The 55515-nt window shown below is 67.6% G+C and carries 55 protein-coding genes and 3 tRNA genes (1 of these 58 only partly in view); 39 read left to right on the plus strand and 19 right to left on the minus strand.

The window, feature by feature from the left end; genetic code table 11:
- Positions 1-221: 221 nt before the first annotated feature.
- Positions 222-1136, minus strand: coding sequence for a hypothetical protein (locus TSO352_RS03405; protein ID WP_109105959.1), 915 nt, complete (start codon positions 1134-1136; stop codon positions 222-224).
- 476 nt (positions 1137-1612) lie between these two features.
- On the minus strand, positions 1613-3181 hold the full coding sequence (locus tag TSO352_RS03410; RefSeq protein WP_109105960.1) for a lysine--tRNA ligase: 1569 nt from the start codon (positions 3179-3181) through the stop codon (positions 1613-1615).
- A 327-nt stretch (positions 3182-3508) separates the two neighbouring features.
- Between TSO352_RS03410 and TSO352_RS03415 the strand changes: the two genes are divergently transcribed.
- Positions 3509-3832, plus strand: coding sequence for a multidrug efflux SMR transporter (locus TSO352_RS03415; RefSeq protein WP_109105961.1), 324 nt, complete (start codon positions 3509-3511; stop codon positions 3830-3832).
- Between the two features lie 3 nt (positions 3833-3835).
- Here the strand turns inward: TSO352_RS03415 and TSO352_RS03420 are convergent, their stop codons facing one another.
- On the minus strand, positions 3836-6430 hold the full coding sequence (locus TSO352_RS03420) for an EAL domain-containing protein (protein WP_247871879.1): 2595 nt from the start codon (positions 6428-6430) through the stop codon (positions 3836-3838).
- A gap of 421 nt (positions 6431-6851) precedes the next feature.
- Between TSO352_RS03420 and TSO352_RS33110 the strand changes: the two genes are divergently transcribed.
- Entirely contained in the window at positions 6852-7349 is a 498-nt protein-coding gene (locus TSO352_RS33110) for a GAF domain-containing protein (protein ID WP_158284513.1), read from the plus strand.
- Between the two features lie 16 nt (positions 7350-7365).
- Here TSO352_RS33110 and mscL read toward each other — a convergent pair whose 3' ends face one another.
- Both mscL and secA read right to left on the minus strand, forming a co-directional pair.
- Complete coding sequence (gene mscL / locus TSO352_RS03430) at positions 7366-7818, minus strand: large conductance mechanosensitive channel protein MscL (protein WP_109105964.1); 453 nt, start codon at positions 7816-7818, stop codon at positions 7366-7368.
- A gap of 142 nt (positions 7819-7960) precedes the next feature.
- Positions 7961-10696: a preprotein translocase subunit SecA gene (secA, locus tag TSO352_RS03435; protein WP_109105965.1), complete on the minus strand. Its 2736-nt coding sequence runs from the start codon at positions 10694-10696 to the stop codon at positions 7961-7963.
- Positions 10697-11090: 394 nt separating this feature from the next.
- Between secA and TSO352_RS03440 the strand changes: the two genes are divergently transcribed.
- From TSO352_RS03440 to TSO352_RS03460, 5 genes are all read left to right on the plus strand, one after another.
- Positions 11091-12056 (plus strand): peptidylprolyl isomerase, encoded by a 966-nt coding sequence (locus tag TSO352_RS03440; RefSeq protein WP_109105966.1) that lies wholly within the window; start codon positions 11091-11093, stop codon positions 12054-12056.
- A 218-nt stretch (positions 12057-12274) separates the two neighbouring features.
- A complete protein-coding gene (gene argJ / locus TSO352_RS03445; protein WP_109105967.1) occupies positions 12275-13513 on the plus strand; it encodes a bifunctional glutamate N-acetyltransferase/amino-acid acetyltransferase ArgJ in 1239 nt (412 codons plus the stop codon).
- A gap of 6 nt (positions 13514-13519) precedes the next feature.
- Positions 13520-13963, plus strand: coding sequence for a (deoxy)nucleoside triphosphate pyrophosphohydrolase (locus TSO352_RS03450; RefSeq protein WP_109105968.1), 444 nt, complete (start codon positions 13520-13522; stop codon positions 13961-13963).
- A gap of 421 nt (positions 13964-14384) precedes the next feature.
- A complete protein-coding gene (recQ, locus tag TSO352_RS03455; protein ID WP_109106649.1) occupies positions 14385-16310 on the plus strand; it encodes a DNA helicase RecQ in 1926 nt (641 codons plus the stop codon).
- A gap of 92 nt (positions 16311-16402) precedes the next feature.
- Positions 16403-16477 (plus strand) — tRNA-Thr (locus TSO352_RS03460).
- A gap of 157 nt (positions 16478-16634) precedes the next feature.
- On the opposite strand, the gene map is transcribed toward TSO352_RS03460, so the two are convergent.
- Positions 16635-17444 (minus strand): type I methionyl aminopeptidase, encoded by an 810-nt coding sequence (map, locus tag TSO352_RS03465; RefSeq protein ID WP_109105969.1) that lies wholly within the window; start codon positions 17442-17444, stop codon positions 16635-16637.
- A 42-nt stretch (positions 17445-17486) separates the two neighbouring features.
- Positions 17487-18221: a DNA/RNA nuclease SfsA gene (sfsA, locus tag TSO352_RS03470; protein ID WP_109105970.1), complete on the minus strand. Its 735-nt coding sequence runs from the start codon at positions 18219-18221 to the stop codon at positions 17487-17489.
- Between the two features lie 67 nt (positions 18222-18288).
- Between sfsA and TSO352_RS03475 the strand changes: the two genes are divergently transcribed.
- Together TSO352_RS03475 and TSO352_RS03480 are read left to right on the plus strand one after the other, a co-directional pair.
- Positions 18289-19074 carry a molybdopterin-binding protein gene (locus TSO352_RS03475; RefSeq protein ID WP_109106650.1) on the plus strand — a complete coding sequence of 262 codons (786 nt, stop codon included), beginning with the start codon at positions 18289-18291 and terminating at the stop codon, positions 19072-19074.
- A gap of 111 nt (positions 19075-19185) precedes the next feature.
- Positions 19186-19431 carry a hypothetical protein gene (locus TSO352_RS03480; protein ID WP_109105971.1) on the plus strand — a complete coding sequence of 82 codons (246 nt, stop codon included), beginning with the start codon at positions 19186-19188 and terminating at the stop codon, positions 19429-19431.
- A 58-nt stretch (positions 19432-19489) separates the two neighbouring features.
- On the opposite strand, the gene TSO352_RS03485 is transcribed toward TSO352_RS03480, so the two are convergent.
- Positions 19490-19669 (minus strand): hypothetical protein, encoded by a 180-nt coding sequence (locus TSO352_RS03485; protein WP_109105972.1) that lies wholly within the window; start codon positions 19667-19669, stop codon positions 19490-19492.
- 231 nt (positions 19670-19900) lie between these two features.
- Here TSO352_RS03485 and TSO352_RS03490 point away from each other — a divergent pair.
- From TSO352_RS03490 to TSO352_RS03535, 13 genes are all read left to right on the plus strand, one after another.
- Positions 19901-19984 (plus strand) — tRNA-Leu (locus tag TSO352_RS03490).
- 256 nt (positions 19985-20240) lie between these two features.
- Entirely contained in the window at positions 20241-21650 is a 1410-nt protein-coding gene (locus TSO352_RS03495; RefSeq protein WP_109105973.1) for a hypothetical protein, read from the plus strand.
- A gap of 792 nt (positions 21651-22442) precedes the next feature.
- On the plus strand, positions 22443-22586 hold the full coding sequence (locus tag TSO352_RS33115) for a hypothetical protein (protein ID WP_158284514.1): 144 nt from the start codon (positions 22443-22445) through the stop codon (positions 22584-22586).
- A complete protein-coding gene (locus TSO352_RS03500; RefSeq protein WP_109105974.1) occupies positions 22583-22777 on the plus strand; it encodes a hypothetical protein in 195 nt (64 codons plus the stop codon). The genes TSO352_RS33115 and TSO352_RS03500 overlap by 4 nt, the downstream gene beginning before the upstream one ends.
- Positions 22774-22989: a hypothetical protein gene (locus TSO352_RS03505; protein WP_109105975.1), complete on the plus strand. Its 216-nt coding sequence runs from the start codon at positions 22774-22776 to the stop codon at positions 22987-22989. The genes TSO352_RS03500 and TSO352_RS03505 overlap by 4 nt, the downstream gene beginning before the upstream one ends.
- A gap of 1 nt (position 22990) precedes the next feature.
- Positions 22991-23878, plus strand: a complete 888-nt coding sequence (locus tag TSO352_RS03510; RefSeq protein ID WP_158284515.1) for a DUF1376 domain-containing protein — start codon at positions 22991-22993, stop codon at positions 23876-23878.
- The gene (locus TSO352_RS03515; RefSeq protein ID WP_109105977.1) at positions 23875-25722 is read left to right on the plus strand and encodes an AAA family ATPase; all 1848 of its coding nucleotides are present in this window, start codon (positions 23875-23877) and stop codon (positions 25720-25722) included. Before TSO352_RS03510 ends, TSO352_RS03515 begins: the two co-directional genes overlap by 4 nt.
- Positions 25719-25964, plus strand: coding sequence for a hypothetical protein (locus tag TSO352_RS03520; protein ID WP_109105978.1), 246 nt, complete (start codon positions 25719-25721; stop codon positions 25962-25964). The genes TSO352_RS03515 and TSO352_RS03520 overlap by 4 nt, the downstream gene beginning before the upstream one ends.
- A 2-nt stretch (positions 25965-25966) precedes the next feature.
- Complete coding sequence (locus tag TSO352_RS03525; RefSeq protein WP_109105979.1) at positions 25967-26437, plus strand: DUF5681 domain-containing protein; 471 nt, start codon at positions 25967-25969, stop codon at positions 26435-26437.
- Positions 26434-26709, plus strand: coding sequence for a hypothetical protein (locus TSO352_RS03530; RefSeq protein ID WP_109105980.1), 276 nt, complete (start codon positions 26434-26436; stop codon positions 26707-26709). Before TSO352_RS03525 ends, TSO352_RS03530 begins: the two co-directional genes overlap by 4 nt.
- A gap of 10 nt (positions 26710-26719) precedes the next feature.
- Positions 26720-26959: a hypothetical protein gene (locus TSO352_RS32870; protein ID WP_146210702.1), complete on the plus strand. Its 240-nt coding sequence runs from the start codon at positions 26720-26722 to the stop codon at positions 26957-26959.
- Positions 26952-27134 (plus strand): hypothetical protein, encoded by a 183-nt coding sequence (locus TSO352_RS32875; protein WP_146210703.1) that lies wholly within the window; start codon positions 26952-26954, stop codon positions 27132-27134. The genes TSO352_RS32870 and TSO352_RS32875 overlap by 8 nt, the downstream gene beginning before the upstream one ends.
- A 12-nt stretch (positions 27135-27146) precedes the next feature.
- Entirely contained in the window at positions 27147-28934 is a 1788-nt protein-coding gene (locus TSO352_RS03535) for a hypothetical protein (protein ID WP_109105981.1), read from the plus strand.
- Between the two features lie 319 nt (positions 28935-29253).
- Here the strand turns inward: TSO352_RS03535 and TSO352_RS03540 are convergent, their stop codons facing one another.
- From TSO352_RS03540 to TSO352_RS33120, 3 genes are all read right to left on the minus strand, one after another.
- A complete protein-coding gene (locus TSO352_RS03540) occupies positions 29254-30618 on the minus strand; it encodes an RNA-guided endonuclease TnpB family protein (RefSeq protein WP_109105982.1) in 1365 nt (454 codons plus the stop codon).
- A gap of 222 nt (positions 30619-30840) precedes the next feature.
- Positions 30841-31233 carry a hypothetical protein gene (locus TSO352_RS03545; RefSeq protein WP_109105983.1) on the minus strand — a complete coding sequence of 131 codons (393 nt, stop codon included), beginning with the start codon at positions 31231-31233 and terminating at the stop codon, positions 30841-30843.
- 188 nt (positions 31234-31421) lie between these two features.
- Positions 31422-31559, minus strand: coding sequence for a hypothetical protein (locus tag TSO352_RS33120; RefSeq protein WP_158284516.1), 138 nt, complete (start codon positions 31557-31559; stop codon positions 31422-31424).
- Between the two features lie 408 nt (positions 31560-31967).
- Between TSO352_RS33120 and TSO352_RS03555 the strand changes: the two genes are divergently transcribed.
- From TSO352_RS03555 to TSO352_RS03565, 3 genes are all read left to right on the plus strand, one after another.
- Positions 31968-32345 carry a hypothetical protein gene (locus TSO352_RS03555; protein ID WP_109105985.1) on the plus strand — a complete coding sequence of 126 codons (378 nt, stop codon included), beginning with the start codon at positions 31968-31970 and terminating at the stop codon, positions 32343-32345.
- Positions 32346-32526: 181 nt separating this feature from the next.
- The gene (locus TSO352_RS03560) at positions 32527-33372 is read left to right on the plus strand and encodes a transporter substrate-binding domain-containing protein (protein ID WP_109105986.1); all 846 of its coding nucleotides are present in this window, start codon (positions 32527-32529) and stop codon (positions 33370-33372) included.
- Between the two features lie 103 nt (positions 33373-33475).
- Positions 33476-34771: a hypothetical protein gene (locus tag TSO352_RS03565; RefSeq protein WP_109105987.1), complete on the plus strand. Its 1296-nt coding sequence runs from the start codon at positions 33476-33478 to the stop codon at positions 34769-34771.
- Here the strand turns inward: TSO352_RS03565 and TSO352_RS03570 are convergent.
- A complete protein-coding gene (locus TSO352_RS03570) occupies positions 34726-36015 on the minus strand; it encodes a hypothetical protein (protein ID WP_109105988.1) in 1290 nt (429 codons plus the stop codon). The genes TSO352_RS03565 and TSO352_RS03570 overlap by 46 nt on opposite strands.
- Before the next feature lie 95 nt (positions 36016-36110).
- On the opposite strand from TSO352_RS03570, the gene TSO352_RS03575 reads away from it, so the two are divergent.
- The 3 genes from TSO352_RS03575 (at position 36111) to TSO352_RS03585 (ending at position 37705) form a co-directional block, all read left to right on the plus strand.
- Positions 36111-36668: a hypothetical protein gene (locus TSO352_RS03575; protein WP_109105989.1), complete on the plus strand. Its 558-nt coding sequence runs from the start codon at positions 36111-36113 to the stop codon at positions 36666-36668.
- Positions 36669-36878: 210 nt separating this feature from the next.
- Complete coding sequence (locus tag TSO352_RS03580; protein WP_109105990.1) at positions 36879-37217, plus strand: hypothetical protein; 339 nt, start codon at positions 36879-36881, stop codon at positions 37215-37217.
- Positions 37214-37705: a helix-turn-helix domain-containing protein gene (locus TSO352_RS03585; RefSeq protein ID WP_109105991.1), complete on the plus strand. Its 492-nt coding sequence runs from the start codon at positions 37214-37216 to the stop codon at positions 37703-37705. Before TSO352_RS03580 ends, TSO352_RS03585 begins: the two co-directional genes overlap by 4 nt.
- Before the next feature lie 183 nt (positions 37706-37888).
- Here the strand turns inward: TSO352_RS03585 and TSO352_RS03590 are convergent, their stop codons facing one another.
- From TSO352_RS03590 to TSO352_RS03605, 4 genes are all read right to left on the minus strand, one after another.
- Positions 37889-39121 carry a site-specific integrase gene (locus TSO352_RS03590; RefSeq protein ID WP_109105992.1) on the minus strand — a complete coding sequence of 411 codons (1233 nt, stop codon included), beginning with the start codon at positions 39119-39121 and terminating at the stop codon, positions 37889-37891.
- Positions 39122-39363: 242 nt separating this feature from the next.
- Positions 39364-39732 carry a carboxymuconolactone decarboxylase family protein gene (locus TSO352_RS03595; RefSeq protein WP_109105993.1) on the minus strand — a complete coding sequence of 123 codons (369 nt, stop codon included), beginning with the start codon at positions 39730-39732 and terminating at the stop codon, positions 39364-39366.
- Between the two features lie 28 nt (positions 39733-39760).
- A complete protein-coding gene (locus TSO352_RS03600; RefSeq protein WP_109105994.1) occupies positions 39761-39964 on the minus strand; it encodes a DUF2892 domain-containing protein in 204 nt (67 codons plus the stop codon).
- Positions 39961-40344: a metalloregulator ArsR/SmtB family transcription factor gene (locus TSO352_RS03605; RefSeq protein WP_109105995.1), complete on the minus strand. Its 384-nt coding sequence runs from the start codon at positions 40342-40344 to the stop codon at positions 39961-39963. Before TSO352_RS03605 ends, TSO352_RS03600 begins: the two co-directional genes overlap by 4 nt.
- Before the next feature lie 95 nt (positions 40345-40439).
- On the opposite strand from TSO352_RS03605, the gene TSO352_RS03610 reads away from it, so the two are divergent.
- The 4 genes from TSO352_RS03610 to TSO352_RS03625 all read left to right on the plus strand — a co-directional run bounded on the left by TSO352_RS03610 (position 40440) and on the right by TSO352_RS03625 (position 46632).
- A complete protein-coding gene (locus TSO352_RS03610) occupies positions 40440-41537 on the plus strand; it encodes an efflux RND transporter periplasmic adaptor subunit (protein ID WP_109105996.1) in 1098 nt (365 codons plus the stop codon).
- Positions 41534-44725: an efflux RND transporter permease subunit gene (locus TSO352_RS03615; protein WP_109105997.1), complete on the plus strand. Its 3192-nt coding sequence runs from the start codon at positions 41534-41536 to the stop codon at positions 44723-44725. Before TSO352_RS03610 ends, TSO352_RS03615 begins: the two co-directional genes overlap by 4 nt.
- Positions 44726-44768: 43 nt before the next feature.
- Positions 44769-45167, plus strand: a complete 399-nt coding sequence (locus tag TSO352_RS03620; RefSeq protein WP_109105998.1) for a rhodanese-like domain-containing protein — start codon at positions 44769-44771, stop codon at positions 45165-45167.
- Positions 45168-45450: 283 nt separating this feature from the next.
- Entirely contained in the window at positions 45451-46632 is a 1182-nt protein-coding gene (locus TSO352_RS03625; RefSeq protein ID WP_109105999.1) for a hypothetical protein, read from the plus strand.
- Between the two features lie 92 nt (positions 46633-46724).
- Here the strand turns inward: TSO352_RS03625 and TSO352_RS03630 are convergent.
- Positions 46725-46809, minus strand: a tRNA-Leu gene (locus TSO352_RS03630).
- 173 nt (positions 46810-46982) lie between these two features.
- Here TSO352_RS03630 and TSO352_RS03635 point away from each other — a divergent pair.
- Both TSO352_RS03635 and TSO352_RS03640 read left to right on the plus strand, forming a co-directional pair.
- Positions 46983-47546 (plus strand): disulfide bond formation protein B, encoded by a 564-nt coding sequence (locus TSO352_RS03635; protein WP_247871880.1) that lies wholly within the window; start codon positions 46983-46985, stop codon positions 47544-47546.
- Positions 47543-48115 carry a demethoxyubiquinone hydroxylase family protein gene (locus tag TSO352_RS03640; RefSeq protein ID WP_109106000.1) on the plus strand — a complete coding sequence of 191 codons (573 nt, stop codon included), beginning with the start codon at positions 47543-47545 and terminating at the stop codon, positions 48113-48115. Before TSO352_RS03635 ends, TSO352_RS03640 begins: the two co-directional genes overlap by 4 nt.
- A gap of 52 nt (positions 48116-48167) precedes the next feature.
- Here TSO352_RS03640 and TSO352_RS03645 read toward each other — a convergent pair whose 3' ends face one another.
- Positions 48168-48731, minus strand: coding sequence for an HNH endonuclease (locus tag TSO352_RS03645; RefSeq protein ID WP_109106001.1), 564 nt, complete (start codon positions 48729-48731; stop codon positions 48168-48170).
- Between the two features lie 372 nt (positions 48732-49103).
- Between TSO352_RS03645 and TSO352_RS03650 the strand changes: the two genes are divergently transcribed.
- Both TSO352_RS03650 and gluQRS read left to right on the plus strand, forming a co-directional pair.
- A complete protein-coding gene (locus TSO352_RS03650) occupies positions 49104-49304 on the plus strand; it encodes a hypothetical protein (RefSeq protein WP_109106002.1) in 201 nt (66 codons plus the stop codon).
- A gap of 65 nt (positions 49305-49369) precedes the next feature.
- Positions 49370-50215 (plus strand): tRNA glutamyl-Q(34) synthetase GluQRS, encoded by an 846-nt coding sequence (gluQRS, locus tag TSO352_RS03655; RefSeq protein ID WP_109106003.1) that lies wholly within the window; start codon positions 49370-49372, stop codon positions 50213-50215.
- A 34-nt stretch (positions 50216-50249) separates the two neighbouring features.
- Here gluQRS and TSO352_RS03660 read toward each other — a convergent pair whose 3' ends face one another.
- Positions 50250-51101, minus strand: coding sequence for a DUF4743 domain-containing protein (locus tag TSO352_RS03660; RefSeq protein ID WP_109106652.1), 852 nt, complete (start codon positions 51099-51101; stop codon positions 50250-50252).
- Between the two features lie 174 nt (positions 51102-51275).
- On the opposite strand from TSO352_RS03660, the gene TSO352_RS03665 reads away from it, so the two are divergent.
- The 3 genes from TSO352_RS03665 to TSO352_RS03675 all read left to right on the plus strand — a co-directional run.
- Positions 51276-51713, plus strand: a complete 438-nt coding sequence (locus tag TSO352_RS03665; RefSeq protein WP_247871953.1) for a response regulator — start codon at positions 51276-51278, stop codon at positions 51711-51713.
- Positions 51714-52617: 904 nt separating this feature from the next.
- Positions 52618-54564: a PrkA family serine protein kinase gene (locus tag TSO352_RS03670; protein ID WP_109106005.1), complete on the plus strand. Its 1947-nt coding sequence runs from the start codon at positions 52618-52620 to the stop codon at positions 54562-54564.
- Positions 54565-54717: 153 nt separating this feature from the next.
- Positions 54718-55515, plus strand: partial view of a YeaH/YhbH family protein gene (locus tag TSO352_RS03675; RefSeq protein ID WP_109106006.1) — the 5' portion only. Its footprint extends 495 nt past the window's final position; 798 of the gene's 1293 nt are visible here — the first part of the coding sequence; its start codon is at positions 54718-54720; its stop codon lies beyond the right edge, outside the window.

Raw genomic sequence — 55515 nt, forward strand, 5'->3', positions numbered from 1 at the left:
GGCGCGACTCCGCCCTCCGTCTCCACGGGGAGAGCGGTTGGGGGATGGGACGGGGAGCGCCGGGCTGTCACCGGACCACGAGCCTCCGGGTTGGGCCGCCGGACCGCCGGGGCGGCGGAGGCGGAGCGGACATCATGAACCTCATCGAAGCGCCTCCCTGGTTAACGGCGGCCTAATTCGACGGCGCGGTTCCCGTGACATCCGGCGCGGCCGGGTGCGGGTCAGCGTCGTTTGGCACCGGGCGTGGCCCCCAGCATGCTGCGTTGTGCCAGCATCGGCCGCGGCATCTGCCGCCCGCCCAGCACATGGACCGGGGCGGCCTGCTCCATCCGGTGCTTGTCGAACTGGTCGAAGATGCGCATCAGCGCGTCGGCCGTGCCCTCGCCGTAATGGACGTCGATGTGGGCGCGGTCGAACTCGGTGCGCAGGCCGGCGCGCAGGCGGCCGAACAGGGCGTCGAACAGCGCTTCGAAATGCTGGTCGGCGAAGACGAAGCGCTGGTCGCGCAGCCGGTCGGTCATCCGCCGCATGAAGGTCTGGCGCTGCTGGTGGAACTGGCGGAAGCGCAGCATCACCCGGACGAAGGTGGTGTCGGCCAGCACCGCCAGCGTGTCCTCGTCGGCGAGCCGCCGCCAGACCTCGGCGTCCTGGTCGGTGCCCAGCCGGTTGTAGATCGACAGGGCGCTGGCGTTCAGCGCCTCCCATTCCTTTTCATAGAACAGGCCGGTCAGGCTGGCTTGCAGGCTGGGGACGATCACCTGGGGAAAGGTCGCCCCGGTGACCGGGTCCATGCGCTCCGGCACCTTGGTCCGCAGGGCCGACACCAGCAGCCGCGTCGCGAAGTCGCGCCGCCGCCCATCGGCGTGGAACAGCCGGCGCGGCTCCTCTGCCGGCCGGCCTTCGCAGCCGTGGCAGGCCGCCGCGCCGCAGGATTTGGTGCAGGACTGGCAGATGGCGGCGAACAGCGGCAGCACCGATGGCCAGTGCGCCATCATCAGCCCCATGGCGCGGGTGAACTCGTCGCGCGACAAGGCGCCCTTGGCGGTGAATTGCGGCTCCAGCGCCTCCTGGAACGTGCTGACCAGCGCCTGCGCGGTCCGGTGATGGCGTTCGAACGGCGGCGGATCGGTCGACATCCCGCGCACTCCCTTCCGATGCGTCCCGGTTGGCCGGCCGGGTGGCCGGAGCCGTTATTGGAAGAATTTATCGCGTATTTTATGCAATGCGGCTGTGATGGCCGTCACAGGCGGGCGGGTGGCCGGCGGCCTGCGGGCAAAAAAAAGACCGCAGCCCGGAAGGGCGCGGCCTTTAGTCTAGGGAGGAAACGCACTGCAAAATGCAGTAACGGGGCGGAGTGTACGGCCACGGTCGTGTTAGCGGTATCACGCTTTTCGAATTGGTGCGGTGCGGCGTCCGCATAGCGCAGTATGGAATACCGCTTGGATTGCCCAGCGGATGGGCGAAGAGGCAGCTTTTTGCCCATTTTCCGATCAAACACCCAAATGAGCGTCCGACCAATCATCGAAAGCGAAATTGATGGCATTTGCGGTGTTTTCGCAAACGAAAAGGGACGCCCGCAGGCGTCCCCATCCGCAACCGTGGGGGTGGAGCGTCAGGCGGCCAGCTTCTCGCGGATCAGCGCCTTGGTTTCCTCGATCCCGTAGAGCTGGATGAAGGAGCCCATGCGCGGGCCGGTGGTCTGGCCCAGCAGCACCTCGTACAGCGCCTGGAACCACGCCCGCAGCTCGGTGAAGCCGTGTTCCTTGCCGACGGCGAACACCTCGTTCTGGATAACGTCGGCGGGGGCGTCGGCCGGCAGGGTGTCGAGCTTGGTCCGCAGAGCCTCCAGCGCCGCCCGCTCGGCGTCGGTCGGCGCGCGGAACCGCTTGGTCGGCTTCACCTGGTCCTGGTAGTAGCGCACGGCGTAGCCGACCAGGCTGTCGAGGAACGGGCTGTTCTCCGGCGTGGCGTCGGGCGCGTAGCGGTGGATGAAGCCCCACATGGCGTCCTTGGTCTCGGCGTTCGCCGCCCCCGCCAGATTGAGCAGCAGGTTGAACGACACGTCGGAGCGCACCGCCGGCGGCTTGCCGTTGTGGATGTGCCAGGCCGGGTTTTCCAGTTTCTTGGCCGGCTCCTCGCCATGGACCTTGTCGACGAAGGTCAGGTATTCGTCGACGGCGCGCGGGATGACGTCGAAATACAGCCGCTTGGCCGACTTCGGCTTCTGGAACATGTAGAGCGCCAGGCTTTCCTGCGGCGCGTAGGCCAGCCACTCCTCCATCGTCAGGCCGTTGCCCTTCGACTTGGAGATCTTCTGGCCCTTGTCGTCGAGGAAGAGTTCGTAGTTGAACCCCTCCGGCGGGGTGCCGCCGAGGATTTTGCAGATCTTGCCGGCGAGGTCGGCCGACGGGATCAGGTCCTTGCCGTACATCTCGTAATCGACGCCCAGCCCGAACCAGCGCATGCCCCAGTCGGGCTTCCACTGCAGCTTCACATGGCCGCCGGTGATCGGCAGCTCGACCTTCTTGCCGTCCTCGTCCTCGAAGACGATGGTGCCGGCGTCGGCGTTGCGCTCCAGCATCGGCACCTGCAGGACACGGCCGCTGGAGGGCGACACCGGCAGGAACGGGCTGTAGGTCGCCTGACGCTCCGCGCCGAGGGTCGGCAGCATCACCGCCATCACCTCGTCGTAGTGGCGCAGGATGCCGAGCAGCGCCTCGTCGAAGCGGCCGGACTTGTACCAGTCGGTGGAGGACTGGAACTCGTACTCGAAGCCGAAGCTGTCGAGGAAGGCGCGCAGCCGGGCGTTGTTGTGGGCGCCGAAGCTGTCATGGGTGCCGAACGGGTCGGGCACCTGGGTCAGCGGCTTGCCGAGCGCGGCCGCCACCATCTCCTTGTTGGGGATGTTGTCGGGGACCTTGCGCAGGCCGTCCATGTCGTCCGAGAAGCAGAACAGCCGGGTCGGAATGTCGCTCATGGTCTGGAAGGCGTGGCGCACCATGCTGGTGCGCGCCACCTCGCCGAAGGTGCCGAGATGGGGCAGGCCCGACGGGCCGTACCCGGTCTCGAACAGGACATAGCCTTTGGCGGGCGGCGCTTTCGCGAAGCGCGCGACCAGTTTGCGCGCCTCCTCGAACGGCCATGCCTTCGCCTGCAACGCCAGTTCCCGTTCGCCGGTCATCGTCGGACCCTTTCGACACCAGATAGAATTCTATTGGAATGAGGGCAAAGACCCTAGGGCCCGCCGGGCGTCGCGTCAACCGTGGGTCTTTGTCGTGGCCAGGGCGATCGCATTCGGCGCCGAAGCCCTCTCCTGCCTCTTGCGCAAACGCGGTTTGCGCCGACGGCGTCAGGCGGATCGGCGATCCGCCGAGAGCCCCGGGAGAGGGAACCAAGCGAAGCCCCTGTGGCCGTCGATCCTGTTGTGGTGCTTGCGGCGTCCTGCCGCCCGGTTCATCCTGCGCCGCCCGTGGGATCGGCTCGCGGGAGCTGTCGGGGCCCTATATCGATGAGCTGGCTGTACCTGATCGTCGCGATCCTGTTCGAGATCGTCGGCACCTCGGCGATGAAGCTGTCGGACGGGATGACGCGGCTCGGGCCGGCGGCGGTCGTCGTGCTGTGCTACGGCGTTGCCTTCGTCCTGCTGGCCCAGGCGCTGCGCACCATCGAGGTCGGCATCGCCTACGCCATCTGGTCGGCCGCCGGCACCGCGGCCATCGCCGCCATCGGCGTGGTGATCTTCGGCGAATCGCTCAGCGTGATGAAGGTGGCCGGCATCGCCCTGATCGTCGCCGGGGTGGTCAGCCTGCACGTCGCCAACGGCGCGGCGTGAGGGCTACACCCGCGCCTTGAACGGGCTGACCTGCCGCGCCGCCTGTTCCACCGCCGCGGCCGGGCCGGGGCGGCCGAGGAAATAGCCCTGGGCGACGTCGCAGCGCAGGTGGCGCAGCGCCTCCAGCGTCTCGGCGTCCTCCACGCCCTCGGCGACGGCGGTCAGGTTCAGGCTGTGCGCCATCTGGATGACGGCGGCGGTGATCTTGGCGCTGTCGTGGTTGCGGGTGAGATCGGCGACGAAGCTGCGGTCGATCTTCAGCTTGTCCACCGCCAGACGGCCGATGTAGGACAGGTTCGAATAGCCGGTGCCGAAATCGTCGATCGACACCTGCACGCCCATCGCCTTGATCCGGCGCAGATTGTCCAGCACCACGTCAGTGTTCTGGATCAGCATCGATTCGGTCAGCTCCAGCTCCAGCAGCAGCGGGTCCAGCCCGCTGTCGGTCAGCGCCTGCGTCACCGTGCGGGCGAGGTCGTTGCGCTGGAGCTGCAGGGCCGACAGGTTCACGGCGACCGACAGCGACAGGCCGGCCGACCGCCACCGCGCCGCCTGCCGGCAGGCCTCCCCCAGCACCCAGGCGCCGATCGGCACGATCAGGCCGCTGTCCTCGGCGATCGGGATGAAGGCGCCGGGCGGGATCAGCCCCTGTTCGGGGTGGTTCCAGCGCAGCAGCGCTTCCGCCCCGGTCACGGCGCCGCTCTCCAGGCTGACCTGCGGCTGGTACACCACCAGGAACTCGCCGCGCTCCAGCGCCCGGCGCAGGCCGCTGCGGGTCGACAGGTGGGCCACCGCCTCGGCGTTCATCGCCTCGGCGTAGAAGCGGTGGGTGTCGCGGCCGGCCGCCTTGGCGTGGTGCAGGGCGGTGTCGGCGTTCTTCAGCAGGGTGGCGAAGTCGGTGCCGTCGGTGGGGGCCAGCGCCACGCCGGAGGACAGGGTCACCGTCAGCTCCTGCCCGCCGATCGGGAAGGGCGCCGCCATCGCCTCGTGCAGCAGGGCCACCGTCTCCACCACCGCGTCGACGTCGGCCAGGCCCGACAGCAGCAGGATGAACTCGTCGCCGCCGCCGCGGCTGACGGTGTCGGTGTCGCGCACCACCGCCTTCAGCCGCTCCGCCACCGCGCGCAGCAGCGCGTCGCCGACGGCGTGGCCCAGCGAATCGTTCACCGTCTTGAAGCGGTCCAGCCCGCAGGCGATCAGCGCCACCAGCCGGCCGTTGCGCTCCGACCGGGCCAGCGCCTGTTCGGTGCGGTCCTGCACCAGCAGCCGGTTGGGCAGCAGGGTCAGCGTGTCGTGGCGGGACAGGAACTCCATCCGCTCCTGCGCCGCCTTGCGCTCGGTGATGTCGCGCACCACCACCAGAATCCGGCGGTCGTTGCCGCCCAGCGTGGCGCGCCGCATGCTGACCTCGGCCCAGAACAGGGTGCCGTCGTCCACCCGGCGGGCCTGCCACTCGAAGAGCTGCGGTTCGCCCGACGCCGCCTTGCGGATCCAGGCGGCGGCGTCGTCCCGGGTGTAGGGCGGAACGTTGGCGCTGATCATGGCGACGTCGATCTCGGCCGGCGGGGTGTCGCCGATGCCGTACATCTCGGCCATCCGGCGGTTGACCTCGATGATGGCGCCGCTGTCCAGGTCGTGGATGAAGATGGCGTCGTTGACGTTGTCGAAGATGGTGCGGACCCGCTCCTCGCTGGCGGTCAGCGCGTCGACGGCGGCGCGCAGGCTGCGGGTCTTGGCGTCGACCTGCCGGCGCAGCAGGACGACCCAGACCAGGATGCCGCCGCCCACAACCAGCAGCCCGGCCAGCAGCTTTTCCAGCAGCGCCAGCAGGTCGGGATTGACCATGCCGGGGATGCGGCGGCCGAGCCAGCGCTCCTCGATCGTCTTGCGTTCGGCCGGCGTGATCCGGGCGAAGCCGTCGGCGATCAGCCGGTAAAGGGCGTCGTTCCCCTTGGGCACCGCCCAGTGCAGCTCGCCGGTGTAGAGCGGGTCGGTGTAGCGGAACCGCCCCTGAACCCCGCGCCGGGTCATGTAGTAATGGGCGGACGGCTCGTCCATGCAGAAGACCAGCGTCTCGCGCTGGGCGGCGGCGTCGGTCATCGCCTCGAAACCGGGAAAGCGCTGGAAGGCGGTGATGCCGCGGTCGGTCAGCCATTCGACGCAGGCGTCGCCGTCCTTGACCCCGACGGTGAAGGCGCGCAGCGATTCGACGCCGACGATGCCGCTGAGGTCGGCGTTGAACCAGATCGGCACGTCGATCCGCGCGTAGGGTTCGGAGAAGTCATAGACCCGGTCGCGCGCGCCGTTGCGGAAGATCGTCTCGATGACGTCGGCGGCGCCGGTCTCCACCGCCCTGCGGGCAAGCCCCCAGTCGGTTGCCATCAGCTGGACCGGGATGCCGGTCTTCTCCGACCACAGCGCCCACAGGTCCTTCACCATGCCGACATGGACGCCGTTGTCGTCGCGGAAGCTGTAGGGCGGGTAGTTGTCGTCCATCGCCACGCGGACATCCGGCGGCGTGGCGCCGGGTCGCGTGGCCGCCGCGACGTCGTCGGCCAGGACCAGCAGCAGGACCGCGGCCAGCAGGGCAGACCACATCCCGGCCCACATCCCGCACCGCCGGCCGCCCGTCGGCCTGCCGACGGCCCGGGGCCCGCGGCGGCGGCGCGGCGGCGGGTGTGTCGTCAAGGCCCGGCGCGGACGGTTGGCGGACATGGGCGGGGCCTCTGCCGGGAGCGTGGGGTCTTTGCGCGGTCGGCTTTGCGCGGTCGGGGCGGTTGTCGCCGATCCTCCGAACAGCCTACCTCGTTCGTCACGCCGCGGCAACGAGCGGTTCTTGTCGGGACGCGAAGAATACCCGTGGAAGTGGAGCCGACGCGCGATAGACGAGGTCGCGCGTTCGCAGTCCTCGCGTTCGGGTGGGGAGGAACCGTCGAGACGGTCGACAGTTGATGGCAACTCCGCTACTCAACAGTGCAGCGGCGTTCAGCGCGATCATCCCGACAAGAGGAGCGTGCCGATGGACAGGACACAAGCGGCGGTGTTCGGCCTGCGCGTCGGGCACGCCACGGTCGAGGATGTCTGGAAAGCCGCCTGCGAGGACATCGTCGAGCGGATCGGCGTGTCCCGCGCCAGCGTCTGGGCCTTCGCCGACGAACGGGAACGGCTGGTCTGCCTGCACCTGTTCGACGCCGGCACGCGGCAGCACAGCCGCGGGATCGTGCTGGACCGCGCCGACTATCCCGATTATTTCCGCGCCCTCACCAACAACGCCCGCGTCGTCGCGCCGGACGCGCGCAACCACCCGGCCACGCGCTGTTTTGCCGCGACCTATTTCCAGGACGGCGACGTGCGCAGCCTGCTGGATTTCATCGTCCTGCACGAAACCGTGCCGGTCGGCGTGCTGTGCTGCGAACAGTCCGGGGCGATGCGGGAGTGGACGCCGGCCGATTCCGCCTGCCTGCAGTCGGTGGCCATGCTGGTCGGCACCGTGTTCCTGCCCCGGCCCGGCGGCTGACGGCGGGGACGGGCGGTCAGGACGGCCGGTCGGGCGGCGTGCCCGCGGCGGTGTGACCTGCGGTTTGGGCGCGCAGGGCGTCGCGGATCTCCTCCAGCAACTGCTCCTGCCGGGGCGGGGTCTTGGGCGTTTCCCTGTGCAGGATGTGCAGGCGGTTGACCTGCCGCACGATCAGGAACAGCGCGCCCGACACGATCAGGAAATTGATGCAGGCGTTGATGAAGCGGCCGTAGTTGATGGTCGCCGCCCCGGCCTTCTCGGCGTCCTGGAGCGAGGCGTAATGGCCGCCCGACAGGCTGAAGAAATAGTTCGAGAAATCGATGCCGCCCATGACCCAGCCGATCGGCGGCATCAGGATGTCCTTGACCAGGGAGTTCACGATCCCGGTAAAGGCGGCACCGATGATGATGCCGACCGCGAGTTCCACGACATTGCCGCGGCTGATGAACTTCTTGAACTCGTCGAGCATGGTGTTCCGTTTCCCTCTGTCCTGGGGGAGGAAACGGCGAACGGCGGGGGAGGTTTCACAGCGGGGTCGCGGGGCGTCGTGGTGGGGCGGGTGGAGGCCCCGGCCTCCACCCTCGACGCACCCTCGACGTGTCGTGTCCGCCTTACGCGATCCGCCCGTGGCAGTGCTTGAACTTCTTGCCCGACCCGCAGGGGCAGGGGGCGTTGCGCGGGGTGTTTTCCATCACGTCGGCGGGCAGCGGCTGGTCTTCCGGCGTGCCGGCCACCGCCGACGAGGCGCGGACCATGCCGTCGGGCAGGGCCTCGCCGGCCATCGCCCCTCCGGCCATCGCCAGCGCCGGGTCCATGCGGCCTTCGTGCATTTCCTGCATCTGGCGGGCGAACAGCTCCTCCGCCGTCGGGGCCATGCGGACCTCGACATGCATCAGGATGGTGGTGACCTGCTCGCGCAGCGCCATCAGCATCGTGTCGAACAGCTCGAACGCCTCGCGCTTGTACTCGTTCAGCGGATCCTTCTGGGCGTAGGCGCGCAAGCTGATGCCCTGGCGCAGATGGTCGAGCTGGAGCAGGTGGTCCTTCCATTCCTGGTCCAGGACCTGGAGCAGGATGCTCTTTTCGACGTGCCGCATCGTCTCGGCGCCGTAGGCCTCTTCCTTCTCCGCGTATTTGCGGTCGGCGGCCTCGCGCACGCGCTCCTCGATCTCCGGCTCGGCGATGCCCTCTTCCTTGGCCCAGTCGTGGACCGGCAGGTCCATGCCCAGGATGCGGCTGACCTGCTCGTGCAGGCCGTCGATGTCCCACTGCTCGGAGTAGCTGTTGGCCGGGATGGCGCCGGCCACCATGTTGGCGACGAGTTGCTGGCGCATCTCGCGGATTTCCTCCGCGATGTCCTCGCTCTCCATCACCTCGCGGCGCTGTTCATAGACGACCTTGCGCTGGTCGTTCATGACGTTGTCGAACTTCAGCAGGTTCTTGCGGATTTCGAAGTGGTGGGCTTCGACCTTCTGCTGGGCCTTTTCCAGCGCCTTGTTGATCCAGGGATGGATGATCGCCTCGCCCTCCTTCAGGCCGAGGCGCTGGAGCATGCTGTCCATCCGCTCCGACCCGAAGATGCGCATCAGGTCGTCTTCCAGCGACAGGAAGAACTTCGAGGTGCCGGGGTCGCCCTGGCGGCCCGACCGGCCGCGCAGCTGGTTGTCGATGCGGCGGCTCTCGTGCCGCTCGGTGCCGATGACGTAGAGGCCGCCGGCCTCCTTGACCTTTTCGCGTGCCTCGGCGATCTCGGCCTCGATCTGCTTGATGCGGGCGTCACGCTCCGGGCCCTCCGGAACGTCGGCCAGCTCGACCTCGATCCGCATCTGCAGATTGCCGCCGAGCTGGATGTCGGTGCCGCGGCCGGCCATGTTGGTGGCGACCGTCACCGCGCCGGCGCGGCCGGCCTGGGCCACGATGTAGGCTTCCTGCTCGTGGTGGCGGGCGTTCAGCACGTTGTGCGGGATGCCGCGCTTGTTGAGCAGCTCCGACAGCAGTTCCGACTTCTCGATCGAGGTGGTGCCGACCAGGACCGGCTGGCCGCGCTTGCGCGCGTCCTCGATCAGGTCGGTCATCGCGTGGTACTTCTCGGTCGCGGTGCGGTAGACCTCGTCGTCGTGGTCGATGCGCTTGACCGGGACGTTGGTCGGCATGTCGACGACCTCAAGCCCGTAGATCTCGCCGAACTCCGCCGCCTCGGTCAGCGCCGTGCCGGTCATGCCGGCCAGCTTCGGGTAGATGCGGAAGTAGTTCTGGAAGGTGATGGAGGCCAGCGTCTGGTTCTCGCGCTGGATCGTCACCTTCTCCTTGGCTTCCAGCGCCTGGTGCAGCCCTTCGGAGAAGCGGCGCCCGTCCATCATGCGGCCGGTGAACTCGTCGATGATGATGACCTTGTCATCCTTGACGATGTAGTCCTTGTCGCGCTGGAACAGCATGTGGGCGCGCAACGCCTGCTGGGCGTGGTGGACCAGCGCCACGTTCTGGATGTCGTACAGCCCGCCGGTCTTCAGCAGCCCGGCCTCGGCCAGCAGCTGCTCCATGTGCTCCTGCCCGAGTTCGGAGAAGCTGACGGAGCGGTGCTTCTCGTCCTTCTCGTAGTCTTCCGGCTTCAGCATCGGGATCAGCCGGTCGACCTGGACATACATCTCCGACGAATCGGTGGACGGGCCGGAAATGATCAGCGGCGTGCGCGCCTCGTCGATCAGGATCGAGTCGACCTCGTCGACGATGGCGAAGTTGAAGGGCCGCTGGACCAGCTCCTCCAGCCGGAACTTCATGTTGTCGCGCAGATAGTCGAAGCCGAACTCGTTGTTCGTGCCGTAGGTGATGTCGGCGGCGTAGGCGGCGCGGCGCTCGTCGTCGTCCAGGCCATGGACGATGCAGCCGGTGGTCAGGCCGAGGAAACCGTAGACCCGCGCCATCCAGCCGCTGTCGCGCGAGGCGAGGTAGTCGTTCACGGTGACGACGTGGACGCCCTTGCCTTCCAGCGCGTTCAGGTAGACGGCCAGGGTGGCGACCAGCGTCTTGCCTTCACCGGTGCGCATCTCGGCGATCTTGCCGTGGTGCAGCACCATGCCGCCCATCAGCTGCACGTCGAAATGGCGCTGGCCCAGCACGCGCTTGGCCGCCTCGCGCACGGTGGCGAAGGCGTCGGGCAGGATGTCGTCCAGCGACTCGCCCTTGGCAAGCCGCTCGCGCAGCCAGTCGGTGCGGCCCTTCAGCGCCTCGTCCGACAAGGCGGCGACCGACGGTTCCAGGGCGTTGATCTCCTGGACGGTCTTGTGCAGCGCCTTGACCGCGCGCGTGTTGGCGGTGCCGAAAATCTTGCGGGCGAGAGCGCCGAACATGAAAACCTCGGGAGTAAAGCGGAATACGGGCCAGTCTATCGACGGGTCTGACATAGGACTATGGCAAGGCCCTGTCAACGAGACCGGTCCCATTGGCCCCATCCCGGCCGCCGCCGGACGGCGCCGGGGACGGGCCGGCATGGACCGACCATGAAATCGCGTTCAGGAAAGGGGCAAGCGGGTGGCGGCGCCGGCGGGGGGCTGGTATTGCCGGACGGGTGGGCACAGTTCTTGTGACGGAACGATGGGACCCTTGCCCCGCGCGGGCGACCCATGCTTAATCCCCTGCGGAATCGGGCGCGGAGCGGCGGATGGCTCCGATGCCGCAGGCCATGCGAGACAGACAACACCCTACCTTGTTGCGAAGCATCCGCCGGAAGGAAAAAGACACGCCATGGTTCAACGAGTGTTCCGCACCGCGCTTCTGTCGGTTGCCGCCTGCGGCATCGCGCTGGCCGCGCAGGCCCAGACCCCGCCGACCCCCGCGGCCCCCGCGCCGGCTCCGGCCGCTTCCGCCCCGGCCGCTGCGGCCGACCCGGTGGTCGCGCGCGTCAACGGCGAGGAGCTGCACCGGTCGGACGTCACCCGCATGGTGTCCCAGCTGCCGCCGCAGGTGCAGCAGATGCCGCTGGAGATGATCTACCCGGCGGTGATCGACCAGCTGGTCAGCGGCAAGCTGGTGGCGTCGGCGGGCTACAAGGCCGGTCTCGCCGATTCCAGCGAGGTGAAGGACGAGATCAAGCGCGCCGAGGAGCGTGCCGTCCAGCGCGCCTACGTCCAGAAGGAGGTCAAGGCCCGCATCACCCCCGAGGCGCTGCAGAAGGCCTATCAGGAGTACCTGAAGGAGAACCCGGCGCAGGAGGAGGTCAAGGCCGCCCACATCCTGGTCGAGAAGGAAGACGAGGCCAAGGCCATCATCGCCCAGCTGAAGAAGGGCGCCGACTTCGCCAAGCTGGCGAAGGAGAAGTCCAAGGACGCGGCCGCGGCCCAGCAGGGCGGCGACCTCGGCTACTTCACCAAGGACGCGATGGTCGAGCCCTTCGCCAACGCCGCCTTCGCCATGAAGCCGGGCGAGGTCAGCAAGGACCCGGTGAAGACGCAGTTCGGCTATCACATCATCAAGGTCGAGGACAAGCGCACCCAGCCGCAGCCGACCCTGGACGAGGTGAAGCCGCAGCTGGAGCAGACGCTGTCCAAGGACATCGTCACCGCCCTGGTCGAAGAGCTGCGCAACAGCGCGAAGGTCGAGACCTTCCAGCTCGACGGCTCGCCGATGCCGAAGGAAGAGCCCGCCGCGGCTCCGGCGGCTCCGGCTCCGGCCGCTCCGACTCCGGCTCCGGCGGAACCGGCGAAGAAGTAAGGTCGCCAGCCAGGCCCCTCCTGCCCCCTCCCCAACCCTCCCCCTCTTCGAGGGAGAGGGTGCCTTATGGGAAAGCGGCGGCAGTTCCCTCTCCCGCGATCGGACCGGCCTTCGGCCGGCCGAGGGCGGGGGAGGGCTAGGGAGGGGCATCGCTCTGACGTTTCGAATACTTTCTCCACCCCCACAACCACCAGTCCCCCACCACGGGAAACCCCTCCATGGCCACGACCCTCTCGCCCTTGGCTCCCGCCAGCTTCCCGACGTTGCCGCCGATCGCCGGCGTGCGCATCGCCACGGCGAACAGCGGCATCCGATACAAGGGCCGCGATGATCTGCTGCTGGCCGTGCTGGATCCCGGCACCGCGGTGGCGGGCGTGCTGACCCGGTCGCTGACCTGCTCGGCCCCGGTGATCTGGTGCCGCGACAGCCTGCCCAAGGGCCAGGCCCGCGCGGTGGTGGTGAACGCCGGCAACGCCAACGCCTTCACCGGCAAGGCGGGCGACGCCACGGTGCAGGCCACCGTCCAGGCCGCCGCCGATCTGGCGGGCTGCGCCCCGGACGAGGTCTACATCGCCTCCACCGGCGTCATCGGCATCCCGCTGGCCGCCGACGCCATCGGCAAGTGCCTGGCGCCGATGGCCCCGACCCTCAAAGCCGATTCGGCCGCGTGGGAGAAGGCGGCGCGCGCCATCATGACCACCGACACCTTCCCCAAGGGTGCAGTGCGCACCGCCACCATCGGCGGCACCACGGTGACCATCGCCGGCTTCGCCAAGGGCTCGGGCATGATCGCGCCGGACATGGCGACGATGCTGGGCTTCGTCTTCACCGACGCCGCCATCGCCGCCACCGCGCTGCAGGACATGCTGTCGGAGTTCACCGAGCGCACCTTCAACGCCATCACCGTCGACGGCGACACCTCGACCAGCGACACGCTGCTGCTGTTCGCCACGGCCAAGGCCGGCAACGCCCCGGTGTCGAGCGCCGATGCCGCCGAGCTGGCGGAGTTCCGCGCCGCGCTGGAGGATCTGCTGCTCGACCTGGCGCTGCAGGTGGTGCGCGACGGCGAGGGGGCGACCAAGTTCGTCGCCGTCACCGTGCGCGGCGCCGACAGCGACGCCGCCGCCAAGCGGATCGGCATGACCGTGGCGAACTCGCCGCTGGTCAAGACCGCCGTCGCCGGCGAGGACGCCAACTGGGGCCGCATCGTCGCCGCCATCGGCCGCGCCGGCGAGCGCGCCGACCGCGACCTGATCAAGATCACCGTCGGCGGCACCCTGATCTGCGCCGAAGGGATGGAGGTCCCGGGTTACGACGAGACGCCGGTCGCCGCCCACATGAAGGGCAAAGAGATCGACATCGACATCGACCTGGGGCTGGGCAAGGGCACCGCCAAGGTGTGGACCTGCGACCTGACCCACGGTTACATCGACATCAACGGCAGCTACCGGAGCTGACCGGCCGTGAGCGCCTGTTTCGATCCCAACTCCACCCCGGCGCCCGGCTCCCTGCCGGTGCTGCTGGTCGTCGCCGTCGCGCTGGTCGATGCCGACGGGCGCGTGCTGCTGGCGCAGCGCCCGCCCGGCAAGTCGTTGGCCGGCCTGTGGGAATTCCCCGGCGGCAAGGTCCACGCCGACGAGACGCCGGAAGCCGCCCTGGTGCGCGAGCTGAAGGAGGAGTTGGGCATCGACACGGCGGCAAGCTGCCTCGCCCCCTTCACCTTCGCCTCGCACAGCTACGAGAGCTTCCATCTGCTGATGCCGCTCTATGTCTGCCGGGTGTGGGAGGGCGACGTGATGCCGCAGGAAGGGCAAAAGCTCGCCTGGGTCTATCCGAACCGGATGGGCGACTACCCGATGCCGCCCGCCGACGTGCCGCTGGTGGCGATGCTGCGCGACCTGCTGTAGGGGCCGAAACCGCGCGTTGAAAATCGGTGCGCGCGGCTGTATGTTTTTCGGAGGTGGCCGGCGGGTGCTGCTACACCCGCTGGTACGCTCCCGGTGTCTAGCGACGGATCAGGCGGATCTCGATCCGCCTATCTTTGTTTCTGGGGGCCACTGGAGCACCAGGAAGAAGGGCATCTTCTTCATGCCGCCTTCCTCCTTCCGAAACGGCGGATGGCCAATCCATCCGCCGTTTTCAGTTTGCACGTGGGCGATGAGCGGATGCCACTGTTACACACCAATGTGTGGTGGTGCCGGCGATGGTCCGACCTTTGTTCCCGGCCGTGACCCTTTGCGGCTTTGCCCATCGGGCGATCTGTGCCACATGATGGGGCGTTGAAACGAGAAGCCGCATTCCGGCACCACAGTTGTGAATCGCACCAGCGTGGATTCGTTGTTTTCCTACAGCAACCAAAGCTCGGCCGACGCGTCCGACGACGCCTTCGGTGAACGGCCGGCCACGGCGCTCGACGCGCTGCGGACGGTCTTCGGCTACGACTCCTTCCGCGGCCAGCAGGCCGACATCATCGACCATGTCGTGCGCGGCGGCGACGCGCTGGTGCTGATGCCGACCGGCGGCGGCAAGTCGCTGTGCTACCAGATCCCGGCGCTGGTCCGCGATGGCGTCACCGTGGTCGTCTCGCCGCTGATCGCGCTGATGCGCGACCAGGTGATGGCGTTGCAGGAGCTGGGCGTCCGCGCCGCCTTCCTCAACTCCTCCCTCGGCCCGGCCGAGGCGCGGGAGGTCGAGCGGGCGATGGTGCAGGGCGAGATCGACCTCGTCTATGTCGCGCCCGAACGGCTGGTGACGCCGCGCTTCCTCGATCTGCTCGACCGCACCAAGCTGGCGCTGTTCGCGCTGGACGAGGCGCATTGCGTGTCGCAGTGGGGGCATGATTTCCGGCCGGAGTATCTCCAGCTTTCGATCCTGCACGAACGCCACCCGATGGTCCCGCGCATCGCGCTGACCGCGACGGCCGACGTGCAGACCCGCGCCGAGATCAAGGAGAAGCTGGGCCTGACCGAGGCCCGCGTCTTCCTGTCGAGCTTCGACCGGCCCAACATCACCTACCGCGTCGTGCCGAAGAAGAGCGAGCGCCAGCAGATGCTGGCCTTCCTGCGCGAGCACCACCCGGAAGACGCCGGCATCATCTATTGCATGTCGCGCAACAAGGTGGAGGAGGTCGCCGCCTGGCTGAACCAACAGGGCCGCGAGGCGCTGCCCTACCACGCCGGGCTGCCGGCCGAGGTGCGCGAGGCCAACCAGGACCGCTTCATCAAGAGCGAGGGACTGGTGATGGTGGCGACCGTCGCCTTCGGCATGGGCATCGACAAGCCGAACGTCCGCTTCGTCTGCCACCTCGACCCGCCCAAGAGCCTGGAAGCCTATTACCAGGAGACCGGCCGCGCCGGCCGCGACGGCTTGGCCGCGAACGCCTGGATGGCCTACGGCATGGCCGACGTGGTGATGCTGCGCCAGATGCTGGAGCAGTCGGAGGCCGGCGACAGCCACCGCCGGGTCGAGCGCGGCAAGCTGGAGGCGCTGCTCGGCTTCTGCGAGACGTCGGACTGCCGCCGCCAGGTGCTGCTGAACTATTTCAACGAGACGCTGCCCGAGCCCTGCGGCAACTGCGACACCTGCCTGGAGCCGATCGAGACCTGGGACGGCACCATCGCCGCGCAGAAGGCGCTGTCGGCGGTCTACCGCACCGGCCAGCGCTATGGCGCCGGGCACCTGATCGACGTGCTGACCGGCAACGCGACCGAGAAGGTGATCCAGCAGCAGCACGACCGGCTGAAGACCTTCGGCGTCGGCACCGACCTGACCAAGGTCGAGTGGCAGTCGGTCTACCGCCAGCTGGTGGCGACCGGCCTGCTGACCGTCGACCTCGAAGGCTATGGCGGTTTCCGCCTGACCGACGCCGGCGTCGCCGTGATCAAGGGCCAGCGGGTGGTCAAGCTGCGCAAGGACCCGGTGCTGGAACGCCGCCGCGGCGTCCACGACGCGCTCCGCCGCCAGTCGGCCCGCGGCGGCGCCGCGGCGGGGGAGGGTGTGTCGCGTGCCGGCGCCCGCGGCGCCCTGTCGGCGGCCGACGACGCGCTGTGGCACGCGCTGAAGGACTGCCGCACCGGACTGGCGAAGGCTCAGGGCGTGCCGCCCTACGTGATCTTCCACGACAGCACGCTGCTGGAAATGGTGGCCCAGCGCCCCCGCGACCACGCCGCCTTCGCCCACCTGCCGGGGGTAGGCGGCCGCAAGCTGGAACGCTACGCCGACGCCTTCCTGGAGGTGATCCGCCAGCACGGATAAGCGTGGCGGAGGCTCTGCCGGCCGGTCGATTTTTCTGAAATTGACCGCTTGCATCCGGCGAAACACCTCGCTATGTTCCGCGCCACAACGACGCCGCAGTAGCTCAGGGGTAGAGCAACTGATTCGTAATCAGTAGGTCCGGGGTTCAAATCCCTGTTGCGGCACCAGTTTCTACAAGGGCTCGGCAAGCAATTGCCGGGCCCTTGTTCGTTTCGGGGCATGGTTTTGCAGAACCGGATGGCCGGCCGGTTGCTGAACTCCGGACACAATTCGGGCGCCGCATCCCAGGACACGGCGCCCCCCTTCGCTCCACTGCTTCCGATATCAGTCGACTGTGTAAGGCGGCCTCGTGAACCCCGCCGGCGACAGGGTGAAGATCTCCGCCCCGTCCGCGGTCACGCCGATGGAGTGCTCGAACTGGGCGGACAGCGACTTGTCCTTGGTCACGGCGGTCCAGCCGTCGCCCAGGATCTTCACGTCGGGGCGGCCGGTGTTGATCATCGGCTCGATGGTGAAGATCATGCCCTCCTTCAGCACCAGCCCGTCGCCCGGCTTGCCGTAATGCAGGACCGACGGCGGCTCGTGGAAGACGCGGCCGACGCCGTGGCCGCAGAAATCGCGGACGATCGAGAAGCGGTGGGATTCGGCGAAGCTCTGGATGGCGTGGCCGATGTCGCCCAGCGTGGCCCCCGGCTTCACCGCCGCGATGCCGATCATCAGCGCGTCATAGGTGACGTCGACCAGCTTGCGCGCCTTCACGCCGACGTCGCCGCACAGATACATGCGGCTGCTGTCGCCGTACCAGCCGTCGACGATCGGCGTCACGTCGATGTTCAGGATGTCGCCGTCGACCAACCGCTTGTCGCCGGGGATGCCGTGGCAGACGACGTGGTTGACCGAGATGCAGTTGGCCCGCGGAAAGCCGCGGTAGCCCAGCGGGGCGGGGACGCCGCCATGGTCGCGGATGAACTGTTCCAGCAGGCGGTCAAGCTCGCCCGTGCTGACGCCCGGCTGCACATAGGGGGCGATGAAGTCCAGCGTCAGCGCGGCCAGACGGCCGGCCTTGCGCATGCCTTCGAATCCCTCCGGGCCATGCAGACGGACGCGGTTGGATTCGACGTGATCCTGTTCCAAGATGGGTGCCCCTATGCCAAAAACTCAAAACAAGCCGCGACGCTACAGCCGGATCGGCAGCGGCCGGTCCAATTCAATCGATTCGGGCGTGATCGCGCAAGACCAACACAACGCCTCGACCCCGGAATCCAGCGCGCGGCGCAGCCCGGCGTCATAGGCCGGATCGAGATCGGCCGCCGTGCGGAAATGGGTGCAGTCGGTGCGCTGGACAAGATAGAGCATCACCGCACGGCAGCCTTGCGCCACCATCGCGGTCATCTCCTCCAGATGCTTGGCGCCCCGCGCGGTGACGCAATCGGGGAATTCCGCGGCGTCGCCATGCGGGCCGTCGGGGCGGCGCAGATGGACGTTCTTGACCTCGACATAGGCGGGAGGGCGGCCGGCCTTTCCCGGATCGTCCTCCAGCAGCACGTCGATCCGGCTGTTGCGGCCGTACTTCACCTCGCGCCGCAGCCGGTCGTAGCCGGCCAGCTCCGGGATGGTGCCGGCGGCGATGGCGGCGGCGACCAGGGCGTTGGGATGGCCGGTGTTGACGCCGACCAGCCCCTCGCCCCAGGGTGCCGCCGCCTCCACCAGTTCCAGCGTGTGGGCCAGCTTGCGCTTCGGGTTGTCGGAGCGTGACAGCCAGACGGCGGAGCCCGGCGCGTCCAGCCCGATCATGCTGCCGGAATTCGGGATATGCACCGTCACCTCCACCCCGTCCAGCAGGACGTCGGCGAGGAACCGCTTGTAGCGGCGGATCAGGCGGCCTTGAAGAAGGGGGGTGGGAAAGCGCATCTTGGCCGCGACGCTACCCTTGGCCTTCCCGCTCGACAAGAGCGTTCCGACGGAGATCCGCACCGCCATGACGTCCGAAGCCGCCACCAATCCGACCGGGACCAACCCGACCGCCGCCGTGCTGGTGATCGGCAACGAGATCCTGTCGGGCCGCACCAAGGACGCCAACCTGGGCCACATCGCCGAAAAGCTGACGGACATCGGCGTGCGGCTGCGCGAGGCGCGCGTGGTGCCCGACCTGGAGGAGGAGGTCGTCGCCGCGGTCAACGCGCTGCGCGCCCGCTACACCTACGTCTTCACCACCGGTGGCATCGGCCCGACCCACGACGACATCACCGCGGCCTGCATCGCCAAGGCCTTCGGCGTCGCGCTGGAGCGCAACCCGGAGGCGGTCGCCCGGCTGGAGCGTCACTACGCCGCCGGCCAGTTGAACGAGGCGCGGCTGCGCATGGCCAACATCCCGGCCGGCGGCATCCTGATCGACAACCCGATCAGCCAGGCGCCGGGATTCCAGATCGGCAACGTCTTCGTGATGGCCGGGGTGCCCAACATCATGCGGGCGATGCTGGACGGCGTCCTGCCGCGTCTGGCCGGCGGCCCGCCGCTGCACGCCCGCACCGTCGCCTGCGAGCTGGCCGAGGGGGCGATCGCCGCCGAGTTGTCCGCCTTGCAGGACCGTCATCCCGACCTGGAGATCGGCAGCTACCCTTACTTCCGCAGCGGCAGCTTCGGCGTCAGCCTGGTCCTGCGCGGCACCGGTGAGGACGAGGTCATCGCCGCGACCGATGAGCTGGCGGGAATCATCCGCCGCCTGGGCGGGATGCCGACCGTCACCGTCGGTACCAAAGGATAAACCATCCAGGTAAGCCCAAGGGATCAGTTGTCCTGTTCCCTTGCGGCTCTACATTAGACTTTTGGCATCTGGGCAGATCCTCTGGGCCGGTCCCGTTGAAAGCGTACCGTTATGAAACCCTTTGAAAAAGCGGCGTTGCTGTTCCTGCTGCGGCATTTGCTGGCCGGCATCGCCGGGGCGGTGGTGTTGGCCTCCGGCCTGTTGTGGTTCGACGTCGCCCGTCTGGCGACGCTGATCGGCAACAGCGACTACGGCCTGACCGCCACGGTGATGCTGTACGCCGGCCTGATGCTGACCTTCGGCAGCGTGTCGATGGGCATCGGCATCATGACGATGAACGAGGACACGCGCCCCTGACGGCCGGCCAGTGCCGGAGTTGGCCCCAGTGCCGGAGTCGGGCAAAATCAGGTTTGAGTCAAAAGCGGGTGCCGAACGGCCCGAAACTGTCGTAAATCCACACCAGGGCGACGACCAGCGCCAGCCACAGCACCGCGTTGCGCAGCGCGACGCCACGATTGCGGCGAAGCGCGGCGGGGACCACCATAACCGCCACCATCAGCAGCGCCACCACCCCAAGCCAATCGACCGAGTTCAAAATGGCCCCTCCAATCCCAGGGTTGCGTTCCCATCGATATGGGAATGCCACCGGGATTGCTAAGGGGCCTTGACCCGCAGCCCGCCGATTGTCTAAGTCATGACCACGGAACGGTGCGTTGCATATAGGAGTATGCAATCCTTGCGGGCACTCCGCCGCCGGTTCTGATGGCAGGGGCTCAGCTGTCACGATACGGTCGCCAAGACCGGGTTATGATGGCGCGGCCGGGACGCGGGCGTGGCGAAACTGGTAGACGCAAGGGACTTAAAATCCCTCACCTCAGGTATGCGGGTTCGAGTCCCGCCGCCCGCACCATATTGAAAATACTGGAGAAATCCCCGTGCAGCCAACGGGCGGGGTTCCGAGGCGAAACGCTCAGCAATCACATAGCAATCACGAGGATTGGTTTCGGCGGCGTTGGTGCGTCCGTGAGGACACTGCTGCGCGATTGGCAGTCTCCGATGCCGCTCACTATTTCAGATAAGAGCGGATAGGACGGCCATCCGACAAGCCCGGTACCGCACCGGGTTTCCGCTCCTATCGACCATGCGGCACGCCATGCGGAGGCGTCGTGCGAACCCCATTCACCACCTTTCCCGACGAGCCCACCTTCGAGGAGATCGCGGCCGAATGGCCGTTGGGAGGCAAGGCCACAGACGCCGACACCATCCTGGAACGGCTCATCCAATTCATGTGGCGCGGCGACTTCGAAGAGAGGCGGCCAACCCTGTTTCTGGCGGGAGCGCCCGACGGCTGCGATATGAACGCCAATGGCATCGTCACACGGCGCCGGCCGGAGATCGCTTGCGACCGACCCATAGACCTGGACGAGCAGGATGAAGCCGAGCTTGTGGCGAGCAGGGTTTGCCACCTCTACACCAGGGCGGTCACGTTGGCCTGCCTGAAGGCGTGCGGCTTCAGAATAGAGGGCATGACCGGCAGCCCGGACGCAATGTTCATGGCGCTCGCCAAACTCCCTTTGCGCGATTACGACACCGACCGCGGGTGCTTCAGCGTCACCCCGCGCCGTCTGCGGATTCGTTTGGCCGATCTGGCGGAATGGTTCGACACGTCCGGGCTGGACTGGCCGCGCCCGGCATGGCTGCCGCCGCAGAAGCTGTTCCCCGATCCTACGTTCGTTGACAGTGCGGATCCCCAGCCCGATTTCTCCGCCAGGAAGGCTAACACCATAACCGAGATAGCCCGCGACCTGGACAGCCAGCGCCGGGCGGCATTCCTTGCCGACGCCACCAACGCCATTCGGGCTGGCCGGCTTGCGGTGATGGCTCGCGCTTGCCGCAACGACCCGCGCGGCCGGGGCGCGTTAATGCCGGTGCCTCCCGAAACCGTGGAGATGATGGCGCGGGATCTGAAAGGCGATGACAAAAAGGATTTCATCCTTGGTTTTCTGACAACCAGGGAGGCGCTGGAGGCGTGGTATCAGCCGCGGGCGCAGGCGCAGGCGCCGACGCTGGACGAGCTATGGCCCGCACCGGACGCGCCGAAGGAGACCGCCCCCGAGAACGCGCCAGCCGCCGTACCAGATGCGGCGTCAGGGGAAGCCCGGCCCGCCGGTCTGGCCGCCCTGGAGGTGCTGGCGACGGACGCGGCGCTGGAGGAGGTGTCTGCGTCCGAAGGAGCCCCTGCGCCAGATGCCGGATCGGCGGCACCGCAGCGCGACGGCGACGAGCAATTTGCACCGCCAAAGCCGCGACGCCGCGGCCGGGCTCGCTCGCGGTCGCCGGTATCTGCCGCCGCCTTCTCTCTGTTCAGCAAGCACCCTCGCCCGGACGATATGCTGCGCGGAGATGCGAAGAAATATTTCGGCATGATTGCGCGCATGCTGGAGGCGGCAGGGCATGCGCAGGTCACGGACGCCTATGTCGGCAGGCTCTATTCTCGCTTCCTGGATCATGAAGCAATAGGCCCCCACATCGCGGACACTTCCGATTCTTATAAATGTCCGGAAGTGTCTGAATAGTCGCTGTATAAGTGTCCGATTGTGTCTCAATGCTGCTGTGGCAAACGGCAAAAATAGAAGCCAACATTAGAACGTGAGCAGCCGTTGCTGTCCTCGTCTTAATGGTGGATCATGATTAAGGCTTATGACTGCGCAAGAGATGAACACGGGATCGTAGGCGGTCTGTCGCGGCCTGTAATCCTTTCGCTTCCAGATGATCATTATCTGTCGCGCCGCGAGGCATCTGCTTATCTGGCCGCACGTGGGTTGTCCGTCAGCGCGTCAACGCTGGCATTCTGGCAGAGCCGTAGGTCGGACGCGCCACCGGTGCGGTATTTCGGTCGGCTCCCGAAATATCAGGTCGGAGAGCTTCGCGCATGGATTGCCAGCCAGCTTTCCAAGCCACGCGCTTCTTTTGGAAAGGAGGCGGCCTAACATGTCTCTGCTACAGAACAATCATGCCTCCATGCCGCCCTGCGGTGAGGCATTGCGGTATTCGGCAGAAGATTACCGATCGCCCATCCTTCACGTTGCTGACGAAAAATGGCTGAGCCGCAGGGAAGCGGCTGATTTGCTCACGGCGCTGGGGCTGAAGACCTCTCCCGCAACGTTGGCGACTTGGTTCACTCGCCGCTCCGACGGGCCGCCGGTCCAGCACTTTGGACGCTTCGCCAAGTATCAGGCTGGCCCTCTCCGGGAGTGGGCGATGTCTCATCTCTCGAAGCCGCGGCGCTCTTCGTCCGAGTCGAGGGAGGCCGCATGATGAAAAACCGCCCCGCGTTGGCAGTACGCGGAGCGGTTGGAACCGGAAACATGGGCGAGCTGACGGCCCATCTTAATCTGGAACCATCCTCATCCGCAACATTCCCGAGTTCAAGACTGATCCGGTATTACGGCCTTTCTGCTTCTGCGGCACGCACGCTGGCAGAACTGGCCGGCTGGGTGGCGCCGCTATGAGCGCCCCCGTCGTCCGCCTCCCCGTTCGCCGCCGGCTGCATATCGCCCGGCCGCTGACGACCCATGAGACCGTTGCCGGGATTGTGAGCGACCTGGAGGCCTTGCCCCAGCAACCCGACCCGGCCGACGTTCGCGCCATCGCTGACCGGCTGAACACGCTGGCCGACCGGCTGGAGGGAGCCACGGCATGAGCTTCCTCATCCCGATCCGCATCGCCCCTGTCGAGGGAGTCGCGATCGACGCCAGTGGTCCCTCCGAGCGCGTCCGCATCGTCATGCAGGCTTGCGCCGGGGAACCCCTGGAACATCAAAAGCGGCTCGTCACCAGCCTCTATGAGGGCGGCGTCCTGTACGCCGACGAGGCCATCAGCCTCATCGCGCGCCTTGGTCTCAAGGAGGCGTGACGTGGTTGAGGAAATCGACCTGCGCCACATCCCGTATATGCCCTTGGTCATTGACCGACTGCGCCGGTCGAAGGCGTGGCTTCAGTGCAAGCGGCGCCCGGAACTGGCATTCCACATGATGAACCTCTGGATGCACTCCTGGCACGAGGTGCCGGCCGGGAGCATCGAAGCCGACGACGATGTGTTGGCCGATGCCGCCATGTGTTCGCCGGAGCGGTGGGACGAGATCAAGGGTGCCGTGCTCCGCGGATGGGAGCAAGGGGAGGACGGTCGCCTCTACCATCACGTCGTTGTGGAACTTGCCGACGAAGCTGTCGGGAAGATGCGCAGCAGCAGGGCACGCACCAAGAAGGCGCGCGAAGCCCTGGAAGCGAAACGTCGATCCGAACAGTCAAATGAGGGTGACGATGATCGTGGCGGCTCTGTCGCTGTGTCTGTGACAGACGCTGTGACTGAGGCTGTAGCAGGCGGCGAAGGGAAGGGAAGGGAAGGGAAGACTTCCGGTATGGAAGAACCTAACGGTTCTCCCATACCGGGCGCTGACGCGCCGTCGCTGCTGGACGGATTGGGAGCCGGCGACATTCAGCGCCAGCCCAAGGGCGCAACCTCGAACCCCATGCCGGCCGCCAGCACCTCCGACACGTCGGAGAAGCGCCTGTTCGACCGCGGCAAGGAAGTCCTGGGTTCGAGCGCCGGCGGGATGATCGCCAAACTCCGGAAGAAGCTCGACCACGACGACGAGCACGCGCTGCGGACGATCAACCTCGCGGCCGAGAAGCAGAACCCGCGGGAATGGATCGGCCGCCTGCTGGCCGGGGATGCCAGCGCCGAAACCGACGACTACGCGGCGGAGGTCCGCCGTCGCAATCAAGAATGGGGTGTCCTATGAGCGACATCGTCGCGATCAAGCGCGCGCTGGAAAGCCGCGCCCGGGAGGTCGCCGAGCGCCTGCTGCCCAATGGCCGCCTGGAAGGCCGGGAGTGGTGCGCAGGGTCGGTGCAGGGGGAGCCGGGGCATTCGCTCAAGGTCTGCGTCTCCGGCGCCAAGGCCGGTGTCTGGTCCGACTTCGCGGCCGGCGGGGATGACGGCGGAGACCTGATCGACCTGTGGACCGCGGTAAAGGGGCAACAGTTGCCCGAGGCGTTGGCCGAAATCCGGGCTTGGCTGGGCCTGGAGGCCCCTCAGTTCGAACGGCAGGGGAAGACCTACCGCAAGCCGCAGAAGCCATCCTGCGCGAAGCCTGCAGGCGCTGTGAGGGATTACCTGATCGGCCAGCGCCTTCTGACCGAGAGTGCCATTGCCGCGTACCAGATCGGCGAGCAGGGCCGGACCATCGTGTTTCCGTCGCTGGTCGACGGCGACCTGCGCTTCGTCAAGTACCGCAGCATCGACGACAAGAAGGCGATGCGGGTGGAAGCCGACTGCGAGCCGGTGCTGTTCGGCTGGCAGGCGATCGACCGCAACGCCCGTGAGGTGGTGATCGTCGAGGGTGAGATCGACGCCCCCAGCATGTGGGACTATGGCCATCCCGCCCTGTCCGTCCCGTTCGGCGGTGGCAAGGGCGCGAAGCAGCGCTGGATCGAGGCCGAATACGAACGCCTCCTTCGGTTCGAGACGATCTATCTCGCGTTGGACATGGACGAGGAGGGCGACGCCGCCGTCGCCGAGATCGTCGCCCGCCTGGGGCGTCACCGGTGCCGCCGGGTCCGCCTGCCGCTGAAGGACGCCAACGCCTGCCGTCAGGCTGGGATTCCGAAGGCGGTCATCGACCGCTGCTTCGCCGATGCGGCGACCATGGACCCGCCCGAGCTGATGCGTGCGGGGCAGTTCGCCGACGACGTCGTCCAGTTGTTCTGGCCGGCAGGTGGTGAGGAAGCCGGATACCGGCTGCCGTTCGCCAGGATCGCCAACCGCCTGCTGTTCCGCCCGGCTGAGCTGTCGATCTGGACCGGCCCGAGCGGACACGGCAAGTCGCAGGTTCTGTCGCACGCTGCCGTCTCGTGGGGCACCCAAGGGGCCAAGGTCTGCTTGGCCTCGCTGGAGATGATGCCGAAGCAGTGCCTGCGCCGCATGGTCAAGCAGGCCGGCAACGTCGACCGGCCGTCGGAGCCGGAGATCCGCCGCATCGTCGGTTGGATGGACGAGTGGCTGTGGTGCTTCGCGCTCGTCGGAAAGACCAGCGTGGCCAAGCTGCTGGAGGTGTTCGAATATGCCCGCTGCCGGTATGGCTGTGACGTGTTCGTGATCGACAGCCTGATGCGCCTGGGCATCGGTTCCGAGGACTACCAGGGCCAGGAACAGGCCGTCTTCCAACTGGTGAACTGGACGGTCGAGAAGGGGGTCCACACCCACCTCGTCGCCCACTCCCGCAAGGCGGACACCAAGACCGGCGGCGGGGCTCCCGAGACGGAGGACATCAAGGGCGCGTCGGAGATCGGTTCGAACGCCTTCAACATCCTCGGCATCTGGCGCGACCGGAAGACGGAAGACCGCATCAAGGCCCTGGCCGAGAAGGTGGGCGCGGGTGACCGCTCCGCCGGAACCGAACTGCTGGACCTGCAGCAGACGCCCGGCGTCGTCCTGAACGTCGCCAAGCAGCGCAGCGGCGATTGGGAGGGCAAGTGCGGTCTGTGGTTCAACCAGGCGACCTACCAGTACCGGAGCCGGGACGATGCGCTCGGCGGGTTCTGCCACCTGCCGCCCCACGGCACTGACGATCGGAGGGCGGCATGACCGACGCCAGCGCCCCCAATGGCCACGCCCTGTTCCTGATCGCGCTGCTGACCGGCCAGCCGACGCCGGCCGCGTTCCGGGCCGAGTGCCAGCGCATCGTCGTGGCCTACGTCGAGGCAGGCATGGAAGCCGGCTGGTCCCGCGAAGTCGCCGAAGAGTTCGCAGAGGCCGAGATCGAGCGGGTGGCAGAGACGCTGTCTGCCCTCCGGTCCCGGTTCATCCCCACCGCGGGGCGCTGCTGATCATGGCTGCAAACCGCAAGAATCCCACTGCTGACCCGCTGCAAAAGCAGCAGGGCACGGTGCGTGGCCGCCCCTTCGAAAAGGGCAAATCGGGAAACCCGGCTGGCAAGCGGTCTGGCACCAAAGCCCGCGCCACCCTGGCCGCGGAGCAGCTTCTGGACGGTGAGGCCGAGGCCATCACCCGGAAGGCCATCGACCTTGCCCTGGCTGGCGACACCACCGCCCTGCGGCTGGTCATGGACCGCATCGTCGCCCCGCGCAAGGACCGGCCGGTTCGCTTCGCCCTTCCGCCGATGAAGACCGCCGACGATGCCGCCAGCGCCATGGCCGCCGTCGCTGCTGCAGTCGCCGCCGGCGACCTCACCCCCACCGAAGCGACCGCCCTCGCCAACGTCGTCGAAACCTTCCGTCGCACCCTCGAAACAACAGACCTGGCGCGCCGGGTCGCTGAACTGGAGTCCCGTTCGTCATGACCAACGCACTTCACCACCGCATCGCCAAGCTGGAGCGCGCGATCAAGGCGCCCACCGGCGGAACCGCCCCCGATCTGTCCGGCCTTACCGCCGAGGAGATGTTCCGGCTGGATGCCATCGCCGAGCGCTGCCAGCAGCGGCAGCCGCTGACCGACGGGGATCTGGCCTTCGCCGACGCGATGGAGGCGAAGGTGGTCTTCATCGACGGTCCCGTCCTGTCGGCTGACCAGCAGCGCGCCGCCACGCGCGCCTTCTACCGCGCCGATCGGTGAGAGGGGCACCATGGCACCCCTTCGCCATCGCATCGAGCGCCTGGAGCGGCGGCGGCCCAGCAGCGCCAGCGCCACAGCGGAGCCTGCCCGTGGCCTGGTCCGCCACATGGCGATCGAGGACCGGGCCGCGCTGCGCGCCATCCTCCAGCGCTTTGCCCCCGGCCGCACCACCCTGACCACCACCGAGCGGACAGCGATCGACACCATCGAGCGCCGCGCCCGCGAACGAATGGAGAGCGCCCATGCGTGAGATGCAGCGCCGCGTCGCCAAACTGGAAGCTGCCCATCAGCCGGCGACGGGTCCGGCCGGGCCGGCCGTCCTGATCTACCGACCGGGCGAAACCACTGAGGCCGCCGCCGCGCGGCTTGGCATCGCCCTGTCCCGCACAACCACGCTGGTCTGCATTCCCGACAACGGCCGATGAAAGGGCGGTGAGATGAACGCCGAAGATTTCCTGAACGGGGCCGATTCCCCGACCATCGACGACCACATTGCCGAGTCCGCCCAGCGGTTCGGCGTCCCGCCCGATCTGGTCGGCGCGACCATGAGGGCTGAGAGCGCCGCCGACCCGCTGTCCCTGTTGCCGAATGACGCCGTGCTGATCGGCGGGACCGGCGCGGACACGGTCACGAACCCCTTCGCCGGGGCGTCGGCGGAGGATTTCCTCGGCCCTCCTGATGCTTTGGCCTTGCTGCCGCCGGACGCTGTGATCCTGTCAGCGGAGGAGTTCCTGGGTGAAGTCGGCAGGCCAGCGCCGAAGCCAACCGAGAACCCTTCCTTCGCGTCCGTGCGCCGCGGCTTCTCCCGCTTCAAGCAGGGCGCGGCCGGCATCGCTGCCGACGTCGGGCTTCTGACGCCCGAGACGGCGGGGAAGACCATCGCCGAGGAGCAGCGCTACCAGCAGCAGATCGCCGCGCCGAAGGAGACTCAGGACGCCATGCGCCGCATGAGCGAGGCCGGCTCGGTGGCGGACTTCCTGTCTGCGCTCTACGAGCAGCCGGGCGCGCTGCTGACGATCATGGGTGAGTCCCTGGGGCAGGGCGGTCCCGGCATGGCGGTCGGCGCGCTGGGCGCGTTCGGCGGCCCGGTCGGGTTCGGTGCCGCGCAGGGCGTTGCATCGGGCGCCACCGAATACGCCTCGTCCGTCCTGCAATCGCTGGGTGATGCGGGGGTGGATCTCTCGGATCCGATAAGCGTCCAGGCCGGGCTGAGCGATCCGGAGCGCATGGCCGCCGCGCGTGAGTTTGCCCTGAAGCGTGGCGTCCCGGTCGGGCTGTTCGACGGCCTGTCTGCCGGGCTGGCCGGCAAGATCACGCGGCTGGCCGGCGGTCCGCAGTCGGTGCGCGGCGCGTTCGGGCGCGGGTTGAGTGAGATGGGCCTTCAGGCTGGGGCTGGGGCTGCCGGTGAGGCCGGCGCCCAGTTGGCGAGCGAGGGGCGCATCAGCAAGCCCGGCGACGTCGCGCTGGAGGGCGTGGCCGAAATCCCCGGTGGGCTGGTCGAAACCGGCATTGGCGCCAGGGTACGCGGGCGCGAGCGCTTCGAGGCTGCCCCGCAGGCCGTTGAGGAAGCGCCTCCTGCCCGGATTGAGGAGAAGGCGCCGGCCCGTGTCGAGGAGGCGGCGCGACCGGCACCGAAGCCTAAGGCGCCGCCCAAGACCAAGCCTAAATCCTCATCACCCCGTCAGAAGGGCGAAAATGATTTTGCAGACAGCGACTCGCCTAAAGTGCTTAAGGCGCAGGCAGGGGTGAAGTACTGGGGGGACGTAATGGATACCCTGCATTTGCTGCTGAACCCCATCACCGACGGAGACGCCTCGACCAATACGCCAGCACCCCGACGGCTTTCGAGGGCGGAACGTGTTGAATTCGAGCGACGCTGGAGGTTTGCGCGCGAAGCTTACCTGTTGGCACGCGACCGTCTCGATAAAGCGATGGCAGCAACTGGTAAGTCGTCCCAGGACAGGGCGGCGAACACCTATGGCCCTCGTGCTGAAGCCAGTCCAGAGCCGGGCGTTTCTCAGAAGCGCACCAACTATCAGACGCAATCGGCAGGCGCTCAGCTTCAGCCCGGCGACCGCGTTCTTGTCGTCAACAAGAAGACCGGTCAATCCTACGAAGCGACGCTGACCGGCGAGCGCGGGCCGCGGACCCTGGTGACGCGCGACGATGGCAAGAAGCTCCAGCCGCTGACGCGAGCGCACCGGATCGAGAGGGCGGCAGCCTGACCCGTGGTCGGTCGGCGCCAAATTCGTCACCGGTGAGGAATTTGGCTCACTCGTGCAGTGGATAGGCTCCGCTCATCCAAGCAACGGGTTTCGATTGCCGAGGGAAATCGCAGTGTCCGCCCCCCAATTCATCCGGCGTCGGGGCGGTGGTGTTTCGGTCACCGAACGAATTGACAGTGGCCACACCCGCTCTGCCGTCAGCGCCTCCAGTGCGTCGGTTTCGGTCGCCGAGCAAATCCACAGTGGCCACACCTTCTAGCCCATCGGCACGGCCGGCGCAGGGGTTTCGGTCACCGAGCGAATCCACAGTGGCCACACCTCATCCAGGAACAAGGAGTTGATCTGGAACGATCATCCCCTTCGGCTGCACCTGACTTTCGCTCGGCTGCCCGGCCCGCGAGGGGCTAACGCTGGGCTTTGGCGTTGCCGACCGCCTTCGCGGTTCGCTTGGCGCCTTACGACGACCCGAAACGGTCGCCGACGACAGGGTCGCCAGCGCTCGGCGCAGAATGTTGCGCGCCGCGTTGGCGTCCGCGTTGTCCTCGTGTCCGCACCGGACGCAGCGGAACTCGGCCTGGGATCGGCGGTTCTCTGCATCCACATGCCCGCAGGCAGGGCAGGTGCGGCTGGTGTCTCGGGGATCGACGGCCACCACCATGCCGCCGCGCGCCGTGACCTTGTAGGTTAGCAGCAGGCGGAATTGGCCGGGCGAGACGTCGAGAAGGGATCGGTTCAGCCCGGCCTTGGCCTTCACGTTGCAGCCGGGCTGTTCGACCGTGCCGGCCGCCGACGCCGTCATGTTCCGGACCCGCAGGTCTTCGATCGCCACCAAACCGTACCGGCTGGCGAGGTCTGTCGTCACCTGATGCAGTTGGGCCTTCCGGCGGGCGGAGATGCGCCGGGCAATGACGGCCAGCTTCTCGCGGCGCTTTGCCCGCCGTCGCGATCCGCGCCTGCAGCGGGACAGTTCCCGTTGCAGACGGCGGCGACGTTTCTCCAGATGCGGCGGTGTTCGATCCACCGCCAGCGCCTCCCCCTCGCTGGTCATCAGCGGCACCGCCACACCGACGTCAATCCCGACAGCTCCGCCAGGGGCTGGTCGAGGCGTCAGCACGATCTCGGCAGCGACGCAGATGAACCAGCGATCTCCCTCCCTAACGACCGTTGCCGTCTTGGCTTCGCCGCGGATGTGGGCGTGCTTCACCCACTCGATGCGCCCGATCTTCGGCAGCTTCACCGAGTCGCGACCGAACACGACCAGCATGTAGAACGGATGCGTCTCGGATTTCCGATGCTGGAACACCCGGAACTGGAAGCTCTCGTTCTGGTGCTTTCGCCGCGGGGACGGGTAGCGGGCGCGGCCGGCGAAGAAGTTCTGGAATGCCTTGTCGAGGTCGCGCAGCCCCGCCATCAGGATGTCGGCCGGGCAATCGGCCAGACAGTCGAATTCGGCTCGGGCATGCTTCAGGTCCAGGCTCTGCCGATTGGCATTGAAGCGGCAGTCCCGCCGGTGCCAATCGGTTCCCGCTGGCCGGCCGTACCACTGCCGTTGCTGGAGGGCCGCGTTGTAGACGGCCCGCACAGCCCCGCACCAGGACCGCATGCGCGCATCCTGTTCCGCCGTCGGGTAGAGGCGGAACTTGAAGGTGCGCATGACGGTCCGGTTCGGCGAAGCCTCGGCCATGGCTCGTACACTCCAACGAGCGTGGCGTCCGCCTGCGCATTCCTGCGCGGCGCGGGCAACCTCAAGCGGACAGGGTCGCGCTGGAGATGCGAGGTGTCGACCGGCGGGGACGGGGTAACGCTGCTTTCATGCCAGCGTCGGCGCGGCCTTCATTCGATGGGGGGAGGTGCGGGGCGCTTCCTCCTTGGCAGAGCGTTGCCGAGACGCACGATCATGTCGGTGTCACTGTGCCATGCAGCCCTCGACGGCATACGCGCACTGCTCGCCAGCCGTCAGCAGACCACCAGTGCGGCCCAAGTAGTTTATCCGGCTCACCCGCCCGTCGCTCATCACCACGTTGACGGTGCAGTTCCTGGCGCGGGATTTCGTGAAGGCAAAGTTCGAACCGCCGGTCGTCACCGAGTCATACGTTCCTGGCGCCGACACATAGGTCCAGACCTCTGTCCTGCCTTCAGTGGCACGAGACGTCGGCGCTCCCATGCACGACAGGATATTTTCGCGGCTCATGCCGACGAGTTGCGTCTTTGCCGCCTCTGCGGTTTGCGCGCGTTGAACGGAGCAGCCTGAGACAGCCATCACCGCACCGATACCGACAATCAACAGCCCCTTGCGCATTTGCTTCTCCGTGTCGGCGCGCGAGCATCCATTGCACTTCGCAACTCGATCATGCGAACGCACACGTTCAAAGTCGATACCCGGGATCATTGTAGCGCTGCGACAATCTGGCGAAACGAGACAGGGACGCCTGCCACCCGGCATGGTGTCGTGGCGGGCGCGGCTATCGGTGGGCGAGGGCCGGTCGTTCATGCCCGGCCGGGCTTCCGCTTGGTCCGGCCGCTGGCGGCCTCGCCCTCCTTGCGCTGGACGAACAGCCGCCCGGCCTGCATCGCCGCGACCCGGTTGATGTAGCGGCCGCAGTCGAACCGCTGGCCGTCGGACATCAAGGTGAGGGTGAGCTTCTACGGGCCGGCCTGGACAACGATGATCGAGGAGGGGGCGGGTTCTATCCGAAGACCTCCGTATTGGCATTCGGCGGACAAACGCACCCCTCCGCCGTGAACCGTACACCTGCGACTTCGAATGCCTGCTGAAGGGCGGCAATGGTTCGGGACTGCATGCCAGCGCCGCCTTCGAACCGCGTGACTGTAGCAGGCGCGACATCGGCTTTCGCGGCGAGATCCCGGACTCCCCAGCCAACTGCGGCCCGGGCCATCCTGCATTGGACAGGAGTCAAAGCGCACCTCGTTCTATAATTTTAGCACACTGCGCTCTTTTCGGCTTGATGCGCTGCGCTGAACTGAGTACATTGTACTCACAACTCAGCACAACTCAAGCTTCCCGAGGCTCCCATGATCTGCCGAGCCAAGCTGTTCCGCCTCGCATGGTCCACCGCCCGCAGCATGTCGCTGTGCAACAAGACCAGCCCGCGCCGGGAGTTCGCCTATGCCCTGAAGCTCGCCTGGAAGGAAATGAAGAAGCGCGCCGGCATCGAGGCGATGTACGCCCGCCAGACGCCGGAGAAGATGGCCGCCGACCGTGCCGCGCTGCTGGAGACCCAGGCCCGCGCCCAACCGCTTTGGGATGCCCAGGACGCCGCCGCCCGCGCCAAGGCCAACAACGGGCTGAGCCCGCAGCTCAACGCCGCCGCGGCCCGCGCAGAGCGCCGCTTCGGCTGCAAGATGTACGGTGGCGGTTATGGCTCCGTGAAGTACACCGCCTGCCATTGATCGGCCGCCGGCGGAGAGCTGCGCCTTGAGTCGCAAAATTGCACACCGGCACCCCGTTCTTACGCCGCCACGTCCCGCTTAACCTCGCCTGATCCAGGGCGACCAGTTCCCGCCATCCACCCCATCACCGCGCACCGTGCCGTCCGGCGCGAACGCCCCCGCCTTGCCTGGAGGATCCCGCATGAGCCGCCTCGCCCTGTTCGCCACCGCCGCAGCGGTTGCCGCCACCATCGCCGCCGGCGCCGCCTCCTTCGCCAGCCAGCAGCCGGGGCCTGCCCCGGTGCTGCGCATCGCAACCGAGGGCGCCTTCGCGCCGTGGAACGCCACCGCCGCCGACGGCAAGCTGATCGGCTTCGAGATCGACCTCGCCAACGACCTGTGTCGCCGGATGCAGGTCCGGTGCAACGTCATCGCCCAGGATTGGACCGGCATCCTGCCCGGCCTGCAACAGGGCCAGTACGACGCCGTCATGGCCGGTGTGACCGTCACCGCCGAGCGGGCCGAGGCTGTGGACTTTAGCCGCGCCTATGCCGCCGACCCCGCCGTCTTCGCGGTGCGGCCGGGCTCGACGCTGGCCGACTCCATGCCCGACCTGGACCGCGCCGACCTTTCGACGGAAGCCGGCCGGAACATCGCCAGCAGCGCCGCCCGCGCCCTGGACGGGAAGGTGATCGCCGTGCAGGCCTCGACCATCCACGCCCACATGATCGAGACGCTGTTCCCCCGCGTCCGGCTGCGCTTCTACGAGACGGTGGACGCCGCGGCCCTGGACCTTGCCGCCGGCCGCGTCGACGCGATGCTGACCGCCCGGACGTCGGTGGAGGCCCTGCGTGCCGCTGGCGGGCACCTGATCCCGGCCGGCCCTGCCTTCAGTGGCGGCCCGTTGGGCGGAGGCGTGGCTGTTGCCGTAAGGAAGGGCGACCAGTTGTCCGCCCGCTTCACCCAGGCCATCGCCAATGCCGCCGAGGACGGCACCACCGCGCGCCTGTCCGGCCGCTGGTTCGGTGCCGACCTGTCGACCCGCTGACCGCCAAAACGACGAACGCCCGGCCGCGGGAACGGTCGGGCGCCCACCGAAGGCACTGCAGACGCGGTGCCATCCGTTGACCCCCATGGAACCGAAATAAACCATGACGATCAAACCCGAACATACCCCGGCCGAAGCCGAACGCAACACCGCTCCCTTCCGCGCCTCGCTGCTGGCGACGACCACGATTCCCGCGTTGGGGATGACCTTCCGGGAAGCCGCCGACCAGACGCGTGCGCTGCTGGAGACGTTCGCCGCCATCCCGGAGGAGGATAAGGCCGCCCAGGAAGCCCGCGGGAAGGCATGGGAACAACTGCACGATGCCATCTTGGCCACCCCCGCCCAGACCTTCGGCGATCTCTTCGCCAAGGTGGAGCGGATGGGATGCGGCGACATCGGCATGGAGTTCTTTGACCTGGAGCAGGCGGAGAAGGAGGGGCTCGCACGCGACGTGCAAAGCCTCCTCCCCCAGATCATCGCCGCCGCCAGCGCCGACGCCGAGATCTTCGCCGCCTTCGAGCGGTGGAAGCGGTCCGTCACGGAGTTGGTCCGGCGCCCGGCCGACATCGACGACGACACCTTTGCCGGACTGTGCAAGGAGGTGGACGCGGTCGCCCTCAAGGTCATCGCGCCCGCGCCCGTGACCATGGAGGGGCTGGCGGCCCAGATTTACACCATGCTCCACCTGGAGCACTCAGGCACGATGGAGGACCCGACGGACATCGCGTTCTGCCCGCCCTTCGACTCCGACAATCCGCACACCCTGGCAATCCACACCATCGTCAACCGGGTGAAGCTGCTGGGCAAGGCCCGCGTCGTCGGGCCGGCGCCCAGCACAGAACTGCGGAAGGCGTGGGACGAGCTGGTCGCTCTCGACGCCGAGGTGACGACGCTCCCCGGGGAGGCGCTGGACAATGGCGAGTATGACGCCATCGCCGAGCGCTCGCGCGACGCCGCCCGCCGGGTTCTGGCCGCGCCGGCGCACACCGTCGGGGATCTGGAGATCCTGGCCAAGCTCGCCCTGCGCTCCCTGATCTTCCACTTCGGCGTCGATGAGGCCCAGGTGCGGGCGTGGCTCACCGATGGCGACCTGCCGGGCGACGACGAGCGGGACTCCCTTGCCGCCCTGTGGCGTGTGGCGAAGGGGCTGCGGAACCTGACCAAGGCCGCCCCCCACATCCACCTTGCGGGGGCCAACGACCAGCGCCAGGACGTCGACGTCTTCGCCGACACGATCGCCGCCTTCGAGGCCGAGGCGCCCGCCACGCTGGCCCTGCCGCAGGAGCCGACCGGCCGCATGGTCGACGCCGGCGCCAGCGCCGCCGGCATCACCCCGGCGCAGTTCCAGGCAGCCTACGCCGCCGCGGTGGAGGCCCTGAAGCTGGAGCGCGCCGCATGACCATCGTTGCTTTCCCCACCCAGGAGCGGGGCGCCCAGCGCCCCGCCGTCCGGCCGGAGACCACCATCGCCCGGCTGACGCTGAGCGAGGCGACGGACTGGCAACGCGCCATCATCGCGGAATGCCGGCGACAGCGCGTGCTGACGCCCTCCCTGCCCACCTTCCTGAAACGGGCAGGGCTCATAGACCGCTGTACCTTCCTGTCCAGCACCGGGCCGGCCGACCCGCTGTGCTTCCGGCATCTGGGGGTTCCGACCCTGTCGGTTCTGGGGCGCGCCTGGGGCCGGGCCGTCATCAACCAGCCCGACGAAGCGGATCCCCATGTCGAGTTCGCCCACAGCATCGGCGCCCAATATGCCGAGAGCATCGGCGCCGGTGAGGCGGTCTTCAACCGGGTGACCGTCTCGGGCGTCGGCCGGCCCTTCGTCTACACCCACGCCCTTTATGGATGGGAGGACCGAGGCCGCCGCGCCGTGCTGTCCGCCGTCGACGTCCAGACGCTGCATTGACCAGACCGGGCGAAGGGTCCTCGTTTCCAGGGTATCCTTCCTGGCCGCGTCCTGCAGGTCGAGCAGCACCGCCGGCCGGTTCCAGCGCATGAAGTGGAGCGGCAGCCGCCCGACGCCCGCCTGCTGGTAGAGCACCGCGGGCAGGGGCTCCAGCAGCGCCCGGCCGGCGCAGCGGCGCGCCCATACCGGCACCGTCTCCGGATCGACCAGCCCGACCACCCACCGCGGCGACCAGCGGTCCAGCGCCACCAGACGCGCCACGGCGCCCAGCAGGTGGAACAACCCGCGTCCGCGCCAGTCCGGCCGGTTCCAGCCGGCGACGATCCAGGCCACCGCCCCGCGCGTCTCATGCGCCGCCGGCGAGGCGCAAAACCCGAACTCTTCCGACGGAGCAGCACCAGGATCATGGAACGCCGTCAGGGCCCCGACCCGGGCACCGAAGCTGACCGCCGAGCAGTCGAGCAGCACCACGCCGTGGGTGGCGACGAACTCGCCCTGGGCATCGACCGCGGCCACCCAGAAGGACGGCGCCGCCGCCGGCCGGGGGAGGAGCGGGAACCAGTCGCCGCGGTGCCGGGCGTTCAGCCGCTCCAGCGCCTCCCAGTCCTCGACCAGCACCAGCGTGATGCCGATCGCCAGCCCGGCCGCGCACAGGACATCGCGCGCAGCGCACAGCACCGGCCCGTGCGGACTTCCTTGCAGGGGCATCGTCTCCACCAACCACCGTTCGGCCATGCCTGTCCCTCGCTCCCGAAGCGTTCGAATGCGAGGGATCTCCACCACAGCCGTTGCCGCTCCGTCCCACGGTCCCATGATGGGAGGCGGTTCCCATGACCGCCAGCGCCGCATGGCGCCGGTGGCGCGCGGTGCGGATCGAGTTGGCGGAGCTGCTGGCCGAGCAGGAGCGACAACACCGCAAACAGGTCGCCCCGGTGGTGCTGGTCGGACGACGGCGTTACAGCGAGGCCGCCCAGTTGCACGCGATTCCGGCACCGGGCTGGACCGCGATCAGCGACGAGGCCGCCCGGCGGTTCCGGATGATGGTCGCCACCAAGGCCGCGCGTCTCAGCAGCGCCAGGTCGGCACCGGGAGCGCCCAGCGCCTCGGCGTGGCGTGTCCGCCGGCTGGAGTTGGAGGCGCGGCGCCTCGCCGCCGAGATCCAGACCCGGCCCGTCGCTGGCACCGCCGACATCCTGGTGCGACTCGACGTCATCGCCGCCATGTGGGGGCCGGACGGTACGATCACCGAGCCTGGGGCGCCTCTTGTCGAGGTGCTGGCGCTGCTGGACGAGATCGCCCGAGGCGCACCATCATTCCAGCCAACGTGGGGGCGCTGCCGGCAGGTTATCCTCGTATCCACCCAGTTTGGCGAGGAGATTGGCAACTAAGCTCAGCCTCAGCAAGAAGGTTGGGTTCGCAATGACATGCTACCCTCCCATTCCAACCGCCAGTCCAGCAAAGCGGGCCAAGTGGTAACCCATTGTGGTAGAAATACCACTTAATCCCTATTGTTGTTAAGCTTTTACCTATCATATTGACAGCCAATTCGCCTATCAATATGGTAGTCGCCGCATCGGATGGCCGTTGGGCGAGGGATCATGGCAGGCGAGGTCAGCAAGAAGAATGTGCTCGAGTTTCGCCTCACGCCGAAGAAAGCAGAACAGCAGATCAAGCAGCTTGCCGGGGCCTCTGAAAACGTGATCCTAGGGTATCACACCGGGGAGCGACAGGATGAACGAGATATCTTCGATGAAGATGTGTTTAGGATACTCCGCACGGGTGTTGTTATGGAGCAACCAACGAAAACGGCGCGCGGAGAGTGGAAGTGTAAGATGGTAAAACGGCTGCGTGGCAATAGAGATGCGGGCGCCGTGACCATTATTATGCTGAACGGTAAACTGTTTGTGAAGACTGTAGAGTGGGAGGATCTGAAATGACCGAGCAACACTTCTGCCTTGTTGGCGAAGAGGTCAAAGAACCTTACCATTATACCGGCTGCGGTCTTGATGGAATTTATTTGGTCAATGGATATGATGTCCTTGAGACCGAATATGGGCAAGGAGTTAGTATCAAGAATGTTGATGGACTTCTTGATGCTATTGCCGATTACCTTGTCCAGTCAAAAAAGGATCTGGCCGGCAAAGAGATACGGTTCCTGCGGACGAGAATGGATATCACTCAATCCGAACTTGGCCGCTTGCTTGGTATGAGCACTCAACAAGTAGCCCGGTGGGAAAAAGATAAGAGTGAGATTCCAGGCCCTGCTGACCGTCTTCTGAGGCTCTTGTATGCTGAGCATTCTGGTAAAGGCATCAATATCCGCGCCGTCCTTCAAATTCTTGATGAGTTTGACTCATCAAGAGCTAACCGCGCGATGTTTGAGCCTGATGAGTCAGGAGAGCATTGGCGACGTGCAGCAGCATAATGAGATCGCGCATGCGGTTTCATGATCATTGCTGAATGGTCTGCTAATGATAGCCATGCTGCCATGGTAACGGTGAAGGCGGCTAAGTGGTCTCCACAGGTTACAACGTCAGGGTATCCTCCGCCGTAGTGTGCGCGGCGGAGGTGTTGTTGATCTGCGGCTGAAGCACTTGTGTTTCTGCGGCTATTTCTTGCGAGCTGGTAGAGGCGCCACGTTGCTGTTCTCACCGCTATTGTTCTTCCTGGAGTTCATGGCCGCCGTGATGCGGTTTTCCACCTTGTCCGACAGGGTCCGCAGCGGATCCGCGTCCCGGTTGACGTAACGGCCGGTCATCGCCAGCGTCTTGTGCCCCAGCTTGTCGCGCACCAGGAAGGCGTTGGCCCCGGTCTGGCCGGCGTAGGTTCCGACCGTATGGCGGAGGTCATGGAGGCGCACGTCGTCCAGCTTTGCCTTCTCCCGGATACGGCGCCAAGCGTTCTCCATCGTGTTTCTCGACAACGGCTCTTTCGGGTCCCGGCCGAACAGCACCCACTCTCCGCCGGCCCGCGGTAGCTCGTTCAGGAAGGCGATGGTCTGGGCGCCGATGGGATGGACTCGGGCGCCAGCCTTCCCCTTCTCCTCCGGGATGATGAGCGCGCCGGCGGTGAGGTCGACTTCGTCCCAGCGCAGGCCCACCACTTCGCCCAGGCGACAGCCCGTCAGTAGCAGCAACCGGATGCCGTTGATGACGCCCGGCAACTCCGTCGGCTCACGCTCCGACAGAACGGCGCCCAAGGTGGCGAGTTCGCCTTCGGATAGGAAGCGCTCCCGCTTCGCCTCCTTGTACCGCTCAATCTTCCGGCAGGGGTTCGATTCGTCCGGGCGAAAGCCCCAGACCTCGGCGAGGTGGAACATCTTCGACATCACGGCCAGCGTCTGATTGGCCTGCCGGGGAGTCGCCCGCATGTCGTGGTGCAGCTTCGAGATGTCGGCGCGGGTGACCGCCGAGACGGCAAGGTCCCCCAGGGCGGGTTTTACATGCTTGTCGACCAGCCGGCGGAATCCCTTTGCCGTGCTGGTCCGGTTCTTCACGTCGACATGCTCTTCGAGGTAGCGCTTGCACAGGTCGCGCACCGTGTAGGCTTGGGCGCGTTGCGCCTTCTCCTCCGCCGCCGGGTCGATGCCGTTCGACACCTTCGCCAGCAGCTTCTCGGCCCTGTCGCGCGCGGTGTCCGGGGTGAACGGTCCGTGCTTCCCGACGGTGTATCGCTTGGTCGTCGAGCCGCGCCCGCCGAGGCGGTACTGGATGAGATACACCTTGCTACCGGACGGCGTGACCTTCAGGCCGAAGCCCTTCAGCCCGGTGTCCCAGACGAAGAGATCCCGCTCACCCGGACCCAAGCTGTCGACGAGCCGCTTCGTGATCTTGGCCTGCATGTCGTCCGCCGCCTCTGCGCATCAGCAATCACCCAGCAATCACCGGGGATCAAGCGGAGGCATCCTAGCGCAAACACGACCAAACGAGGAAGGCAGGATAACGGCGGAATTTCAGCATGTTCGCAACGCATAGCAAACTTGCTCAATTCGCTGCAAAGTCAGAGGCGTGAGACTTAAAATCCCTCACCCTCAGGTATGCGGGTTCGAGTCCCGCCGCCCGCACCATCCGATCCTTCCGGCGCTTACCCGGTTTTGCCGTCCTTCGCCCGGGCATCCTTGAACTGGTCGAAGGCTTCGACCGCCTGGGCGGCGTACATCACCGACGGGCCGGCGCCCATATAGACCGCCATTCCCATCGTCTCCATCACCTCGTCGCGGGTGGCGCCCTGCTTCATCGCCGCTTCGGCGTGGAAGGCGACGCAGCCGTCGCAGCGGATCGCCACGGCGATGGCCAGCGCGATCAGCTCCTTGGTCTTGGTGTCGAGCGCGTTCGCCTTCAACGCCGCCTGCGCCATTCCGGAGAAGGCTTTCATGACGTCGGGCGCGCCGCCGCGCAGTTCGCGGATGGCGCCGGACAGCTCGCCGGCCATCTGCGGCCAGTTCTTGTGCATGGTTGTCTCCATCAATGACGAAAGGCGGTCAGCGGAACGCCACACCGGGAGCCGCACCGACCCGCTTCAGCACGATGGCCAGCGGGCAGAAACCGGTGAAGGCCGATTGCAGAAGGTTGGCGCCGACGAAGGCGGTCAGCCACAGCCAGGACGGGCTGTGCAACTGCGACAGCGCGAGGCTGGCGAGGATCACCGTGCCGGCGAAGGCCAGGACGATGCGGTCGATGCTCATGGCGGGTCTCCTGAAGAGGGATCGTCGGAAGAGGGGGCGGCGGTGACGGGGCCGCCGCAGGCTGTCCCGGCGTCGTGGGCGGGGACGGTGCGGCAGAACAGCTCGGCCAGCACGGCGATGACCGTCGCCACCTCCCGGCTGGCGAGCGAGTAGAGGATCGTCTGCGACCGCCGCCGGGTGTGGACCAGCCCGTCGGCCCGCAGCTTCGCCAGATGCTGCGACAGCGCCGACTGGCTGAGCCCGACCACCCCGGCCAGTTGGCCGACGCTGCGCTCCCCCTGACCCAGTTCGCACAGGATCAGCAGGCGCGCCTCGCTCGACAGCGCCTTCATCAGCTTCGCGGCGGGCCGCAGCCCCGGGGTGAGGTCTGAAACATTCATTGACACTAAATTAGAAAATACTGAAATATAGGTCAAGGGCCTTCCGCCCGCCCCTTCCGCCCACTGTCCCATTCTCTCCTGCCCTCCGGCCCGCCATGCTGACCCGACCGACCGCACCCGCCACCCTTCTCCTGCTGCTGGCCCTGATCGCTGCTCCCGCCGTGGCCCAGCCGGCGGCCGAGGGGCCGGTTCCACCCGCCGCCCCGTTCCAGGTCGAACGGCGGCCGGTGGAAGACCTCAAGGCCGTCTTCGCCACCGTGGAAAGCGTGCGCCAGACCAAGGCGCGCACCCGCATCGCCGGCACCCTGACCGGGCTGCGGGTGGTGGAGGGCGACCGCGTCGCCGACGGGCAGGTGATCGCCTCCGTCGTCGATCCCAAGCTGGCCTTGCAGGCGGCGGCGCTGGACGCCCGGCTCGAGTCGCTGCGGGCACAGACCCGGCAGGCGGAGACCGAGCTGGCCCGCGCCCGCCAACTGCGCGCCAGCGGCACCGGCACCCAGCAGAAGCTGGACGACACCCAGACCGCGCTGGACGTGCTGCGCGCCCAAACCGCCGCCATGACCGCCGACCGCGCGGTGGTGGAGCAGCAGAGGCGCGAGGGCGAGGTGCTGGCCCCGGCCGCCGGCCGCATCCTCCAGGTGACGGCCATCGCCGGCGCGGTGACGATGGCGGGCGAGCCGGTGGCGACCATCGCGACCGACCGCCATGTCCTGCGGCTGCGGCTGCCCGAACGCCACGCCCGCTTCATCAAGGCCGGCGACCCGGTGCTGGTGGGCGAGCGCGGGCTGGCTCCGGCCACCGCGGCCGATACCGACGGGGCCGACCGGCTGGCCCGCGGGACCATCCGGCTGGTCTATCCGGAGCTGGAGGCCGGCCAGGTGGTCGCCGACGCCGAGATGCCGGCGGACGGCGCGACGGACGGCGCCGGGACCGGCGGCTACTTCGTCGGCGAGCGGGTGCGGGTGCTGGTCGCCACCGGCACGCGCGAGGCGCTGGTGGTGCCGCCGGTCTACCTCACCGTCCGTTCCGGCGCCGAGATGGCGGTCCTGGCCGACGGGCGCGAGGTGGTGGTGCGCAGCGGCCGGCCGGTGCCGGCGCTGGGCGACCGCCCGGCGGGGGTGGAGGTGCTGTCCGGCCTGCGCCCCGGCGACCGGCTGGTGAAGCCGCTGGGCACGACGGAGACCGCGCGATGAACCTCGGCCTGTCCGGTGCGCTGACGCGGACCTTCATCCGCTCGCCGCTGACGCCCCTGCTGCTGCTCGCCTCGCTGGTGGTCGGCGCCGTCGCCCTGCTGTCGCTCCCGCGTGAGGAGGAGCCGCAGATCAGCGTGCCGATGGTCGACATCCACATCCGCGCCGATGGCCTGAAGGCCGACGACGCGGTGGAGCTGGTGACCAAGCCGCTGGAGGAGATCGTCAAGGGCATCGACGCGGTCGAGCATGTCTACAGCCAGACCCAGGACGACGGCGCGGTGGTGACCGCGCGCTTTCGCGTCGGCACCTCGTCCGACGACGCCATCCTGCGCGTGCACGAGAAGATCCGCGCCAATTTCGACCGCATGCCGCTGGGCATCCCCGAACCGCTGATCGTCGGGCGCGGCATCAACGACGTGGCGATCCTGACGCTGACCCTGGCGCCCAAGCCGGAGGCCGCCGGGCGCTGGGACGACAACGCGCTGTGGGCCATCGCCGACCAGTTGCAGTCCGAACTGGTGAAGACCGACGACGTCGGCCTGACCTATCTCGTCGGCGGGCGGCCCGACCAGATCCGCGTCGAACCCGATCCGGAACGGCTGGCGCTGTTCGGCGTCACGCTGAACCAGCTGGTGGAGAAGGTGCGCAACGCCAACCGCTCCTTCCTGGTCGGCAGCCTGCGGGCCGACGGCGGCAGCCGCAGCGCGGTCGCCGGCCAGACCCTGCAGGGGGTGCCCGACATCGGCCTGCTGGTGCTGACCACCCAGGACGGCCGGCCGGTCTACGTCAAGGACGTCGCCGCGGTGGCGGTCGGCGCCAAGCCGCTCGACCAGCGGGTCTGGCAGATGGTGCCGGCAACATCCTCCACCGACGGCAGGGGCGGGCTGGTCCGCGTGCCGGCGGTGACGCTGGCCATCGCCAAGCGGGCCGGGGCCAACGCCGTCGTCGTCGCCGAGAAGGTCCTGCAACGGCTGCACGCGGCGCAAGCCACCACCCTGCCGAAGGATCTGACCGTCACCGTCACCCGCGACTACGGCGCCACCGCGTCGGAGAAGGCGGACGAGCTGCTGTTCCATCTGGCGCTGGCCACCCTGACCATCGTCGCGCTGATCGTCGCCGCCATCGGCTGGCGCGAGGGCGTGGTGGTGGCGGTGGTGATCCCGACGACGATCCTGCTGACCATGGCCGCCTCCTGGCTGATGGGCTACACCATCAACCGGGTCAGCCTGTTCGCGCTGATCTTCTCCATCGGCATCCTGGTCGACGACGCCATCGTCGTGGTCGAGAACATCGACCGCCACTGGTCGATGCGCGACGGGCGCAACACGGTGCAGGCCGCCATCGAGGCGGTGGCGGAGGTCGGCAACCCGACCATCGTCGCCACCCTGACCGTCATCGCCGCCCTGCTGCCGATGATGTTCGTGTCCGGCCTGATGGGCCCCTACATGAGCCCGATCCCGGCCAACGCCTCGGCGGCGATGGTGTTCAGCTTCTTCGTCGCCATGGTGCTGACGCCCTGGCTGATGCTGACGCTGAACCGCGGCCGCAAGGAGGGCGAGGGGGCGGCGCACGATCATTCGGGTGGCCGGCTGGGCGCGCTCTACCGCCGGGTCGCGGCGCCGCTGATCGCCAGCAAGGCGCGGGCCTGGACCTTCCTGCTGGTGGTCGGCGTCGCCACCCTGGCCTCGATGGCGCTGTTCTACACCAAGAGCGTGCCGGTCAAGCTGCTGCCCTTCGACAACAAGTCGGAGCTGCAGATCGTCGTCGACCTGCCCGACGGCGCCGCGGTGGAGGACACCGAGCGCCTGCTGTTCGCCGCCGCCGACGCCCTGCGCGGCCTGCCGGAGCTGGTCGGCCTGCAGGCCTACGCCGGCATCGCCTCGCCCTTCAACTTCAACGGCCTGGTCCGGCACTCCTACCTGCGCGACCGGCCCTGGCAGGGCGACCTGCAGCTGGCGCTGACGCCGAAGGCCGAGCGCCAGCGCCCCAGCCACGCCGTGGCGCTGGACGTGCGGCAGCGGCTGGCCGGGCTGGAGCGTCCCCCCGGCAGCACGGTGAAGGTGGTGGAGGTGCCGCCCGGCCCGCCGGTGCTGGCCACCCTGCTGGCCGAGGTCTACGGCCCCGACGCCGAAAGCCGCCGCGCCACCGCGCGGGTGGTGGAGCAGGCCTTCCGCTCCGTCGATTTCGTGGTCGACAGCGACACCAGCTTCCACGCGCCGGCCGAACGCATCCGCTTCGCGCTGAACCACGCCAACCTGGAGTATTTCGGGGTGGAGGAGCAGGCGGTCTACGACACCGTCCAGGCGCTGATCGGCGGCGTGCCGGTCGGCTATTCGCACCGCGGCGCCGGGCGCAACCCGGCGGAGATCGCCGTCACCCTGCCGACGTCGGACCGTTTCCTGTCGGAACGGCTGCTGGCGACGCCGGTGCCGGCCCGCCGCGGCGCGCCGGAACTGGGCGACCTCGTCACCCTGTCGCGCGAGCCGGCGTCCTTCCCGCTGTTCCGCCGCGACGGCCGTTTCGCCGAGATGGTGCAGGCCGAGCTGGCCGGCCGCTTCGAGGCGCCGATCTACGGCATGATCGCCGTCGCCGACCGGCTGGCCCAGACCGCCCCCGGCCTGCCGATCGGCCTGCACGGCCAGCCCGACGACGAAAGCCGGCCATCGGTGCTGTGGGACGGCGAGTGGGAGATCACCTACGTCACCTTCCGCGACATGGGTGCGGCCTTCGGCGTGGCGATCCTCGGCATCTATCTGCTGGTGGTGGCGCAGTTCGGCAGCTTCAAGCTGCCGCTGGTGGTGCTGGTGCCGGTGCCGCTGACGCTGATCGGCATCCTGATCGGCCACTGGATGCTGGGGGCGGCCTTCACCGCCACCTCGATGATCGGCTTCATCGCGCTGGCCGGCATCATCGTCCGCAACTCCATCCTGCTGATCGACTTCATCCGCCACCTGCGCGACCGCGACCTGCCGATGCGCGACGTGGTGCTGGAGGCCGGCGCCATCCGTTTCAAGCCGATCCTGCTGACCGCGCTGGCCGCGATGATCGGCGCCGGCTTCATCCTGACCGACCCGATCTTCCAGGGGCTGGCGATCTCGCTGCTGTTCGGGCTGCTCAGCTCCACCCTGCTGACCGTGCTGGTCATCCCCGCCATCTACGTCGTGCTGCGCAGCAAGCCGGCGGCCTGACCCTCACCTCGTCCTTCGACCCCAACCGGGAGGCACCCACCCCATGTCCCTGTCCTCGCTGTTCCGCCGCCTGATCCCCTCGGCCCCCTCCGGCCATCATGGTTCCGGCAACAACGGCGGCGCCGACCGCATCCGGATCGTCGACGCGGCGACCGCCATCGGCTGGCTGGCCAAGGGCGACGCCATCGTCGTCGACGTGCGCGAAGCGCATGAGCACCGCGCCGGCCACATCCCCGGCGCCATCCTGAACCCGCTGTCGTCCTTCGACCCGTCGCGGGTGCCGGTCGATCCGGGCAAGCATCTGGTCTTCCATTGCCAGGGCGGCATGCGCTGCGGCCCGGCGGCCGAACGGATGATGGCCTCCGGCTTCACCGGCACCGTCAACCGCCTGCGCGGCGGCTTCGCCGCCTGGGTCGGCGCCGGCGGCGCGGTGGAGCGCTGACGGCGGGCGTCGGGAGGAAAAACGCTGCGGGCGGATGCGACGGGACGTCGTCTGCCCGCACACATGCTCGCACACAAGACGCCGCCGCGACGGACCGGCGCACCGGTGCAGGCCCGTCGGCCGAAAGGCCTGCCGGTACCGACTTTCCAAGCACACTCCCCCATGCTATTGGTTGTGCTTTCGCGTGAGCGTTCGCGTTCAGGTCACGCCGTGATGGCTTTCCGTCCCGGTCCGGCCCGAGTCGTGCGCGAGGCTGCTCACGAAGCAAACCGGGGAAGAAGACATGACCAGCCTTGTCGCGAACGTTGCCGTCGATCTCTCCGGATACGGGAACGCCGCTGGATTGAATTTCGACAACTATTACCTTCTCACGGCGAGCGTTTCCCAGATTTCGTTCCGGTACACCCTCAATAACGCCCCTGTAATGGATGTATCGGTCCGGGGAACCCTGAATATATCGACCTATGACGTATCGGGACGTATTTCCTCGATCACGGCAAGCGCGCCGGGGGGTGGAACGCTTCTTTCGATCGACGGGATGAACATCAGTTTTTCAAGCGCTTACAGCCTTGCAAGCGCTCTGGATATCCCGTCGGCTCTGTCCGGCCCCGATCAGATCCAGGGATCGTCCTACGCCGACACCCTGTATGGATATTCGGGCAACGACGCCATCAATGGCGGCGGCGGTGACGACCTGATCAGCGGTGGTTACGGGACTGACACCATCGACGGTGGCGATGGAACGGACACCGTCATAAGCAGCCAAGCCTATTCATCGAACAAACTCGTCCAATATGGCGGGCGTGTCGCCATATTGGACCGCAGCTACGGCTCCGACATCCTGTCGAACGTCGAATACATCCGCTTTTCCGACAGGACCATCCCCGCCGCCACCGCGGCCAGCTTCGATGCTCTGAGCTATCTGGCCGCCAACCGCGACCTGGCCGCCGCGTTTGGTGCGAACGGCACTGCCGCGTTCAACCACTATGTGCAAAACGGCTACAACGAAGGCCGGTCGACGACCTTCGATGCCGCCAGCTATCTGGCGGCGAACGCCGACCTTTCCGCCGCGTTCAGGGCCGACACCACCGCGGCAACCCAGCACTACATCACGTACGGCCGCCTGGAGGGGCGCAGTACGTCGTTCAACGCCATGAGTTACATCGCGGCGAATCCCGACCTGATCCGGGCCTTCGGCACCAACACCACCGCCGCCGCGCTCCATTACGCCACGACCGGACGCTTTGAGAACCGATCGACGACGTTCAACGCGGCGGCCTATCTGGCGCGCAACACCGACGTCCAGAGAGCGTTGGGCAGCAGCGAATCGGCGGCCGCCGCGCATTACGTGAATTTCGGCTATCGCGAAGGCCGCTCATTGGCGCCCATCACCACGACCACCACCCGGGCGGCTTCGATGCTCGGGACCGACGACGCGCGTGCCTCGCTGGCCGCAGCGTGGTGATCGGAAGGCGGTGATCGGGAAGGCGCGGTGCCGGCTGGACTGCGTTCAAGCCGGCGTCATCGACGCCAACCGTTCCAACGGCATGTTCAAGATGGTGCGGGCGGTCGGAATCGAACCGACACTCCTTTCGGAACCGGATTTTGAGTCCGGCGCGTCTACCAGTTTCACCACGCCCGCAACGCCGCCTCTTCTAGCGCAACCGTCCGGAAACGAAAAGCGCAAATCGGCGACGCCCGGCCGCCGCCGCTTATTCCGCGTCGGCGGTGCGGCCCCTGCCATGCCGTTGCAAGGATCGGAAGGGCGATGCGGACATCTGGCCGAACGGCGCGCGCCGCGCTACTCTGCCGGGCATGACGACCATGCCCCCCCTCTCTCCCCGCCCGCTCTCCGCCACCGTGTCCCACATCCTCGGGGATCCGCGCCTGGCGTCCCTGTTGCTGGCGCTGGCCAGCGCCGGGGTGCTGGCGTCGGCGCTGTTCTTCCAGTTCGTGCTGGATTACCAGCCTTGTGTCCTCTGCATCATGCAGCGCTGGCCCTATGTCGCGGTGCTGGTGTTCTCGCTGGTGACCTGGCTGTTCCGCCGCTGGAAGGGGCTGGGCGACGCGCTGCTGGTGGCGAGCGGGCTGGCCCTGCTGGCCGGGGCCGGCATCGCCGCCTACCATGTCGGGGTGGAGCAGCACTGGTGGGCCGGCACCTCGACCTGCGGCGGCTCGGCGCCGGCCAACTCGCTGGAGGCGCTGCGCGCCCAGGTGATGGCCGCTCCGGTCACCCGCTGCGACGAGGTCGCCTGGTCGCTGTTCGGCATCTCCATGGCCGGCTACAATGTGGTGATCTCCCTGGCGCTGGCGGTCTTCGCCTTCGTCTCGGCGCGCACCGCCTACACCCGCACCCCGGTGTCGAGGACCGCACTGTGAGCGAAACCACCTCTCCGACCGCCATCCCGGCCCGCGGCTTTCTCCCCGGCGATCTGCCGCGGCGCGAGCGGCTGGCGCGGATCGTCCGCGTCGACCACGCCGGCGAGTACGGCGCCAAGCGCATCTACGAGGGCCAGATCGCCGTCATGGGCAAGGGCCGGCACGGCAAGACCCTGCGCCACATGGCGGAGCAGGAGCTGGAGCATCTGGAGTATTTCGAGAAGCAGTTGAACCGTCGCCGCGTCCGCCCGACGCTGCTGCAACCGCTGTGGCACCTCACCGGCTTCCTGCTCGGCGCCGGCACCGCGCTGCTGGGGGAGCGGGCGGCGATGGCCTGCACCGTCGCGGTGGAAGAGGTGATCGAGGGCCATTACGAGGCGCAGTTGAAGCATCTCGGCCCCGACGAGTCGGAGCTGTCCGACAGCATCCGCAAGTTCCAGGCGGAAGAGGTCGGCCACCGCGACATCGGCCTGCTGCACGAGGCGGAGAAGGCCCCCGGCTACCCGGTGCTGTCGGCGGCGATCAAGGCCGGCACCCGGGCGGTGATCTGGGTGGCCGAACGGGTGTAGCGGGTCAGCGGGGAGGGGCGCGCAACGCCGCGCCCCGTTCCGGCCGCATCCCTTACATCGGGTCCAGTTCCGAGTCCCAATAAAGAAAATCCCGCCAACTCTCGTGAAGGAAGTTTGGCGGGAAGGCGCGTCCATTCTCTTGCAGCTCGTAGGCGGTGGGCTGGAAGGGTGGACTGAGGGGGATCATGCCGCAGACCTGGGGCAGGCGGTTGCCCTTCGCCAGATTGCAGGCCGAGCAGGAGGTGATGACGTTCTCCCACGTCGTCCGCCCGCCGCGCGAGCGCGGGATGACGTGATCGAAGGTCAGCTCGTGGGTGGGGAAGGGGCGGCCGCAATACTGGCAGGTGAAGCGGTCGCGCAGGAAGACGTTGAAGCGGGTGAAGGCCGGGCGCCGGGTCGCCGGGATGAACTCTTTCAGCGAGATGACGCTGGGCAGTTGGACTTCGAAGCTGGGAGATCGGACGATTCGGTCGTAGTGCGAGACGATGTTGACCCGTTCCAGAAAGACCGCCTTGACCGCTTCCTGCCAGGACCACAGGGACAAGGGGAAGTAACTGAGCGGGCGGAAATCCGCGTTCAGCACCAGAGCCGGACAGTGATCGGGTGGTGGAGCCAATGGCCACTCCCTCGTCTGGATCCCGGCACGCGACACTGTGGCGACGGTGCGCGGAATCGTGTCTGCTCCGCCCCGGCGGCCGGAACACCGGCCCGGGACAACCAGATACATAGTGGATCGGCGGCGGAGACTCAACATCTTGACCCGGTGGGGCCCAATTTCTTCACCGTTGTGTAACCTTTTTCGTGCTGTGGGGATTGGCGCGGGAATGGCCGCGGCGGCTGTGACAATCGCACCGGGCCGGCGAGATTCCCGCGGACGGCCGCCGGTCCGCTTACCCATCGTTAACCATGACGGCGGCATCGTGGGCCTCGTTGATCCGAGATGATCCCGCCGGCTGCCCCGGCCGGACGCGACCGAGGGAGCCTGACCATGAGTGCCGAGACGACCGCCGCCCCCGCCCGCCGAAGCGCCGTCATCATCGACCTCGCCCAGAAGCGCCGCGAGCGCGACGAGCGCGAGCGTCAGGTCCGCATCGACGCCTTCGACCGCGAGCTGCGCCGGCGTCTGGCCCTGTATCTGGAAGGCGAGGACATCCCGGTCGAGCCGATCCGCGACAACCCCTACATCTGAGCGCCCGACACCGAGGCGCCGCATCCGGGTGCCCATTCCGGCACCCGATCCGCTATAAGGCGGGTATGAGCGACCTCGTCACCCGCTTCGCCCCCAGCCCGACCGGGCATCTGCATCTCGGCCACGCCCATTCCGCGCTGTTCGGCTGGACGACGGCCCGCGCCGGCGGCGGGCGTTTCCTGCTGCGGATCGAGGACATCGATCCCGTCCGCTGCCGTCCGGAGCATGAGCGCGACCTGATCGAGGATCTGGCGTGGCTCGGGCTCGACTGGGATGGTCCGGTCCGCCGCCAGTCCGAGCATTTCGACGATTACCGCGCCGCCCTGGCGCGGCTCGAGTCGCTCGGCGTGCTCTACCCCTGCTTCTGCACCCGCAAGGACATCGCCGCCGAGATCGCCCGCGCCGGCGCCGCCCCGCATGGCCCCGATGGTCCGCTCTACCCCGGCACCTGCCGCCACCGCGGCGCCGACGAGCGCGCCGCGCGGATCGCGGCCGGCGAGGCCTGGGCGCTGCGACTCGACGTCGCCGCGGCGCGGGCGCTGACCGGGCCGCTGCGCTGGCACGACCGGGCCAAGGGCTGGCAGGAGGCGACTCCGGAACTGCTGGGCGACGTGGTGCTGGCGCGCAAGGACACGCCGACCAGCTATCACCTCAGCGTCACCGTCGACGACCATCTCCAGGGCGTGACGCTGGTGACGCGGGGCGAGGATCTGTTCTTCGCCACCCATCTGCACCGGCTGCTGCAGGCGCTGCTGGGCTACGATCCGCCCGACCACCACCACCACGGGCTGCTGCGCAACGCCGCCGGCGAACGGCTGGCCAAGCGCGACCGCGCCCAGTCGCTGCGCTCGCTCCGCGCCGAGGGCCGCAGCCCCGCCGAGGTGCGGGCGCTGGCGGGATTTCCGGACTGACGGCTTACCGGCGCGATCCTTACCGCCGCAGTTCTTACCGCCGGAGCCCGCAGGCGATCTCCAGATAGTCCGGTTCGTTCTCCGGCGTCAGCCAGCCGTGGCGGATCAGGAAGTCGGTCACCACCAGATTGACGTTGAACTTCCAGTCGCCGGTGGTCCGCACCGAATGGGCGACCTCGGCGATCGGCCACAGCCCGAACTCCTCGACCTCGCCGTCGGTGTTGACCGGGGTGAGGTCGGCGGGAAGCTCCAGGTCGTAGACGAACAGGCGGTCGCGCTTCAGCCCGGCCTCGGTTTCCATCGTGTAGCTGATGGCGCCGACCGGCCGGGCCTGACGGATGATGGCGGGGTCGAGCCCGGCCTCCTCCGCCGCCTCCTTCTCCAAATTCTCGGCCAGGGTCAGGCCGATCGGCTGGCCGCCGGCGATCAGATTGTCGAACTGGCCGGGCGCGATCTCGCGGTCTCGGGCGCGGCGGCCGATCCACAGCGACAACCCGCCATCGTCGCCGCGGACATAGCCGTTGACGTGCAGCCCGTAGGATTCGATGCCGAAGGCGGCGACCGCGGCGCGGTCCAGCCGGGCCAGCGGCTCCGCCCCCCAGCGTGGCGCCACCGGGTAATACTCCCCGCGCAGCGCCGTGACCGCGCCGCGCTCCACCAGATAGCCGGCGGCGTGGTCGAGCAGGGTGGAGCGCGCCTCGAAGTCGCGGATCTCCGGCGCGATGGTCACCCGCTCGGGCGTCACGACGAAGCCGGGATCGACGCCGGGCAGCGCCTCGGCCAGGGCGTGGCGCACCCAGCCCACGGAATGGCCGTCCAGCTCGAACGGGCGGAAGCCGGACAGGTCGTGCGCGTTGCACGCGCGGATGTGATCGAGGAAGCTCATGCTCCCCATCTAAGCGGCGTCGCCGGGCCGGCGCAACCGCTCATCCAGGGCACTCCACCCTGACGCTTCGGACATCTTGCGCAGTTCTGGTTGCCATCGTACACCGGTTGAGCAACGAAATGACCGCCGGTGCCGGAGCGCCGGAGCGTCTTGAACCGAAAGGGCCGGGGCTTGGTGACGGACAGGGCGGCACAGGGAACGGACACGCCCTTCGGCGGCCTGTCCGTGCTGGTGATCGAGGACGAGTCCTTCACCCGGATGGTGCTGGCGAAGATGCTGGGCACGCTGGGGGCCAAGGTGGTCCATCAGGCGGCGGACGGCGAGGCCGGGCTGGCCGCCGTCGCCACCCACGCGCCCGACCTCGTGCTGTGCGACGTCGAGATGCAGCCGATGGACGGCTTCGGCTTCGTCCGCGCGCTGCGCGCCAGCGCCGACGGCCGCCAGCGCGCGTTGCCGGTCGTCTTCATGACCAACCGCGCCGACCCGGAGCGGGTGAGCGAGGCGCGCGCCAGCGGCGCCGACGCGGTGCTGGCCAAGCCGGCGACGCCGGCCGCCCTGCGCGACGCGCTGACCGGGTGGTTCCCGGCGGGCGGACCGCGGCACCCCTCGTAAAACTGCCTGTTGCGGCGGCATTCGGGCGCCAGCGTCGACTCTGCCTAAATTTTTCCCACTCTGTGGCAAGCCTGCCGAACCTCGGCCAAGTGATTGAATCGCCTTGGCTATCGCCGGGGAGTGCCGGCGTATGCCGCAATGATGCCGGACCTTCACCCAATTTCCGCCTTGTTGATGGGGTCGAATGGGTCGCAACATGACCTCTAAGAGGTGTTGGGGCCGTGTCACCAAACAGGCATGGTCAGCCGCAACATCGGCTGCGAGATTTTGTTAAGGTTTGGAGTTCAGCATCGACGGTAAACCATAGCGCCGTGCTTCGTCGAGGCGGCGCGCTTGTCTCTGGAGGGCGATGGCGTGATCAAGGGCGCCCAGTCGAACCGCACCGGGCAATATTCCCTGACTGGACGGGCAACGCTGACTGCCGCCGGTCCCACGCCGTCCACCCATTTCATGGCCAGTTTTCTGGCGAACCCTCTGGCGAACCTTGCGCCGCATTTGCGGGTCGCGCCGGTGCGCCCGTCGCATCCTGGCGCCGTGTTGCGCTCCGCGCGTCGGGCTTGGCCCGGTGGCCTAGGTCCCGACCTAGGTCCTATGGCCGATGCCGGGACCGGAGCGGGCTTTCCGGCTATGGAGCCTGAGTGCCTGGAAAGCTCTAGGTGCAGCATTACATTCAAAAATGACTCGTTCGGGGGACGGAGCGTCGCAAGGCGGACGGCTCCCGGCTTTTTCAGGACCGTTCCTTACACCACACCGCTGGCTTCTACCGCTGAGCGGGGGCAGTGCGGGACCGCGTGTTCCGCCCCGCCCCTTGGAGTGCCCCATGGATCGCGGCATGCGCCGCGGCCTGCCGCCGGATCCACCGGCCGCGGCCCGGCGCATCGGACCAGATAAGACGGAGCGACGAATGTTCCCGGCCGACGAACTGTTCACGCGCTACACGCAGAATTACGAGACCCGCCGCGAGACCGAGATGTCCCTGATGGACTATCTCCAGCTGTGCCGCGACGATCCCATGTCCTACGCCTCGGCCGCCGAACGCATCCTGGCCGCCATCGGCGAACCGGAGGTGGTGGACACCGCCCGCGACCCGCGGTTGGGCCGCATCTTCATGAACCGGACGATCAAGGTCTACCCCGCCTTCTCCGAGTTCTACGGCATGGAGGAGACGATCGAGCGGATCGTCGGCTTCTTCCGCCACGCGGCGCAGGGGCTGGAGGAGCGCAAGCAGATCCTCTACCTGCTGGGCCCGGTCGGCGGCGGCAAGTCGTCGCTGGCGGAGCGGCTGAAATCGCTGGTGGAGAAATGCCCGATCTACGTGCTGAAGGCCGGCAAGGAGATCAGCCCGATCTTCGAAAGCCCGCTCGGCCTGTTCAACCCGGATGAGATCGGCGACGAGCTGGAGGACCGCTTCGGCATCCCCAAGCGCCGCCTGACCGGGCTGATGAGCCCGTGGGCGGTCAAGCGGCTCGACGAGTTCGGCGGCGACATCAACCGCTTCAAGGTGGTGAAGCTGCACCCCAGCAAGCTGCGCCAGATCGGCGTGACCAAGACCGAGCCGGGCGACGAGAACAACCAGGACATCTCGTCGCTGGTCGGCAAGGTCGACATCCGCAAGCTGGAGATCTACAGCCAGAACGATCCCGACGCCTACAGCTTCTCCGGCGGCCTGAACCGCGCGACCCAGGGCATGCTCGAATTCGTCGAGATGTTCAAGGCGCCGATCAAGATGCTGCATCCCCTGCTGACCGCGACGCAGGAGAGCAACTATGTCGGCTCGGAGAACATCGGCGCCATCCCCTTCCAGGGCGTGATCCTGGCCCACTCCAACGAGGCGGAGTGGCAGACCTTCAAGAACAACAAGAACAACGAAGCCTTCATTGACCGCATCTGCGTGATCAAGGTCCCCTACTGCCTGCGGGTGGCGGAGGAGCAGAAGATCTACGAGAAGCTGGTCAACGGCTCCGACCTGGCGACGGCGCCCTGCGCCCCGGCGACGCTGGAGATGCTGGCCCGCTTCTCGGTGCTGTCGCGCCTGCGCGAGCATCCCAACAGCAGCTTCTACAGCAAGATGCGGGTCTATGACGGCGAGAGCGTCAAGGAGACCGATCCCAAGGCCAAGTCGATGCAGGAGTACAAGGACCAGGCCGGCGTCGACGAGGGCATGGGCGGCATTTCCACCCGCTTCGCCTTCAAGGTGCTCGCCTCGACCTTCAACTACGATTCGACGGAGATCTCGGCCGATCCGGTCCACCTGATGTATGTGCTGGAACAGGCGATCAAGCGCGAGCAGTTCCCGGAGGAGACGGAGAAGAAGTACGTCGAGTTCATCAAGGCCGAACTCGCCCCGCGCTACGCCGAGTTCATCGGCAACGAGATCCAGAAGGCCTATCTGGAATCCTACTCCGACTACGGCCAGAACCTGTTCGACCGCTACGTCGACTACGCCGACGCCTGGATCGAAGACCAGGACTTCAAGGATCCCGACACCGGCCAGCTGATGAACCGCGAGCTGCTGAACCAGGAGCTGACCAAGATCGAGAAACCGGCGGGCATCGCCAACCCGAAGGACTTCCGCAACGAGGTGGTGAAGTTCGCGCTCAGGGCACGGGCGGCCAACTCCGGCCGCAACCCGTCCTGGACCTCTTACGAGAAGATCCGCGAGGTGATCGAGAAGCGGATGTTCAGCCAGGTCGAGGACCTGCTGCCGGTCATCAGCTTCGGCTCGAAGAAGGACGGCGACACCGAGAAGAAGCACACCGAGTTCGTCTCGCGCATGATGACCCGCGGCTACACCGAGCGGCAGGTCCGCCGGCTGGTCGAGTGGTACATGCGGGTCAAGCAGGCGGGCTGAGGCGCAAGATTGTCGCGGGGTGGGGCGTTGCAACGCCCCGCGGCAACCCCACTGTCATGGTAGGGCGCCCACGTCGCGGGGCGCCTTCCGGGGTGGGACGGCCGGGGTGCCGATCGGTCGCGTGACGAAACGGGTGGGAGGGCCAGCCTCTTGATGAACATCATCGACCGTCGCCTGAACCCGCAGGGCAAGAGCCTGGCCAACCGCCAGCGCTTCCTGCGCCGTGCCAAGGAACAGGTGGTCAAGGCGGTCCGCGACGCCTCGGGAAAACGGGGCATCCAGGATATCGAGAACGGCGAGAAGGTGACGATCGCCGCCGGCGGCGTGCGCGAGCCGTCCTTCCACCGCGCCTCCCAGGGCGGGGTGCGCGACTATGTCGTGCCGGGCAACAAGGAGTATGTGGAAGGCGACACCATCCAGCGCCCGGACGGCGGCGGCGGTGGCCGCGGCAGCGAGGGCAGCGCCGATGGCGAGGGCGAGGACGAGTTCCGCTTCGTCCTGTCGCGCGACGAGTTCCTCGACATCTTCCTGGAGGATCTGGAGCTTCCCGACCTGGTGAAGCAGAAGGTCAAGCAGTCGGAATCGCACAGCCTGACGCGGGCCGGCTATTCGGTGTCGGGGTCGCCCGCCAACCTCAACCTGGTCCGCACCATGCGGAACAGCCTGTCGCGCCGCATCGCGCTGAAGCGGCCCAAGCGCGACGAGATCCTCGAGCTGGAAGCGATGCTGCGCGAGGCCGAGGAGGCCGGCGAGGACGCCGAGCAGATCCAGGCGCTGCGCGAACAGCTCGAACACATCGTCCTGCGCTCGCGCCGGATCCCCTTCATCGATCCGATCGACGTCCGCTACAACCGGTTCGAATCGGTGCCGAAGCCGATCGCCCAGGCGGTGATGTTCTGCCTGATGGACGTGTCCGGCTCGATGACCGAGCACATGAAGGATCTGGCCAAG

The sequence above is a fragment of the Azospirillum sp. TSO35-2 genome (assembly GCF_003116095.1).
In the GTDB taxonomy this organism is placed as follows: domain Bacteria; phylum Pseudomonadota; class Alphaproteobacteria; order Azospirillales; family Azospirillaceae; genus Azospirillum.

Coding starts and splice junctions, on each gene's coding strand:
- TSO352_RS03405 (WP_109105959.1), bottom strand. CDS start 1,136: ATGTCGACCGATCCGCCGCCGTTCGAACGCCATCACCGGACCGCGCAG.
- TSO352_RS03410 (WP_109105960.1), bottom strand. CDS start 3,181: ATGACCGGCGAACGGGAACTGGCGTTGCAGGCGAAGGCATGGCCGTTC.
- TSO352_RS03415 (WP_109105961.1), top strand. CDS start 3,509: ATGAGCTGGCTGTACCTGATCGTCGCGATCCTGTTCGAGATCGTCGGC.
- TSO352_RS03420 (WP_247871879.1), bottom strand. CDS start 6,430: ATGTGGTCTGCCCTGCTGGCCGCGGTCCTGCTGCTGGTCCTGGCCGAC.
- TSO352_RS33110 (WP_158284513.1), top strand. CDS start 6,852: ATGGACAGGACACAAGCGGCGGTGTTCGGCCTGCGCGTCGGGCACGCC.
- mscL (WP_109105964.1), bottom strand. CDS start 7,818: ATGCTCGACGAGTTCAAGAAGTTCATCAGCCGCGGCAATGTCGTGGAA.
- secA (WP_109105965.1), bottom strand. CDS start 10,696: ATGTTCGGCGCTCTCGCCCGCAAGATTTTCGGCACCGCCAACACGCGC.
- TSO352_RS03440 (WP_109105966.1), top strand. CDS start 11,091: ATGGTTCAACGAGTGTTCCGCACCGCGCTTCTGTCGGTTGCCGCCTGC.
- argJ (WP_109105967.1), top strand. CDS start 12,275: ATGGCCACGACCCTCTCGCCCTTGGCTCCCGCCAGCTTCCCGACGTTG.
- sfsA (WP_109105970.1), bottom strand. CDS start 18,221: ATGCGCTTTCCCACCCCCCTTCTTCAAGGCCGCCTGATCCGCCGCTAC.
- TSO352_RS03475 (WP_109106650.1), top strand. CDS start 18,289: ATGACGTCCGAAGCCGCCACCAATCCGACCGGGACCAACCCGACCGCC.
- TSO352_RS03480 (WP_109105971.1), top strand. CDS start 19,186: ATGAAACCCTTTGAAAAAGCGGCGTTGCTGTTCCTGCTGCGGCATTTG.
- TSO352_RS33115 (WP_158284514.1), top strand. CDS start 22,443: ATGGGCGAGCTGACGGCCCATCTTAATCTGGAACCATCCTCATCCGCA.
- TSO352_RS03500 (WP_109105974.1), top strand. CDS start 22,583: ATGAGCGCCCCCGTCGTCCGCCTCCCCGTTCGCCGCCGGCTGCATATC.
- TSO352_RS03505 (WP_109105975.1), top strand. CDS start 22,774: ATGAGCTTCCTCATCCCGATCCGCATCGCCCCTGTCGAGGGAGTCGCG.
- TSO352_RS03515 (WP_109105977.1), top strand. CDS start 23,875: ATGAGCGACATCGTCGCGATCAAGCGCGCGCTGGAAAGCCGCGCCCGG.
- TSO352_RS03520 (WP_109105978.1), top strand. CDS start 25,719: ATGACCGACGCCAGCGCCCCCAATGGCCACGCCCTGTTCCTGATCGCG.
- TSO352_RS03525 (WP_109105979.1), top strand. CDS start 25,967: ATGGCTGCAAACCGCAAGAATCCCACTGCTGACCCGCTGCAAAAGCAG.
- TSO352_RS03530 (WP_109105980.1), top strand. CDS start 26,434: ATGACCAACGCACTTCACCACCGCATCGCCAAGCTGGAGCGCGCGATC.
- TSO352_RS32870 (WP_146210702.1), top strand. CDS start 26,720: ATGGCACCCCTTCGCCATCGCATCGAGCGCCTGGAGCGGCGGCGGCCC.
- TSO352_RS32875 (WP_146210703.1), top strand. CDS start 26,952: ATGCGTGAGATGCAGCGCCGCGTCGCCAAACTGGAAGCTGCCCATCAG.
- TSO352_RS03535 (WP_109105981.1), top strand. CDS start 27,147: ATGAACGCCGAAGATTTCCTGAACGGGGCCGATTCCCCGACCATCGAC.
- TSO352_RS03540 (WP_109105982.1), bottom strand. CDS start 30,618: ATGGCCGAGGCTTCGCCGAACCGGACCGTCATGCGCACCTTCAAGTTC.
- TSO352_RS03545 (WP_109105983.1), bottom strand. CDS start 31,233: ATGCGCAAGGGGCTGTTGATTGTCGGTATCGGTGCGGTGATGGCTGTC.
- TSO352_RS33120 (WP_158284516.1), bottom strand. CDS start 31,559: ATGTCCGACGGCCAGCGGTTCGACTGCGGCCGCTACATCAACCGGGTC.
- TSO352_RS03555 (WP_109105985.1), top strand. CDS start 31,968: ATGATCTGCCGAGCCAAGCTGTTCCGCCTCGCATGGTCCACCGCCCGC.
- TSO352_RS03560 (WP_109105986.1), top strand. CDS start 32,527: ATGAGCCGCCTCGCCCTGTTCGCCACCGCCGCAGCGGTTGCCGCCACC.
- TSO352_RS03565 (WP_109105987.1), top strand. CDS start 33,476: ATGACGATCAAACCCGAACATACCCCGGCCGAAGCCGAACGCAACACC.
- TSO352_RS03570 (WP_109105988.1), bottom strand. CDS start 36,015: ATGGCCGAACGGTGGTTGGTGGAGACGATGCCCCTGCAAGGAAGTCCG.
- TSO352_RS03575 (WP_109105989.1), top strand. CDS start 36,111: ATGACCGCCAGCGCCGCATGGCGCCGGTGGCGCGCGGTGCGGATCGAG.
- TSO352_RS03580 (WP_109105990.1), top strand. CDS start 36,879: ATGGCAGGCGAGGTCAGCAAGAAGAATGTGCTCGAGTTTCGCCTCACG.
- TSO352_RS03585 (WP_109105991.1), top strand. CDS start 37,214: ATGACCGAGCAACACTTCTGCCTTGTTGGCGAAGAGGTCAAAGAACCT.
- TSO352_RS03590 (WP_109105992.1), bottom strand. CDS start 39,121: ATGCAGGCCAAGATCACGAAGCGGCTCGTCGACAGCTTGGGTCCGGGT.
- TSO352_RS03595 (WP_109105993.1), bottom strand. CDS start 39,732: ATGCACAAGAACTGGCCGCAGATGGCCGGCGAGCTGTCCGGCGCCATC.
- TSO352_RS03600 (WP_109105994.1), bottom strand. CDS start 39,964: ATGAGCATCGACCGCATCGTCCTGGCCTTCGCCGGCACGGTGATCCTC.
- TSO352_RS03605 (WP_109105995.1), bottom strand. CDS start 40,344: ATGAATGTTTCAGACCTCACCCCGGGGCTGCGGCCCGCCGCGAAGCTG.
- TSO352_RS03610 (WP_109105996.1), top strand. CDS start 40,440: ATGCTGACCCGACCGACCGCACCCGCCACCCTTCTCCTGCTGCTGGCC.
- TSO352_RS03615 (WP_109105997.1), top strand. CDS start 41,534: ATGAACCTCGGCCTGTCCGGTGCGCTGACGCGGACCTTCATCCGCTCG.
- TSO352_RS03620 (WP_109105998.1), top strand. CDS start 44,769: ATGTCCCTGTCCTCGCTGTTCCGCCGCCTGATCCCCTCGGCCCCCTCC.
- TSO352_RS03625 (WP_109105999.1), top strand. CDS start 45,451: ATGACCAGCCTTGTCGCGAACGTTGCCGTCGATCTCTCCGGATACGGG.
- TSO352_RS03635 (WP_247871880.1), top strand. CDS start 46,983: ATGACGACCATGCCCCCCCTCTCTCCCCGCCCGCTCTCCGCCACCGTG.
- TSO352_RS03650 (WP_109106002.1), top strand. CDS start 49,104: ATGAGTGCCGAGACGACCGCCGCCCCCGCCCGCCGAAGCGCCGTCATC.
- gluQRS (WP_109106003.1), top strand. CDS start 49,370: ATGAGCGACCTCGTCACCCGCTTCGCCCCCAGCCCGACCGGGCATCTG.
- TSO352_RS03660 (WP_109106652.1), bottom strand. CDS start 51,101: ATGAGCTTCCTCGATCACATCCGCGCGTGCAACGCGCACGACCTGTCC.
- TSO352_RS03670 (WP_109106005.1), top strand. CDS start 52,618: ATGTTCCCGGCCGACGAACTGTTCACGCGCTACACGCAGAATTACGAG.